The following is a 54,532-nucleotide window of genomic DNA, read 5'->3' as shown; positions in this document are numbered from 1 at the left end:
GCGCAAGCCCCATGCATCGTGGGAACAGCATCTGACGGGCCCACCCGTCGTCTGGGACGAGGCCGGAGCGATCCACCAGATCCTGACCCTCTCCGAGGCGCGCGTCCTCGAACGGATGCACGGTATCGATCTATCGCACGAGGTCAGGGAATGCCTGGAGGGCCGCGCGCGGCTGCACGTCGCCGCCACCGGCCCGTACGGCGTCAGCCTCCAGAGCGCCTCGCCGCACGCCCTGCTGGTGGAGGACGAGACGGGCCTTCGCGTGCTCGCCGCCCACCCCGCGATCGACGCCGGCGCCGTGTCCGCCGTCGCCGAGAGGCTCACCGGCCGAGCGTTCGCGTCCGCCCACGCGATGGCACCAGGCGGAGGCCGCTGACATGCGCGTCGACCTCACGATCCCCTACCGCTTCACCTGCCGCCGCAAGGGCGCGCGCAAGGACGACCACGGCTGGGGCCGGACGCCCCTGACCGTGGAGATCCCCGTCCATTCCGGAGCCGCGCCGGTCGTGGGCCGGTTCGGCATGCCCGGGCGCGAGGCGCGGCTGGACGAGGCCGGAGTGCTCCGCCAAGGGCCGGACGAGCGCAGGGACGATCTCAAGGCCGTGTTCTCGGCCATCGACGGCCGGCCGCGCACGGTCGTGTTCTTCGAAAACGATTTCTGGGTCGAGATCGGCGCCGCCGCCGACATCCAGGAACGTCTGGACCGCAGAGGCCGGGAGGACCTGGATCCCTTCGCGGTGAGCCGCGGCGACGTCTTCCTGTTCCACCAGGAAGGGAAACACGAGGATCCAGACGCGCTCCGCGCCGGCGGACAGATCAAGGCGATCGTCGCGAGCGAGATCCACGAGTACAAGGCCCTCGCCTCCGACCGCGCCCGCCTCGACCTCCGCGTGGTGGGCGACATGGTGGTCATGCGGACCGCCGAGCCCGTGATCGCGGCCGTCCAGTACAGCCGGCACGGCAAGGAAGATCGTGCCACCTACGAGATCGTGGTCGTCCCCTCCAGCGACACGACCTCGACGGGCTTCAAATTCATTCGCGACGTCGGCCGTACCTCCTCCTTCGGTGCCGTCCCTCTGCACAGGAAGGACGACGTGGTGGCCGAGGTCCGCGAGAGTGCCGACAAGCTCTCCGGCGAAGGCGGCAAACGCACGGTCGTCCGCGAGACGGGATCCTGGCGCCATCGGCGCCGGAGGCGGGTCGAGGAGAAGTTTTCTATCGACACGACGGTCCTCGACCTGACCGTGGCCGACGTGGAGCGTCCCGATCTGCTGGCGTACGACGACTTCGCGAAGAAGGTCAGCGGCGGCGCCTGGGCCCTCACCGGCGAGATCAGGAACTACCTGCGCCACATGGCCAAGCCGACCGGCCTCGCGCTCGTGCGCCTGATGGACGCCCGCGAGGCCTCCCGCGGGATCGTCACGCCCCGCCTCGTGCGCGCCCTCAAGGAGGCTTCCGAATGCCTGCTGGACGGCGCCGCCCTCACGCTCCCGATGCGCGTTCCCGGCGGCAACGCCGTCAACGTCTACGGATACCACGCCATCGACGAGGAGAGCGGCAAGTTCGCCGAGATCAAGGCGGCGGCCGGCGAGGTGCTCGATGCCTTCGAGATGCGCGTGCCCGGCCGGGACTGGTTCGACCATGCCCTCGACGGCGCGGCCGATTTCCGTGACGGCTTCGCCGTCTACGAGATCTGCACGTTGACGGACGCGCGCCGGGCCGCGGCCGCTCTCGGCGTGCCCGAGATCTCCGATCTCGCTCTCGAGGTCGCGCGCGGCGAAGGGCACCTCGTCTGCGTCCGCAGAGGCGACGAGGTGCAGGGCGTCGTCCACGTCGCCGGTCCTCCGGCCCTGCTTGAGGTACGCGACGTTTTCGCGAAACCCGGCTTCCATGGCACGGTGGGGGAGGCGAGCGGACCGTTCCTGGAACGCATCCGGTCCGAAGCCTCGATCGAAGCCGATCTCGACCTGGGTCTGGAAGCGCCCGCCTTGGCCTGATCGCGGGCGGCGGGGGCCTGGGCGGCCCGCGGCCGACGGCGCGGGCCGCCGATCGGAGCGTCGTAGAGCTGCTGCACGCGCGGCCCCGGATCAGTCGCAGGGATACTCGGCCCCGTGCAGCTTGACGCTGGCCGTGAGCTTCGCTTCGGGCGCGATGTTGGTACGCCCGACCTTGAAGGGCATCGTCTCGCCGGCCTTCAGCAGGACCGGCTGAACGGTCGTGAGCTTGGTTTCGCCTCTTCCCCGCAGCACCGCCCGGAGCGAGGCGTCCGCGTCCAGGAGGACGTTCGCCGTCAGCTTGATGCTGATCGTCTTGAGGCGATCCTCATCCCTCCCTTCAACCGCGACCGAGCAGGACAGCGAAGGGCTCTCCTTCGCGGGCGCGGGCTCCTTCCCGGGGATCGGCGTCCTGGCGAGCGAGGAGGCGGACCACGGCGAAAAGTCCGCCAGAACCTTGGACAGGCGCTGGAACACGCCGAGCTGCGGCAGTTCGGTGTCAGCGGGAAGGGGCCCTGTCACCGAGCGGTTGAACGTGATCGAGTTGCCGCTGGCATCCTCCGAACGGAACTCGAGATCCCGCGCGAGGACGTTCGAAGCGAAGTTCAGGCCGAACAGAAGGGCGATCGAAGCCCTGAGAGCGGAGTTCATCTTCGTATTCCTTGGCATGATGGAGTGGTCAGAGCTGCGATGCTGTAGTCCCCTGAAGATTTCAGCGCCGCGAGATGTTGAAGCGGATCGTGTTGTTGCCCACGTTCTTGAGCGAGACGTCCCCGCCGTCGTTCTCGACGGAAACCGCGCCGTCGGTGTTGTCGATATCGGTGGAGCCGCCTCCGCGATGGACGACTCCGGTCTGAGCGGAGCCCACGGAGAACACCTGGACATCGCCGCCACGACCGAACTGGGAGACGACGACGCGCGAGAGGCGGTCCGCGACGATGCGGTTCCGCTGCGCATAGCCACGGATGAAGAGGCTGACCTCGGCGCAATCGCTCGCTTCGACCTCGACCTCGTGTTCGATGCCCGCCACGTCGGCGACGTTGATCGGTGCGCAGGCGTACCGCGAACCGGCCTGGGACGGGGCGGCGTACAGAGTGGCGACCAGGGCGGCGGCGATCATGGACTTGTTCATCGTGCTCTCCTCGTGTGGGTTGTCGGGGATCGTCCCCGCCCCCCGACACAGCGGAGAGCCGCTGCCGATTTTTCGCCGGGCCGCGATTTTTTCCCGAATTCCACGCGATCGGGCTGCGGTGCCGGATACGTCCCCCGATTCCGTTCGGGAGTTCGGCGCCCTACCGCCTCGGGCGACTTGGCATATCCCTATGAGGAAGTGCGCAGTCGAAGCGTCGGCCTCGGCGATCTCTTCAGGCAGGAGAGGAAGCGTGCCTGCTCGACCTGATCCGACGTCTGCAACCGCTGCACCGGGGCCTTCGCTTCCGGATTCGGAACCCGAGGCCGGGCGGATGGGGCGCTCGAGCGAATAAAGCGGTCATCCGGACCGTCATCGGGCGGAAAAAATCGACGGCTTCGAAAAACCGCCGGCGGCTCTCCGCTGTGGGTAGGCAGGCCCACCGACGAGTGGCCTCCTACGAAGGAACCGTACCGATGTTCGCTCGCCCGCTCCTCGCCGCAGCCTCCCTGCTGCTCCTGGTCACCGGCGCTTCCGCCTCCGAGTGCGACATGCGGGCAGCCGTCCGGGGCGAAGGCAACAACGTCGAGATGAACTGCTACGTGATCCAGCGCGACGGCACCGCCGCTCTGATCGATCTCGCCACGGAGTTGGCGGCGCAGCGCCGTCGTAGCTACGAGGCCGATCGTCAGGATGACCGCCGCTACTACAACCCCGGTCCCCGGCCCGTCGGGTACGGCTACGGCTACGGCGGGCTCGCCCCGACCTATGCTCCGGCCTACGCACCCGCCTATGCTCCGGCCTACGCACCCGCCTACGCTCCCATCGTCCAGCCTGGTCCGTACGGTCGGGTGGCTCCCATCGTCCAGCCCGGTCCGTACGGTCGGATGGCTCCCAGGTTCAGCCCGTTCTGAGCCGGTGGCAGCGGGACGTCCGTGCGAGAGGCAGGCCGGCCACGGCCCGGAGCGCGCAAGGAGGAGGCCCGGCGGTCCACCTCCTTCCTGAAGGCGCGGACATCTCAGACGTCCGCGTCGATCGAAACCACGTCGCCCTTGGCCTTGAGTCGCTCCGCCCGCTCGAGGGCGAGCGAGATCGGCGCCTTGACGGTGATCACGCCGGTCCTGGCCGGCCTGTCGCGCCAGCGGACGTGTCCGCGCACCCAGGTGCGGCCCGGCTCCGGGCGTCCGTTGCGGTCGCGGCCGACCGACCCCGGCCGAAGCGTCCGCCAGAACCCTTCGAGATCCACCTGGAAACGGGGGGGCGTGTAGCTGCGCGTCCCGCCTCCCGGAGTCAGGTTGACGATCTCGAGGGTCTCGATGCGCCGGATCCCGGGCCTGAGGTCCCTCGGCGCCCGGAGCACGCGCGCGGCGTCCGCGCCGGCGCTCCGGCCCGCTCTGGTCCGGCGCTCGGTCTGGGTCACCAAGCGGACGCGGTAGGCGAAATAGGACGGCAACTGAAAAAGCGACTCGGCCACGTCGAATACGATCCGGTGCTCGTCGACGCGGGCGGCGAAGGCCTTCATGCCCTCGATCTGGTCCGGCGTGGCCTTCGTCACGTCGTCGATCCCGATGCTCGCCGGATCGTCGGAAACCATGGAGCGCGACGGCCCCTCGTCACGCGCGAAGGTCCGGCTCTCGTGGACCATGCGATCGAGGTCGAACAGGCCGAAAGCGACCGTCTTCCAGACACCGTCGACATCGGGAAGCGGGGCGGCGTGGAGCTTGCCGACGTCGAGTGACCGGGAGCCGCGCGTCTCGATCTGGCCCTTCTCCTCGATGTCGCGGTAGAACGCCTGGATCTTCGCGGTCTGTTCCTGCAGATCGCAGACGGTGCCCCCGACCATCATCCAGTGGAGCCTGGGCCCGAACCTGACGAACGAGATGCCGCTGACCGCGAAGGTCTCGCCGGCGGCGTCGACGAAGGCGTGCTCCCGGATGTCGTCGAGCGCCGTGTAGCTGTGGACGATCCCCTCGGGCAGCGCTTCGAGCCGCGCCCGCCCGGCGTCCGGGCAGCGGTCGCTCCGGATGAAGTCGACGAAATCGCCGACGGAGTAGGCGTGGTCCTTCTCGGGCGCGATCTCGTAGGATCTGAAGCGGCCGTCGCTCCAGGGTACCATGAAGGCTTGGAGAACGCCGAAGCTGAAGGGCATGCGCGGATCGTCCGCGTTCTCGTCGAGGCGCGAGTTGTAGAGACCAAGGAACTCTCGGATCTCCTCGTCTACGTGGAAGCCGGCCCCCGAGGCCGCCACGGCGGCCCGGCGGTCGAGCACCCGGCTCCAGGCGGCCTTGGCCTCCTTCTCGTGCTGGCGTCGCTCGCCGCGGGAGCGGCCCGCCCCGTGGACCGGACTCCTCATGCCGCCTCCGCTTCCCGCGGAGCGCCAGCGGCTGCGATCCTGCGCAGTTTGCAAAGGGAGATCTGCCGCTGCCCGTTCTTGCCCATCTTCCCTGCCTGCTCCCAGGCACTCGCCCCGTCTCCGTCGAAGACGATCTCGGCTTCCGCCGGCGAGACGACCTTCAAAACGACCAGACGCGCGCAGGTGGCATAGAGCGCGACCGCATCGCCGCCGGTCATTTTTATCTGGACCTCCCGGCCGCCGGAATCCACCGCGTCGTGACCGGGCGAGGACTGTCGGTACAGGGTGAGGCCGAGGGCTTCGGCGGCGACCACCTCGCCGATCGATCCGACGAGATGGCCGTCCGGCGTAAAGCTGCGACCGGGATAACGGGCCGAGAGTTCGGCCACCGCCTCGTAGATGCGGGCGACGGCCGGCGGCAGCGGGATGCGTCGGTTCATGTCGCATCGTACGCGCGCGGGACCCCTCCCGCACGCGGCACCTTCGCGCGTGGTTGACGATCGGTGTCCGGTCAGCCCTGCCGCTCCGCCCGGAGGTCGTTCTCGGATACGTCTTCGTCGGTGGGACGCCGATGCGGTCGCACGTCTTCGGACGGGCCCAGCGAGGCCGGCGACGGGCCGGTGGCCGGCTCGGCGTCCCGGACGGCCTTCAGCTTCGCGCGACCGCCTTCGTCGATGAAGTCGCGCACGCTCCGCGTCAGCCCGGTTCCGGGCCTGTCCTCGCCTACGAGGTCGTCGCGGCCGATCGCGATCGACGACATCGGGTTTGCGAGACCCAGGAGGTTCTCGTCCATGACGAGGCCCGCGCCGTCGTTCAGCTTGTCACCCATTGCTCGGCTCCGCCTTTCGCCCTGGTTCGCGCGGTACGCGTCGAACGCTGGCTTTTCGACCATCGCGAGACGCTCGCGTCGAACATTCCCCGCTCGCCGATATCGCTGACGATCGCCCTGTGCTGCGCCTTCGGCACGCGGCGGTCGCCCTCCCAGACGAGCTCGACCAGGATGATGTCCGTGAAGCCCCGGAGGATATCCATCGCGAACTTGGGGATGCGGTCGATCTGCCCCTTCACGAGGCTGTTCTGGACCACGGTGACGAAATTGTCCCCGATCTGCACGAACACGCGGGCGTTGGGCGCGAGGCCGGCGTCCATCACCGCCATGAAGGTGCGGCCGTCGTGGGTCTGCATGATGTCGGCGTGGTCGATCGGCACGGGACCGGTCTGGCGCGGCGCCCGGGCGCGCCTGCGCTCTCCGTACTTCGCGAGCGAGGCCTCGCCGGGCCGATCCTGCAGCAAGGCCGCGAGATCCCGCTTGGCCTCCAGGAAGGCCGCACGTCCCTCCCCGCTCCGCAGCCATTCCGCCAGAACGGCTCCCTGCGCGCCCGGCGGTTCCGGCCGGTTGAAGCGCTGCGAGCAGAGCTTCGCCAAAGCCGTCCGCTCGGCGCGCTCGGCGAGGCTCGGCAACCGACGCACGACCGACTTCACCGTGGGGTTCGGCAGCCTGTCGCCGAACAGGTCGAGGACGAGGTCGCGTCCGAGACGAGGCAGGGCATCGTAGGCGACCCAGATATCGCCCCTGGCACGCCACTCGCGCTCGGAGATGCCGCGCGCCGGCGGGCCGAGCGACCAGGAGGCCGCGACGAGATCCTCGCGTCCGTCGAGCGTTCGCAGAAGGGGGACGGGAACGCAGGCGGGCACGATCAGGATCCTGTCGCCGACCGCCGAGAACTTGAGGACGACGTCGAGGGAGGCGTCGTAGCTGCGGCGCGCCCGCTCGCTGGCACGCCGCCCTCGCAGATCCTGTACGGCGTCGGCCAGCGGGCTGGCTTCGGGGTCGCGCTCCACGATGCCGGCGTGGTGCAGATCGAGCAGGCGCGCGGCGGCGTCGGCCGCCCCCTCCGCAAGAAGGCGGGCGCCGGCGCACGACACTTCGTGCCGGACCGCGGCCACCGCACGCGCGAGATCGGCGACGTGGCCGGCCGCGAAGATCCACCCGATCCGCTCTTTCGCCACGCCCGACTCCATTCCTTTGCGGAGGGTGGCCCAACACGCCCCTGCAGGCAAGGCCGCGACAAGGATCGGCGCTTTCTCCGAAGGGATGGCGAATCTTGGCTATTGGAGGCTGGGCGGCATGGTTCTATGCTTCCGGGAAGGAACGGGTCTACGTCTCCGCGGAGCGCGCTGATGTTGGTGGAAAAGATCGTCGCTTCGGAGGCCGTCCCCGGTCTCGGTGGCGCCGTCGCTGATGCCCTGCGGTCGCTCGGGCTGGCGACGACCGCCGAGACGCTGGCGCATGCGCTACGCCATTCGCTTCATCAGGTCTCCGCAGGCCCGTTCGCGGCCCTCGTCGCCCACATGCCGGCGAACGTCCTGGTCGCCGACCTCGTCGGTCTCGGCGTCGAACCGCTCTATATCGAGATCGCCCGCCGTCGGATGGTGGAGGCCGGCGGAGCCAGCGCCCCCGCGCTCGACGAGGAGATCGAGCGTCACGTCCTCGACTACGTCGCAGGGGTCGTCGGTTCCGCGTGACGCCATGCCGGCGGCGCGCGTCGCCTCCAGGCGCGTTCGGTAGCTACGCCCCAGGTCTTCGGCGGGCTCGCCCCGAGGTGCAGGACTTGGTACCGCAGGGCCTGGGCGGTCGCGATGCCCGCGCTCGTCTCAGGAGCGTCTTCGGCCGCAGGCAGCAAGGCGACTGCGAGCCCGGACCGCAGCAACGTGATAGGAGATGTCGATGCCTGTTCGCCGAGTCCCGGAAGGCCCTGCAGCCGACGTGATCCGGCGTACGTCGGCGGAGCTGAGGCATGCCTACGCCAACCTCAAGAACGGGCATGTGCGGCACCACGCGACCTTCGCGGACGGCCTGATAGCTCCGCAGATCAAGCAACTCGAAGATCTCGTCCAAGGCCCCCTCGACGGCCCTGCGGCCGACGCGATCCGACGGATATCCGCGGAACTGAGGCATGCCTACGCCAACCTCAAGAACGGACAGGTGCTCGATCACGCTGCCTTCGCGGACGGCTTGATAGCTCCCCAGATCGGGAAGCTCGAGGACCTCGCCCAGGGGCCGCGCGACGGGATTGACGAGACGGACTCTCCGTCCGCTCCGAAGCCCTTCTGATTCAGGCGGCCGGAGCCAAGTCGGCCAGGATGTCCGCGTCGACCCGGAAGGGGATGCCGTCCGTCGAGGGGGCGGGAACGCGCATGTCCTCGGGAGACAAGGCGGGGAGCACCTCGACGACGGCGACCCGGATCAGCTGCGTCCGAGGCCAGCCTGGGCGCTCGTCGTAACCCTTCACCGTACCCTTGATCACCGCCCGTTCCCCTTCGGCCATGCTGAAGTTGGGCGTGATGGCGTAGAGAGCGTTACCCTCGGCATCGAGCAGGTCCGTGAGGCACATCTCCTCCCGCCCCCGGCCTTTGAACTTCTTCTGGATCCACTTGGCGGATCCCGTGCACGTCACCTCGATCTCGACGCGTTCCCCGGGTTGGGCCACGGGCTTCGAATCCGCATAGATCCGCGCGATGCGATCCTTGCGGTCGAGACACTCCCCCAGCGCGTCGAGCTGCGCGCAGGTCAGGCTGCCCCAGATCTCGGCCTTCGCGAGCATCTCGCCGACGAACTTGTCGTCCTTGCAGGCCTCAGCGCGCTCCAGAAGATGCGCGTTCTCGTCCCGGAACACGAGGTATCGGGCGGCGATCTCCCTCTTTTTGAGGGCTGCGGCTTCATCCGCCTTGGCGCGCCGCTTGAGCCGCGCCTGCTCGCGCTTCTCGAGCTGAGGGCCCGTATAGAGCCGCACCTGCTCGTCGATCTCGCCGCCGCCCTCGCAGGGGAAGCACTTCCGCCGCCCCCGCCAGCGGCCGGATCCGCCGCACTTCCAGCAGGTGACGAGGGCCTCGCCGAACGGCTTGCCCTTGTCGTCCTCGAACACGCCCCCCGCGTAGGGGGTGCCGTCTTCGAGGAACCAAGCGGCTCGGGTGTCTGGCAGGGCGTCCATCGCGATCTCCGGAGCCCAATGTGCCCCGGAACCGTGAAAGAGGCGACTACGCCCGGCGGACGAGCGCGATGCCGGCGGCCAGCATCGAGAGGAGCACGACGACCGCGAGCACCGTGCGGCCATGCACGTAGAAGACGTCGTAGGCATGGCCGCCCGCCCACGAGCCGAGCGAGCCCAGAAGCGTGGTGACGACGAGCGCCTTCCAGCGGGACGGATTCATGCCGGCACGGTGAAGGTTCCAGCCGTAGTTTGCAACCGCTCCTTCGGGCCTTGTCATCCCGTCCCAAGCGGGTCACGAAGGAATGGGCGAAGGATCGATCAAGCATGGGACGCAGGCAGGGGCGTGCGACGAGGTTCAGGATCGGGGACGCCGCCGCCGTCGTATCCGCCGTTCCCCCGGACGCTCTCCATCGACTTTGCTTCGGTTCGACCGCCGGCGGCGGAGCGGTCCGGGACGTCCTGGGGGGCGCGGACGCCCTGCGCCTCCTCGCGGCGGACCCCGGCCTCCCCGAAGTGCCTCTCGCGCAGGCCTCGGACGAGATGGACTTCCGGCTGCCGGACGCACTGTCGGGCGACGTCCTGCTGGCCGCCGTCGAGGTCCTCGCCCGGTCGGAGCATCTCGCCGCCGCGGACGCTGCCGCCGCCCGCGACGTCGTGATCGCTCCCGCGGGAGAGCGCCCGCACCTGCACGTGCACGTGAACGTGTCGCAGCGCAGTCTCGGCGAACTCGTGCGGACGCGGCTGGATCTGCCCCGCTGGTGGACCCTGCCGCATGCCCGGATCTCCTTCGTGAACCAGCCCGACGCCGCATCCTGGCGCGCACGGATTGCCTGTCCCGGCGATGCCCGGTTGGCGGAGTTGGCGCGGGAGGCGGTGCGGGCCTTCGACGGCGCGTTGGCCGGGGAAGGACTGCTGGAACAGACGGACGGCGCCCGGCCGGGCGGTTTGTCGACGTACGCGATCCCGCCGCACGGCGTCCTGACCAGGATCGAGTTCGCGAGGGTCAAGGGAGCCTACTGGCTCAGATCCGCAGCCGCCCTGCTCGCCGCGCAAGCCTCGCGCGCCCTACTCGACCTGCCCGGCGGCATGGCCAGTCCAGGTCCGGCGGGGCCGTGGGCCTGGACGGGTTCGTTCGCCTCCCGAGCAGGCACCGGCGCCGGTCTCGCGCGCCTCGGCACCTGGGGCCGGCCGCCCGTGTCGCTGCTGGAGATCGAAGGGCCTTTCGATCCCGGCCGTGCGGTCGCCGTCTCCCTGACGCCCCGCGCCGTCGGAGAGGACGCTGCCCAGGCATTCCGCGCCGCCGTCGCGGGAGGCGCATCGTGACGACCGGTTTCCTGCTGGTCCTCGAATTCGGCGAGGCGTCCCAACTCGTCCCCGGCTGGCCGGAGGAGCGCCTCCTCGTCGCCAAGGTCGGGGAGCACGACGAGATCCTGTCGGTCGAAGCCCTCTGCGAGATCGACCTCGCGGTCGGATTGCGCGGTCCGTTGCCGCCTGCGGTGCACCCGTCGAGGGACGGCTCGCGGACCGTCGGGCTCGCGTTCGCCCGGGAGGCCGCCATCGTCGCGGCAGCCGTCTCCGCGGCCCGCTCGACGCTCGCCCGGCTCGATGATCCGGCATCCGTGCCGACCTCCGCTCCGCCGGGTCTGCCGATCGACGAGAGGGCGGCGCGAGCCTCTGGCATGACCGAGGGTTCGCTCCTGCGGCTCGTGGCCGGCCCGGAGGGCGGCCTGATCCTGGTTCCGGCCTCCGAAGGCCCGCCACGGCGCCGGATCCCCTGGATGCTGCGGGACGTCGCGATGGCGGCTGCCCTGCTGGGCGCCTTCGCCGCCGGCCTTCTCGCCTGAAGCTTCGTTCCTTCCGGGTTGCCCCTTGCAAGCGTCGCCGACAGACTTCCCGGACGCACCTTCACGGACAGGCAGATGGCCAGAGAAATCGAACCGACCACGGTCTGGAAGTGGCCCGACCTGTCCAAGTACGGGCTCGACCTCCGGCGCGTGATCACGTCCGCTGGCGAGTCCGTCCTCGTGTTGCGCGGCGCGAAGCCGCTCGACGAGAAGCTGTTCAAACGCCTCGGCTTCAAGAACGACGGGAAGGGCAACTGGTACCGGCGCCACGGCGCCGACGAGCAGCCGTCCGTCTACAGCTACAAGAGCGTCTTCGCCGACTGCGAGCCGGTCACCCGGACCGTCTCGGAGATCACGGACGACCTGCGCCTTCCCGCAAGCGCGGCCCGCCGTACCGATGCCGCAGCGCCCCAGCCCGTCGACGCGGGCGAGATGTCGCGCGCGCGCCCCCTCGGCCAGAACCGATCCAGGCAGTTGGTTCTGGCCCTGCCGGACGGGCGGCGCTTCCTCAAGGGCGCGGGCGGCAACATCGTCCACGAGGCGGACATCCACCCGCCACAGCCCGGCCTGTTCCTGCGCGCATCGGATCAGGAGTCGCTCGCCGTCGCTGCCGAAGGCCTGATGCGGGAGGTCGAGACCGGCCGCATCATGCGGCAGGACGAACTTATCGAATTCGCCCGGATCGCCTTCGAGACCGAGAGCCCGGCGAGCGCCCAGATCGCCGACGCGCGCACGGCGCTCGCGGGCGCCGCCGGCCGCTGGCTCGGTTCGAAGACCAAGGTCTCGCTCCGCGACATCTACAACAGCGCCTGCGGCCTGCAGGAGACGCTGCCCGCCCTGTTCGCGGTCGACGAGAGGGACGCCACCTCGCTGCCCCTCGCAGTCGCGGCCCAGCGGCTCGCCGGCACCTCGGCCGAGCTCTCGGGACGCACGGTCCTCGTGCCCGAGGTCGGCGGAGGCGAATGGATCGCCACCCCGATCGCAGGTGCGCGCACCCTCGCGGGCGGAGCGGCCGCGGGAGCCGCCGCCGCGGCCCGGGCATCCGCCATGGCCTCGGCCGGCCGCGCCGAGATCGTCCAGACCGACCGGGAACCGAAGCCTCACGACGTCACCATCCTGGCGCCGGCCTTCGCGGCGGATAGGCCTCTGCCCGAGCGCCTCGCGGCGATCGAGGCGGTCCTGGCGGCGCGATCCCCGGACGGCCGCTCCGTGATCGCGATCCGCGCCGACGGCCCGGGAGCGGACGAGGCCCTGGTCGAGTTCCAGAAGAAGCTCGGCCGCGAATATCTCTTCGAGGGGGCGTCGGACATCGACGGGGCCCTCGCCGCCGGCCGACCCGGCGCCGAGCCGGTGCGTCTCCTCGCGATCGGCTCCAAGCGTCCCGCCGCTCTGGACGTGGCGCCGGAGGACGCGCTGCGGATCCGCGAGATCGGCGAGTACGGCGGCCTCTGGACCTGGGTGTCCGAGATCGCGGCGAGCCGCATGCGCGCCGACGCGCCGGAGGCGGGTCTCGCCCTGGGCGGCCGCATGGACGGCAATCTCGCGCGCAACGAGTTCCAGGCTCCCTACCAGCCCGCCAGCCGCGCGGGCGTGGCCAGCACGATGGTCCCGCGCGCCCTGGAGGGCGCGACCCGGGAGGCCCTCGGCCGCGTGGTGAAGCGCTACGGCGACCTCGACCAGATGGTCGCCACCGAGTTCGGCTACACGAAGGAGGAACTCGGGGAAGTCCTCTCGGTCGAGCAGGTCGACGCCCTCGGCCTCTACGTCCACGCGGACGACCGCGGCCGCGGCATGCTGATCGCGGACCAAGCCGGCGTGGGAAAGGGGCGGACCCAGGCCGCCATCGCGCGGCGCGAAGTCCTGCGCGACAAGAAGGTGATCTATCTGACCGAGAAGGCCATGAACTTCTCGGACGTCTACCGCGATCTCGCGCACACCCGCTCGACCGACCTCGTGAAGCCTCTGGTGCTGAACGACGGCGCCAACATCATCGACGAGACCACAGGCGACGTCATCCTCAAGGGAGCGAACGCCGAGTCGATGAAGGCCCTGATCGCGTCCGGCCGCTGGCCCGAAGGCGCGAACATGATGATGGGCAGCTACTCCCAGCTGAACAAGCTTCCGCTGTGGCGCTCCCCCGACGGCAAGACCGCGCGCAGCATCGCCCCGCCGACGCCGGAGCACGCGCCGGCCGACCGGGCGGCCTTCATGATCTCGGTGGTCGACAAGGACACGGTCGTCATCCTGGACGAGTGCCACAACGCTTCCACGAGCGGCACGAACGGCGGCGGCAACAGCAACACCGGGAACAACGTCGGCGAGATGGTCCGCCGCGCCGGCAACGTCGTCTATGCCTCCGCCACGTTCGGCCGCAACGCGCGGTCGATGTCGTTCTTCCACCGCCTGCTGCCCGACGGCATGTCGGCCGACAAGCTCGCCGAGATGCTGATGCGGGGCGGGGAGACCATCCAGGAGATCTTCTCGACCATGCTCGTCGCCGACGGCGTCATGGTCCGGCGCGAGCACGACCTCTCGTCGATGGAGTTCACCACCATCCACGATCCCGCTCTGGCCGAGCGCAACCGGATGTTCATGGACATCCTGGCCCCGATCCTGGGCGACATGGCGCAGCTCCAGCATCTGGTGGAGCGCAAGATCCGGGAGATCAACAACCGCGCCGTCGCCCCGGCGGACGCGGAGCCGGAGGATGGCGCGCGCCGCAAACCGGCGAACTTCCGCAGGACGGGTTTCGGATCGCCGCTCCAGACGCTCTCGAAGCTCTTCGTGACGGCGATCAACACGGATCTCGCGGTCGATCGGGCGCTGACGGCGCTGGCCGAGGGCGAGAAGCCGATCATCGTCTGCGACAGCACCATCGAGAAGCTCCTGACCGAACTCGCGGAGGACGAGGACGCCCTGGAGGGGTCGCGCTTCCCCGACTTCTCGACGCTCGTCCACCGCACGGTCTCGCGCCTGTGCTCGATCTCCTCCGTCCGGGCGGACGGCAGCAAGTTCGAGCGCGACCTCTCGCGGGAGGACGCGCGCATCGAGGCGGCTGTGGCGAAGCTCCGCACGATGATCGACGGCATTCCCGAACTGCCGATCTCGGCCATCGACGTCGTGAAGACGAAGATCCGCGACGCGGGCTACACCGTCGACGAGATCACGGGCCGCACCGTCGAGATCGTGGACGGCCGGATCGTCCGGCGCCCGAACGTCGACAAGGTCGTCGTCAAGAACGCCTTCAACGCCGGCGACATCGACGCGGCGGTGATCAACAAGTCGGGCTCGACCGGCATCGACATGCACGCCTCGAAGCGCTTCAAGGATCAGCGCAAGCGCGTCATGATCGAGCTCGAGCCGGCCGCCGACGTGCTCAAGCAGGTCCAGACCTACGGCCGCGCCGCCCGCTACGACCAGGTCGTCGGACCGCGCATCGAGACCCTCAACTCGGGCCTGCCCATCGAGGTGCGTCAGGCGGCCATCCGCAACGCGCGCCTGCGCAAGCTGTCGGCGAACGTCACCTCGAACCGAGATTCGTCCCTGCTGATCCGGGACATCCCGGACCTCCTCAACGAGGTCGGCGACATCGTCTGCACCCGCTACGCGGAGGCCCGGCCCGACCTCATGCGCCGTCTCGGCTATCAGGTGTTCGACCACGAGGATTCCGAGGACGCCAACAGGGAGACCCAGAAGGAGCAGGCCGGCCTCGACGCCCTCGTCACCCGGCGCTCCGCCAACGAGTTCATGGCCCGTCTCGTGGTCCTGCCGGTGGCGATGCAGGAGCAGATCGTCAACGAACTCGTCGCCGAGTACCAAGCGACCCTGGAGGAGCTGGAGGCCAAGGGCGAGACGCCGCTCAAGCGACGCGAGATGGCCGGCATCATCCAGAAGACCTCGCGCTCGGTCTTCGAAGGCGCGGCCGTCGAGCACGCCGACAGCGCCTTCCTGGAGCCCCTCTACGTCTACGACGCCATCGTCGAGCGCGAGCTCGATCCGATGCGGTCCGACCAGCTGATGCAGGCCATGGAGATGGGCCTGACCTCGGCCTCGGCGAACCGGGGACGCGCGGTGGCGGAACTCCTCGAGCGAAACCGCAACGAGATCCTGGAGGCGTACCTCTCGGACAAGGACGTCAGCGTGGAGGATGCCCTGCAGCGCGGCGACAAGCGCATGCGCGAGCAGAAGGTCCGGATCGAGAAGCTAGCGGAGGCTCTCAAGGAGCTCGCACCGGGCCGCGAGATCGCCTTCGGCGGCTTCGAGGAGGGCGACGTCGTCAGGGGAATCGTCACGGCGATCCACCACCCGCCGCGCGGCTTCGAGCATGTCGCCGCCCAGTACTCCGTGGAGTTCGTCAGCCCCGGCGACGTGGAGCCGCGGCGCATCAAGCTCCGCGCGCTCGTCACGGACCCGGTCTTCAAGATCGGCCCCGGCCTGGAGGACAACAAGGAATACGACCGGATCCTGCGCCGCTTCGACGACGCGCACGCCGTGAAGCTCGACACTGTGAAGATCCTGGGCGGCAACCTCTTCCGCGCCATGCGCCACGTCGTCGACACCCGGATCGGGCAGCTCGTCGTCTACAGGACGAACGAGGGCAAGGTGGAGGCCGGCGTGCAGGTCAACCGCCGCAACCGGATGATGGACGTGCCGGTGGAGCTCGACGGGCCCGCGATGTCGATCGCCTGCGTCAAGGAGAAGGGCGCGGAGTTGCGCTCGACCCCGGACCTGTCGCCCTCGGGCATCACGATCTCGCCGCGCGACGACGGCGGCTTCGACGTGACGCTGCCTCTCAAGGGCTCCCGCCGGCACGGCTACATCTACGAGAACCCCCTGGCCAAGCAGCTGCTGGCCAAGGCCGTCGTCGAACCCGGTCGGCAGCCGCGGCTCGTCGCCAAGAGCGAGGAGATCGGCCTCTTCCTGACGATCCTGCACGAGGCCGGGGCGCACTTCTGGACCTCCCCGGCCCTGCGGGGATGGTCGACCGAGTACCTGACGAAGAAGTCCACCGCGAACACCAACGACGAGAAGGGGCCGCGCCTGACCGCGGCCGGAGGGACCCGATGAACCCGGACGCAGCCTACGCCCCCGTCCGGATCGGCGACGATCCGGCCTTCGTGGTCCTGGCGCGGCCGTCCGCCGGGCAACCGTCCGACGCGGTAGGCTGGCTGATCGGGGCGGACGCCGAGGGCGTCCCCTTCGGCGCCGGTCCGGTCGCGCTGTCCGCTTCGGCCGTCGAGGGCGGCGCCGAAGGCATCGCTGCCGAACTCCTGACCCTCGTGAACGCCGAGCCGCGCGAGGACGCCAATCTCGTTCCGCTGCTGGCCGGATTCGGGCTCGTCCCGGGCCGCGACGTTCCGCTCGACGGCGCGCTGGCGGCGCTCGTGGGGCCCGACGCCGCGCGGGAGGATCCCGTCGCGGCCGGGTACCTGCTCGACGCTGCGGGCTTCGAAGAGGTGCGCGGTCGGATCGACGCCAGGGCTCTGCGCGCCCTGCGGGCCGCCGAACGGATCGACGTCTCCTCGTACCTGTTCTTCGCGGGCGACGGTCCGAAGGCCGATCACCGGCGGCAGGCGGCGGACACCTACCCGCTTCTCGCCGGCACGATGGCGCGGCTGCCGACCGTGAAGATGCGCATCGACGCCGGCAGCTCGCTAGCGGACGCGCTGGAGATGGCGCTGGGCCGACGCGAGGACGGCCGCCCCGCCCTGCCCAAGGCGGCGCTGAAGCGCCTGCAGGGGGTGGACTGGCCTGCCGACGACATGGCGCCCGAGCATCTCGCGGAGGCGCTGGGCACCATCTCCCCGCAGAACGTGCCGCGCACCAAGGGTGATTTCGAGGCGTTCTCTGCCGTGGCCTCGACGGTCGGCCGTCTGCTGCCGTCGGTCGGCCTGACCTTCGACGTGCTCGCAGCCGATTCCCAGGGCAAGTGGACGGAGTTCCGCAAGCGTGCCGCGAAGGCCGCGATGGACCGGCGCCCTCCGCAGGGCCTGGATGGCGAGGAGCTGGCCCGCTGGCACGGGAATCCGCCTCCGCCCGACGAGAGCGCGGACGCGTTGCGCGCGGCCTGCGCCGATCTCGTGCACATGGTCGATGCCATGGCCCGCACGCTGGTGCTGCCGGCCGCGGCCACGGTCTCCGACCAGATGCCGATCGTCGGCGAGATCCAGCGCCGGCAGGCCCGCGAGGTCGCCGCCCAGATCCTGATCGGCTCGAAGTCGGCCCCGGGAGCCTTCCTGGCGACCCGGGCGTGGCACGGTCGCGCCATGGAGATGCTCGCCGTGATCCGCGGCGGCGACGCCGTCCTGATCGAGGAGATCAGCCGGAAGGTGGCGGAGGACGGCTGGGCGCCGATCGCCAGCGGCATGGTGGCTCCGAACGGGCTCCACGTCGTGCCGCTGACCGACCCCAGGGCGCTCGCCGACGAAGGGCGCGGCTGGGGCGTGCACCAGTATGATTCAGTCTCCACCCTGAACGCGGACGGTTCGCACGGCCTCAACCACTGCGTCGCCACGAAGGAATCGTACTGCCGACAGGGGAAGATGCACGTCCTCTCGATCCGGCGGGTGAACCAGCGGGACGGGACGTTCGAGCGTCTGTCCACGCCGAGCATCAAAGGCGTTCCCCAGGGCACGACCGACGTGACGGTGAACGAGCACAGCAGCGCCAGGAACTCCGTGCCCTGCCGCGAGGCCCAGGCGGCATGGGCGTGGTACCTGGACGGCCTGCGCACCGGCGCGATCCCGATCAACCACGAGATGATCCGCGAGGTCACGACCCGGGAACGCAAGCGCTGGTCCGACGACGTCGCCCGCGGGGCCCTCTACGACTGGCGCGAGGAGGACCGCCTGGAGCGTGCCTTCTCGGCCTGGAAGCCGTTCCTGGTGAAGTCCATGCAGCAGCTGACGCTGCCCGACTTCCTGGCCCGGGCCGACATCCAGGACCTCTCGTCCTCGCTGACCGGACGTCGCCTCGTCGCGCTCCACGCGGCCCGATGACGGGCGGCCGGGGATGGACGCCGCATCGGGCGCCGAGACGGCGGGTCCGGGCTCCTTCCGCGTCCCGCTGGTCGAGTTGTCCGCGGACGAGCTCGCCCGCGTGATGGCGACGGAGAGCGCGCTCGCGACGGCGGAGGAGCGTCTCGCCGACGTCGCGGGCAATCGGCGCCTCCTGGCGGAGATCGCGGCCGACTCGGCCGCCGCGCGCGTTCTCGCGCGGTGCGAGGCTGGCCTGCCGGTCCTCTCGACGGACCCCGGCGTACCCGCGGCGCAGCTCTCCCTGAGGGTGGGGACGCCTCGGATCGTCTCGGGATCGCTTCTCGGACGGTTGGTCCGTTGCGGTCTGCTCGCTCCAGCCTGGGAGCCTGCGAGGACGACGCGTCAGGACCCGCGGACGTGGCGTCCGACGCTGTACGTGCCGACGAAGGCCGGAAAGCTCCTCGCGGCGGGACGCATCGTCGATGCCGCAGGTCTCGTCGGCAATCTCCGCCTCCCCCGCAGCGCTTCCGCATCGGCCCCCGACGACGGTCTCTTTCAGACTTTGGCACGCCTCGGAGAGGGAATGCCCGACGACGAGCGCGGACGGCTCGGACAGGCCGTGGAAGCCCATCTGCCGGCCGACGGCGTCACTCTGGCCGAGGCGGTCGGCTACGGGCGCAACTTCTCGTCCTGGTCGCCCATCGTCCGCGGCGCTCTCGCCGGGATTCTGGCTCTCGCGCCGGACGGTCGTCTCCGGAGAGCCGATCCGCCGCGCCCAGGTCACGGCCCACGGGGCTGATCCGTCGGACCGGGTCGCTTTTTCGGCGGGTCCTCGGGAAAACCCGCGCCTGCTCTCGGCTGTGGATCACGTGCAGCCGGAGCGCAGAGCACGCCCGGCCCCACAGGAGAGAACGATGCCGAAGAACAGTCTCGTCAACCTGGCAGCCGTCGTGCTCGCGACGTCCTTGCTCGGCAGCCCCTCCTTCGCAGCCGACCTCCCGGATCCCGCGGGCGTCTCGGTCCCGTGGGACGCCGCCGCCAGGGCCGCGCGTTTCGAGCGGCTGCGGCAGAGCCTCCATGGAAACCGGATTTCCAACCGTCTCTCGTTCGACAAGCGCGGCGACTGGGGAACGGCGGAGGTCGAGGTGGAGGGGTCGGGCATCACGGTCGACGCGGTCTCCGTCGGGGACCACGCGGACACGACGCTGGAGGCACGCGGAAGAAACCTGGACATCAAGCAGTACCAGTTCGGATCGTCCCAGTCCCACAGCGTCTATACCGGTGCCGACAGCAGGATCTTCAAGCACGTGCCTCTCTGCGACACCGGTCTGCCGCAGCGGACGCACGCGGTCGGCAGCTTGGTGGTGGAGATCCCGTCCTGCCGGTAGATCGCCGGACTTAGCGGCGATCCTGGCCGTACATCATGGTCAGGGTCGTCGCGAACCGGTCGGCATCGCGCGCATAGGCGCCGGTGGCGAATCCATCGAACCAGTCCGCGAGCTCGTCGACTTCCCGGAACAACTCGAAGACGTATTCGGATCCATCACGGAGGTCGTCGGTGAAGACGTCGTCGTCCCGATCCACGGCTCTGAAGCCGGCGCGGGCGGTCGCCTTGGAGCCCTCCAGCATGCGCCTGCCCGCCTCGCCCGCGCCGGCCTGCAGCTGCTCGGCGATATGCCGCGCGAGACGTCCGACATCCATCGCGGGAGGACGCCCGGCGAAAGTCTGCTTGATCAGATCGGGCTCGATCTTGCGGAGAACGATGATCGCCAGCGCATGCTCTTCGCGGAGGATCAGGGCATGCGCCGTCGCATAGACCAGATCCCGGGTCACTCTGCGCAGCCATTTGATCTTCGCGCTCAGGTCGAGATACGGGTCGGCCTCTCCGTCCCAGATCCGGTCCCATTCCGCGCCCTGGATCAACCTTTCCTGGATGGCGCCGATGCCGACATGTCGAGCGAGCGTCCTGGCGAACATCCGGCTGGGCTTGGCTCCTCCGAACAGGGCGTGCTGCTGGCCGCTTCCACCCATCGCGAGTTTGAGAAGCTCGAAGTTGGTGCCGGCGAGCCACTTCACCGGCTTCGCGGGCCCGGTGGTGAAGTAGGCGAGCGGCGATTGCCATTCCCCCGCGTCGCCGTCCACGGCCGTCAGACCTGCGGGGGCCTGCCTACCGCTCGTTTCGGCGCCGTCCTCCCGCCCCTCGTCGTCGTATCCGTCGTATGTGGAATCGTCCCCATGTCCCGACCAGCGTTCCGCCGGCGCAGCGATGGAAGACCTCGCGTCCCTGACCCCGATGTCGCCCCCCTCGGCATTCGTGAGGCTCGCGGCCGTCGCGGCAGCCTTCTCGACCGCGGACAGAAGGAGGGCCCGCCTGTAGTCCAGGAGCGCGCAGGCTGCCGAACGATAGCGCAGCATGCCGATCTGGCCGGCGTCGATGCTCTCGCTGCGGATGGCGAATTCCCAGAACAGGAGGATCGAATCGTCGTCGATGAGGTCCGAGTAGACATCTTGGCGCATGGAACCGGCGGACCGTCCTGCGACGCCGCCTCCCAGGAAGCCCCGGTATGCCTCCGGCCAACGACGCCGGTGCCAATCCTCGACGTCGAAGGTTCCTGCATGCTCGCCCCTGATCGCGATCGAGATCCGCTCGATCGACGCGCCGTCCGCCGTTCCAAGCCGATGGAATTCGACCCCGGCCTTCGAGAAATCCTGGAGGAAGCTCCTGAGAACCAGGGACTGTCGGATCGGGTACGTGCCGGCCATGCGCTCGTCGAGCCACGCCTTCATCGCCCCCCTGAGGGCGAGGGCCGCGTCGTCGGCCGCTCCGGCAGCGGCGCCCTTCCGGATGCCGTCGACCAGGGGCGCGACGCCCCTCTCGCCTCCGAAGCCGAGCGAGTTGTGAAGAAAGTCGAGGACCGCCAGAGCAAGGGGGATCTGCCCGAAGCCGATCGTGTACGGCTTGCCGAAGAAGGACATCGGGCCGTCGGCGGCGAATTCGATCAGTTCAGGGAGCTCGATGGTTTCAAAGCCCGAAGCCCCCGTGGGGGCCACTCCTTCAGGAGTGATTACGAAGTCTCCATCTATGAAATCCCGGGTCCTCCTTCTTGTTTTTTTGAAGCGGATCTCACATGCGCCTTCAAGAAGGTCCGCCTGAAAAGACTTGCCGATATGCGCGCGGACGTTTCCGACGCTTATGCGACGAACCTTCAGGTACATGAAGTTCATGTATCCCTGCCGGTCGCAGGCATTCAGGACCGCCGCGAGCCTCACCGCACGGTCGATCTGGGTATCCAGATCCCTCGACCGGGTAAGGATCATGAATTTCAGCTTGGCCCCGAGGTCGGAGTCCAACCACCGGCCGCCATCCTGATCTATCGTGGTCTGGATGACGTCGATCAGCTGCTGGGTAGGGGCGGACACCGCTTCGATCGTCATTGTCCGGCGCGTTGGGCGTTGGCGACGAGATGTCCTAATATAGCAGCCAGGGTGCCCCAGGGAACGTCGAGGGCGTGCTATGGCTGAGGATCTCGATCTCGCGGATCGCATCTACGCAGGCATCGCGCTCGGCCGGCAGGCGGAGCCGCGCCGCGGCCTCCTGGGCGTCGGGGACATCGTCCGCTTCGTCCATGGCGGCTCCGGGTCCCTGACCGCCGATCAGACGCGTCAGCTCTTCGCCAACTCCCACCTCGTGCGAAGCTACAGGGAGCTGATGTCCCGGCTCGCCGTCGCCGAGCTCCCGGCGGTGGCCGCGGCCAGCAGCGGGGATCTGCTGCGCCGGCATTTCGACGGCGGCGTGCTGACCCTGTCGGAAGACGACGCCGAACAGGTCAGCCTCCTCGTGGTGCTCGACGAGGACCGGCGTGACCACCCCGTCGATCTCATCGTGATGTCCGCGGCCGGTGCCGAGAAGCTGGTGTTCCAGTTCGCGCCGGACGCCGACGGGGAGCTGTTCGAGTTCGTCGACCAGTCCACGCCGGAGGGACGCCGTCTCGTCGAGGCGCTCCGCGATCCGTTCGCCGAAGGCTTCTTCGTGCGCAAGACGCAGCCGGACGGATAGCCGCGGTCGCACGGGCGATCCCCTCGTCGCCCGCTCCGCCCCCCCCCCCGACGCGGCCCACCGAGGACGCCGGGCACGGACGGCTGGCTTCGTTCCTGCAGCCGCCGCGCTCGGCGCACCAAGCTGCCGTCGGCGCGACGGTCTCATCGGAAGCAGCCTTTCCCCTCCGAGGCCGCATCGGTCCCTCCGAAACTTTTTTTCGACGCCTCCGCGAAAACGGCTGCGGCTCTCCGCTGAGGAAGAGCGTGGGCAAGACCCAGCGATCTTTCGACCGGAAACCCCGCCATGCGCCAGCTTCACGCCTCTCTTCTCGCACTCCCGCTCGCTCTGGCCGCCATGATGCCGGCCTCGTCCCTTCCCGCTTCCGCGCAGAACGTGGCTGGCCGGTACGCGGCGCTATCCACGGGCGATGCGCCTGCCCGTCCGAGCGCCTCCGCCTCCGCCTCCCCCTCCCCCTCCCCCATCTCCTGCCGCATCCTCAACAAGCGCAACGGGTCGCAGGAGGCCCTCATTTTTCGGCTGACCGCGAAAGACCCCGTCGAAGGAAACGCACATCTCGCCGCGTGGGCACTCAGCGAAGGAAAGATGATCAACGTCGTGACGTGGCGGGAACTGAACATGAAGAGGGACGATGTCGTGGAACTCACGGTCTTCAGCACGAACGAGTTGTCCGATCTGAGTCTGTTCGGGAAGGTCACGCTCAATGAACGCGTCGCGAATTGCTACTGACCCAACATCGACGTGGCGGAATGGGGCCTTGGCCGGCTGACCCACGCTGCAGGAGGACGCGATGGACGCTTATGCAGGTATCTTCGTCGTCGGCTATCTCATCTGGTGCGTCCTCAAAGACATCAGGGATCAGCTGATCGCGGTCCGGCTCAAGGACGACCCGACGTTCATCAATGCGGGCTGGATCCGCTACCGGCGCATCTTCGGGGGATCCATCGAGACCCTCGGAACCGACGGCTTCAAGCGCTACGCCTCGGAAGCGGAGTTCCGGAAGAAGACCGGTCGGAGCCTGTATTGAGGCCCGCCCGCTCCGCGCGGCGCCGGGATCGCCTCGTGCGCCGGTGGCCCACCGCTGGGGCGACGGGACGCCGCCCCAGCGGGCTCCGCAGCCGGAGCCGCGCCCGAGCGTCGGTCCGCAACGGATCCTTTCCGGCCCGTCCGAGCGCGCGGGCCATGTCGACGACCGCTCACAGGCGTGGACCAGGCGCGCTCCGGGAAACGTGGTTCGCGACGTTGTGGGCCTTCCAGCGCAGGGCCGGGAACGTCTGGACGTTCGCCTGCACGGTCTCGGGCAGGTCGAGCAGGGTGGCGTCCACGCGGCCCTCCTCATAGACGAGGTCGAGGAAGCGCATCTGTCTTTCGTCGGGCCGGTAGAGATCGGACAGGCGGTCCTGGCATTCCTCAAGGACGCGCCGGCACCACGCGTCGGCGCCACCGGCCTCCTCGATCATGCCGCGCTTCACGCAAGGCAAGAGCTTCGATTGGAAATCGTTGAGGTCGTAGTCGTAGCCGTCGAGACCGACGTTGCGCCAGTCGAGATCACGGGACGCCGCGCCGATCGCGCACATGGCGTTCTTGACGAGAGCCCAATCGATGCCGTCGGTATGCAGCAGGCGCCAAGCATCGAAGAGGTCTCTGGAAGCTCTGCGCGCAACGAAAGCAACCATTTTGCCGGCCGCTATCTCATGAAGGTCGACGACCTGGACGTTGCGGGCGGCGTAACCTCCGAGGTCGAAGCTGTCGAGCGCATGAACGCCGAAGAAGGGCGTCCGGTAGAGGTAGTTCACGTCGATCTCCAGCGTCCCCTGGCGTCCGTAGGCCGAGGAATACCGGAACCTCCATTTGCCGCCGGCATGCTCCGCCGAGGCATCGCGCGTGACCGTGTAGCCCCAACTTTTCATGAGACGGGGGATGCGCTCGTTGACGACCTTCTGGTCCTTCAGCATCGTCTCGCGGTCGGACGCCCCCACGAAGTTGAGGTCGATGTCCACCGACAACCGGTCGAGACCGAGATAGAACAGGTTGAGCGCGGTCCCGCCCTTGAGCGCCGTCGCCTTGCCCACCACCGGATCCTTGGCGAGGCGCTGCAGGACGTCCGTGAGCCGGATCACCCGCTCCGTCGTCGCGGCCTGGAAGGCGTGCTCGGAGGCGATCCGCTCCAGGCGTTCGATCGAGATCACGGCCGCATCCCCGGGTCCACGTCCTCGAACGCCGGCCCCGCCAGCTCCGAGGGAACGATCAGGTTCCAATCTCCGAGCCGGACGCCGGCGTCCGGGTCCACGCCCATGACGGGCCGTGGCACGGACGGAGCGACCTCCCGGAGGCGGGCCAGGGACTCGTCGTCGACCAGGAAATCCTCCCGTCGACGCTCGAGCCACCATCCGACCAGCGCGGCCAAGGTACGGCTGTCGCGCGCAAAAGTCGTGTCGAGCACGGCCTCGACGTCCACGAACTCGACCGAGCCCAGGGCGTGGCCGATCTCCTCGGGGCCGCCGGCCAGATCGGGTCGCTCGAGACAGTCGACGATCGTACGTGCGACCCCGGTGACCCGGACGTCGAGACCGCGTCTGTCCATGGTCTCGATGCCGTCGTTCTCCCGCTCGGCCCGTCTCAGGGCGGCCGATTGCGTCACGAAACGGACCGGACCGCAGACGGTGTCGACATGCCCCGGTCTGCCGCAGCTGAGCACCTGGATCTCTCCGCCCTCGGAATAGGCGAGGCCGTGCAGGGAGAGCGCCGAGTGGTAGGCGAGGATGCCGTCGTCCCGGATCATCGACGCGACCAGGACGGCGTCGGGCATGTAGGAGGCGGGATCGAGATGCGGCGGCACGGCGGCGTAGACGCCTGGAGCCGCATGCATGATCCGCTTTGCGGACACGTGGTAGCCGAGCAGTCTGTCTGGCGTGTTCGTCGCCTGCCCGGCTCCGACCGTGTCGCGGAACTGCTGCCGCGTGAACACGGGATACCGGGAGAGGAAACGCTCCACCTTGCCGGGTTCGCCCGCCACGCCTCGCTCCGTCATCTGGTACACCTTGTGTACCAGATAGCGCAACGCGATGAAAATCCTCACGCGCCACTGCCGTAGTTGGTACGATTTCCATACCAGATGAGGCAGTCATGCGAAGTCAGGCGCGAGGTGACTGCGCCGAGCCTTCTCCCTGGCGCTGCGCCATCTGGTACGATCCATGTACCAGATGGCGCAGTGCGGCCATGGTCACGCCACCAGGGATGCGGTTGGTGCCCGGCCCCGTCGCCGGAGGAACGACGGCGAGGGCCGCCGACCGATCCGGTCGAACAGCCGCAGGAGGGCGGTCCGTCGCGCCGGAACGGCATCGACGCCTACGAATCCGTCCGCGGCGGCAGCGGCCGCAAGCCGGTCGGCCAGCAGGACCAGGGCCCCGAATGCGAACGGCATCTCGCCCGACGCGGCAAGGCGGCTGTCCATGAGCGCGACCTGCCGCATCCGGATGTCTTCTCCGAGATGGGCTTCCAGCACGATCTCCTTCAGCCCCTGGGGGGTCGAGACCTGGAACAGGGACATCATCCTGGCCAGGGCTTCGAGGCGGATCCGGCTGTAGCGGTGCCGCGCATGGGCGGCATGGGTCACGAGATCCATCCTGTGCCAGTGCGCCACGCTGAAGGCGTGATGCACGCTGCCCGATGCGAGCCTCCAGGCCACGACGACGACGGCCGCGTCCGGATCGACCGGAGACTGCGCGAGCAGATAGCCGACGCAGTCGACCTCGTGCCCGGCGAAGGCGAGACCATCCCGTCGACGCGGGGCGTCGCCGAACTCGATCCAGATCGGCCGCTCCGCAGGGTGCGCGGCGAGATCGAGGTTGTGCTCGATCGTCCAGGGCGCGTGATCCACGATTCGGTCGATCGCGGCCACGGCCGAGGGCGTGAGACGGAAGCGCTTGGCCTCGCCGAGCAGACGTTTGATCTGCCGGTGCTCGTGCGAGAGCGTGAGCGAACCGGCGAGCTTGGACAGATCGTCCGCCAGAGAGGTTTCAGGCACGGCCGCCGAAGGCCCGTTCCGCCAGCATCTGGCAGCGGACGCAGCGGCGCGTCCAGGGCGCGGCCCGCCGGCGCTCGATCGGGATGTCCTCGCCGCAGTCGTCGCAATCCTCGGGCGCGAGTTCCCTGGTCTCCGTGCGTGCGCGGATGGCGGCGACCCTGCCGGTCATCGCCATATCGTCAAGGTGCTGGATCATGTCGACGTCGTCGGCCACCGCTTCCACCATCGGCTCTACGAAGGAATGAAACGATGCTATGGGCCGCCGCCGGGACTGTAAAGCGGTTCGATCGCCGTTTCATTCCTTCGTTGGCGCCTTGCGGTCTCAGAGCCTCGAGATCAGGTAGCGGAAGTCGTTCACCACGACCACGAGCATCAGGCAGCCGACCATGACGAGACCCGTCGCGGTGACGACGCGCTGCGCCTTCTCGCCCAGCGGACGGCCGCGGAGGGCCTCGACGCCGCAAAGCGCGATCAGGCCGCCGTCCATGATGGGGATCGGCAGCAGGTTCATGAGGCCGAGATTGATGCTGAAGAAGGCCACCAGGAAGAGGAGGTTCGCCCAGCCGCTGCGCATGGCGTCCCCCGCCGCCTCCGCGATGCGGGCCGGGCCCGCGAGCTGATCCACGGGGCGCTCGCCGACCAAGGTCTCGCGCAGGATCTGCCCGATCTGGCGCGCGAGGAACGCCATGTCGGAGATGCCGTAGGCGAAGGCGGACGCGACGGGGACGGTTTCGAACACGCGCGCTCCGCCCTTCAGTCCGATCCGGCCGATCTCGCGCCGGCGGCCGAAATTGTCCTCCACCTGGGTCGCGGCCGGCGTGGCGTTCAGGGTCAGGCCGGAGCCTTCGCGCAGGATCTCGACGGCGGTCGGCATCCCCGCTCGGGCCACGATCAGGGACTGCATGTCCTCGAAGCGCGAGACTGCGACGCCGCCGACCGCAACGATCCTGTCGCCCGTCCGGAAGCCCGCCGCCTCGGCGGCCGATCCCGGCAGCACGCCCTCCACGACGGCGGGCGTGTAGAGCCGGCCGACGCCGGAATAGAGGCCGGTCAGCACGACGAAGGTCAGGACGAAGTTCGCGAAGGGGCCGGCGAACGCGATGATGGCGCGCGGGCCCGGGCCGGCGCCCGCCATGGTACGGCGACGCTGCGCCTCCGGGACCTCGACCGATCCCGAGGAGGCGGCGTCGCGGTCCCCCAGGAACTTCACGTAGCCGCCCATCGGGATGGCCCTGAACGCCCATCGGCAACCGCGGGCGTCGGTCCGGGAGAAGAGCAGTCGTCCGAAGCCGATGGAGAGCTCGACGGGCTGGACGCCGAGAGCCCTGCCGGCGAGGTAGTGGCCGAGTTCGTGGATCCCGACGACGGTCGAGATCAGGAAGACGTAGGCGGCCGTCGCCAACAGGGTTTCGAACATCGGGATCGCTCCTTGCGTCGGGCAGCATAGACCCGACGATTGGCGAAGGCCATTGCTTCAGGAAGGCCGTGGCCCCGAAGAAGCGGGCTCGGCTCCGGCGAGCGGGGCGTACTCCCAGTGCTCGACTTCCCGGGAGACCGTCTCGGCGCGCCAGTTCAGGCGGCGCCCTTCCGCCGGATATGCCGCCTGCACGGCGGCGACGTACCCGCGGGCGGCATCGGCGAGCGTCCCTGCATTTCCGTCTTCGTTCCTTGTCGCGTCCCGCAGCACGGCCCAGGCCGTGATCACGCCGACGGGCTCGAGGTGGATGCGGTCGCACAGGGCGTCGGCCGCCCGCTTCACCCGGTGGCGGAACACCGGCGTCTGGTCGTGCACGTAGGAGAGGACGCTCGGATCGAGCACCTCGACGTATCCCGGCAGGATGTGACGGAAGGTGGACGGATCGTCCGGGTCGTACTCGCCTTCGCCGCGGCTGGCGGCGGCCAGGACGTCGTGGACCGCGTCCGCACGCACGATCTGCTCGGCGCACGGATAGTCCGCGTCGCTCGGGACGCCGAAGTCGTCGGTCGTGCGCACCTTCACGCGGCGCGCGCGCTCGCCCCAGGCCTCCTCCAGGAGGTAGACGGGCTCGCCCGAGCGGACCATCACCTCGTTGCCGATCCACAGGGTCCGTTCCGCGAACGCGTGGATGGCCGCCAGCACCCGCTCGCGCCCGGAGACGCTGACGATCACGTCCTCGACCTCGTCGGCCGGCGTCACGCCCGCGACCTCCCGATTGCGCGCGCCCCCGAACTCCCCCAGTTCGCCCGCGCCCCCGAGGAAGACGTTGTGCGGATGTTCCCGGTCGGCGGCGAGCGCGACGGCCCCGTGCGGGGTCAGCACCTTCCTGTCGGCGTCGGACCAGGGCTCCTTCCGGATGGCGGTGCGGTAGAGGTGCCCCTCGAACAGTCTGAACTCGACGACCGGCGCCTCGGCGTCCGGCCGCGTGCCGAGCGGCGTCGCTTGGTGCCACCGCAGCACGACGGGCGCCTCGTGCTCGGCGGGGGCCGCGCAGCGCACCATCACCTGGTCGGCCACGTAGTACGGCCGGTCGGTCCTCTGCCGGGGCAGCCTGCCCCGCATCGGATAGGCGTAGGAGACGGTCAGAATCATGTGCGGGGTCCGATGGCGGGGCGGGTCGATTCGACCACGGGCGACAGCCGCCAGAGATCGACGGCCTTGCGGATCGATTCCGCGGGTTCTGCCGATCCCGCGGCGGCAAGGGCCTCGGCCAGCCTGCAAGCGGCCTCGGCGAAATCCCGACCCGAAGCGACGTCGGGCAAAAGGTCCCGCACCCGGGTCCATTCGACGATGGCGGCCGACGGCAGATCCGCGAGGTCGCGGCCGACGCTCTCGATCGTCCAACGGAGGGCCCGCTTCAGAGCGGGGAACTGATCGTACGCGTGCCTGAGAACGGAAGGGTCCAGCACCTCGACGACGTTGAGGAACCGATCCGCGAACGTCGCCGGATCCTCCGCGTCCCACTCGCCGTCGGGCAGGACCGCGGATAGGACGTCGACCAGATCGTCGGCGCGGAAATGCCGGCCGATCTCCTTGATGCCGGATCCTTCGTCGTCGATCTCGACCCACGCGGTCATCCGTCCCGCCTGCGAGTCCTCGTAGGTCTTGTGGCCGATGGCGTAGAGGGGCTCGGCCGATCTCCGCCAGATCTGGCCGTCGACCAACGCGAGAAGGGCGGCGTTCCGCGCGACGAGGGCGCGGCAGACGTCCTCGTCGGAGCGCTCGACCGCGGCGAACGAGGCTCGGTCCCCATCGAGCAGGGATCTGCGCCCCCAGTAGTCGGGTCCGTTGCCACTCCAGCTGCGCAGTCCGAGGCCGACGACGAAGGGGTTGAAAGGCCCCGCCGCCGTCAGCGCGATCTCGGCGAGCCCTGCGGCCTTCATGACGGGGCCGCCTTTCCTCGCCGACGAGCCGTGCGCCATCTCGAAGGGGCGGATCAGCCCGTCCCCATGGCGGCGGAACTCGAGGGGCACACCCGCGGGGCGCGTCAACCGCAGGACCGCAGGTCCGGTCGGCACGTCCGCCACCTCCACCCAGGTCGTGCATGCAAGCCGCACGTCGTGGAACCTCCGTTGGCCGGGAAGCTTGGCGCTGGCATAGGCCTCGAAGGCGACCTCGATCTTCATGGCCTCGGCCCCGTCGCTTCCGACGCGTGCTGGGCCGGGTTGGCCTCGTACTTGTCGATCTCGCGGCGCCAAGCGTCTGCCCGGCGCAGGCCCTCGCCGACCTCCACTGCCTCCACGAAGGAACGGAACGGCTCGAGCAGCTCTTCCGGACGCGCGTCGGGCGGAAGCCGGCGTCCGAGCTCGGAGTAGACCCGAAGCACGGCCGTCGATGCGCGCGTGTAGTCGTAGCCGTCCCATGCCTTGCGCACGGCCTTGAGGAAAGCCGGCCCCTGGTCGTGGCAATACCTGATCGCCGAAGGAATGTGGATCACGGGAAGGTGCGGAACGTGCGGCCCGAAGCTCGCCGGATCGTCGGGATCGACGTCGAGACCGAGCGAGAGCAGGGCTTCGGGCAGCTGGTCGAGGCGGAAGTGCCGTTCGCAGTCGAGAGGGCCTACCTTCGCCTCCAGGTTCTTCCGCCAGCCGATGGTGACCTGCGGGGGATTGAACCGGTCCTCGGGCTCTGCGACGAGCAGGAGTTCGTCCTTCAGCTCCCGCCAGAGCCTGCCTCCGCAGATGCGCACGGGTTCGGCTCCCCTGGCTGCGAGCGCGGCCATCTCGGCCTCGTCGCCCGGATCCCGAGGGTCCAGCTCCAGCAGCGCTTCCATCTCGCGGCCGAAGGTCGGCTCCCTCTGCGGAAGGTGGCGACCGATGGCCGACGTGCAGCCGCCGGCATGGTGGGCGATCACGTTGTCCACGGTGGCGTGCCGCTCGCCGCCGTAGCCGAGCATCGGCGGATACAACGAGCCGCCGAGGTATCGGATCTCGTCGCCCGGCCGATACTCCCCGGTCCTCATGTCGCGCGTCAGCAGTTCGAACGCGACGGGAAAGTCCTCGGCCGCGACCTCCTCGAGACGGACGTGCGTGCTTCCACGAAGGAACGCGGGCTTGAACTTGCGCTTGCCCGGCTGCCTCGCGCCGCGGGAATAGACGAAGGGAACCTCGATGATCACGGCTTCAGTCCTTCGACGGCGGGAGCGGGCTCCTCGGGGATGGGGGCGAGCCTGAAGGTTTCGATCTCGGTCGCGATGTCGGCCTTGCGTTCGGCGACGTGCTCGGCCCAGAAACCGTCGTCTTCCCGCTTCGGCGCCAGCGTGGCCGCGTACGCCTGGAGGAGATCGCAGACCTTGCCGGCGCGCGCGCCGCCCCGCATCGCGTCCCGGAGATCGGCGTAGGCGATCATCTGCCCGCGGGGAGCTCCGGCGATGTCGCCCTTGTCGGACTCCAGGATCTGGGCTGCGAACTTGAGGAAGGCCGGCCCCTGGTCGGGGCGATAGGCGAGCGCGGACGGATCGAGGATCTCGACGGGCTCTGCGACCACCTGGGAATAGGTCTTGGGATCGTCGTGATCCCAGCCCGCGTCCACGGCGCCATGCGCTTGTGCGGCGCTCAGGACCTCGGCGATCTGATCGACCCGGAAATGCCGACGCACGTCCCGGTCCGCAGGCGCGATCGCGCCTAGGACCTTCGTGTCGACGTAGCAGCTCCGCATCTGATGGCCTTGGGCGCGGTCGTACCAAGTGTAGGGATGCAGCTCGTAGATCGGCTCGGCGTCCCGGGCGCGACGGAAGACGAGCCCGTCGACCACCAGAAGGCCGGCCGCCTTCTCCCGGATCTCGGCCGCGACAGCCTGCTCCTGCGACGAGTGGAACGCGGCGCCCGGCAGATCCTCGGCCGTTTTGGGATCGTCCGGTCGGCTGCGGTACCCGTAGCCCTCGCCGGCGAAGAGAGGGTTGTCGCGACCGGAATGCCCAGCCCGCGCGGCTTCGACCATCTCGTCGAAAGCGACGGGGCGATCCGGCTCCCTGGCGTGCGAGACGAAGACGGGCGTGAACAGCGCGTCGCCGCTCCGTCGGTACTCGATCGGAGGTCGTCCCTCGTCGCCGTCTGCCGATCGCCGGTGCCACCGCAGCACGACGGGCGCCTGCTCCGCCGTAACGCCGGCGACGTCGACGACCACCGACGATCCCAGATGCAGATCGACCGGCTTGCGCTTGCCCCTCGGGGTGACGGACGCCTCGTAGACGAAAGGCACTTCGACGATCATGGCCTCGGCCCCGCGTCGGCCGCGGGCTCCCTCTCGTTGATCGGGCTCATGCGGTAGGTCGTGGTCTCGGCGACGATCTGCCGTTGCCGCCAGTGCGGACCGTCCGCTGCCGCTCCCGCGGCGAGGACCTCCGCATAGTGCTCCAGGAGGCTGCAGATCTCGTCCGCTGCGACCCCCGCCTTCACCGCGTCCCTGACGGCCGCGTAGGCGACCATGGTCGCAACGGGCGCATCGGCGATCCCGTCCTTCTCGCGCGCCACCAAGCTGGCGGCGTAGGCGAGGAGCTTCGGGCCCTGGTCGGGCTGGTACCGGAGGACGCCCGCGTCGAACACCTCGACGAACTCGCGGAACCGCCCCCGGTAGGTGGCGGGATCGTCGAGATCGATCTCGGCCGAGCCCTCGTCCTGGCCCTCGAATGCGCCCAGGACCTCAAGCACCTCGGGAATCTGGTCGACCCGGAAGTGGGTGCGTACGTCCCGGTGGTCGGGCTTCACGCTCCCGAGCTTGACCGTCTTGAGATGGCCATTCGAGAGATCGTAGATCGGCTCCGCGTCCTGCGTGCGCCGGAAGAGCAGGCCGTCGACGGCGATCAGATCCGCGGCCTTCCCGCGAATGCGGGCGGCGATCTCGTCCTCGTCGCTCGACCGGATCGTCATGATCCCGTCGACGTCCCGGGCCCGGCGCCGCGCATCCGCGGGAATGCGGTGGAACTCCTCGCCGGCGGCGAGCGGGTTGAACTTGCCCCGGTACCCCTGACCGGCGGCGGCGACGGCCTCGGACAGATCGACGTGGTGGTCCGGCCGGCCGCTGTATTCGTAGTATACGGGCAAAAACAGATCTCCGCCGTGCAAGCGGTAGTCGAATGGCGGCTGGAGCTCGTCCTCGCGGCCCCAGTTGTAGCGGTGCCAGCGCAGGACGAGCGGCGCCTCCTCCGCGGAGACGGACGCGACCTCGACCATCACCGAAGACATCAGAGTGGTCGGAACCAGCTTGCGCTTGCCGAGGGCCACCGTCTGCGCGGTATAGGCGAAAGGGACTTCGAACATCGGCATGGCGGTCTCCTAGGCGGCGCGGGCGACCGGCAGGGCCGCTGGCTCGTCCTCGGGAGAGAGCTCGAAGGCATCGACCTCGCCGACGACGTGGGAGACCAAGCCGGGGCTGCGGCCCGGCGTCCGATCCATCTCCTCGGCGAACGCCCGGACGAGCGGCGCCACCTCGGCCGCTCCGGCCTTCCGGGTCAGGGCGTCCCTGATGCCGGCATAGGCCACCATGAAGCCGACCGGCTTTCCGGCCAAGCCATCGGCATGGTCCGCGACCAGGGAGCGGGCGAACTTCAGGAACCTCGGACCTTGGCTCGGACGGAACGCGAGTGCCGACGGGTCGAGGACCTCGACGTATTCGCCGACGACATGGATGAAGGACGCCGGGTCGTCCGAATCCCAATCCTCGAAACGGTCGTTGGCCGCCGAGCACGCGACCAGCGCCTCCGCCAACTGGTCGACGCGGAAGTGGCGGCGCACGTCGATCTCCGCGGGATCGTCGGCGAACTGGCTGACCGGAACGGTATGCACGGTGCCCGCGAGGATCACGCCTTCGTCCCGGTCCAACGCGGCCTCGGGGACGATCTCGTAGATCGGCTCGATGCCGGGGAAGTGCCGGTAGACGATGCCGTCGACGACGATCAGGTCCCGCGCCCGCCGGGCGATCTCCGAGGCGACCTCGTCCTCCCAGGATCGGTCGACCTTCATCGTGCGGCGGATCTCCTCGTCCTCGCGAAGAGGACGGCGAAACAGATTGTCGATACCGTCGTAGAGGGGATTGCGGCCGCAGCCGGTGCCGGCCCCGATGATTTCCAGCAGCTCGTCCACGGTCATCGGCAGGCCGAACGCCTCATCGCGGGCGACGAGGTAGCCGGAGAACAGGCGCCCGTCGTAGTACCGGTAGTCTCTGGCCGGCGCAGAAGCGGAGGCGCCCGGCACGCCACGATGCCGGCGCAGCACGACGGGCGCCTCCTCATCGGTCGGACCGTCGATCTGCACGGCCATGCGACCGGCGAAGGAGTAGTCCTCAAGCTTGCGCTTCCCCTTGGGCGCCCCCGAGACCTTGTAGTTGAAGGGGACTTCGACCAGCGGCATCTCCGCCTCCTACGGCTTCGGGCCGGCAAGGGCGGAGGCGTCGGCCACCGGAGCGATCCTGAACTTCTCGATCTCCTCCCGGAGCATCTTCGCCTCGAAGGCATCCCGCTTGAGCGCGTCGCAGAGGACCTCCGCCCGATCCGCCACCAGGGCGCCCGGCTCGCCCCGCGCGGCGGCGTCGCGCAGTTCGCCGAAGGCCAAGAGGACGGGGATGGGTTGGTCCGCGAGCGTCTTGCCGAGGTACTCGAGGGCCCGCTTCACGCCCGCCAGCAGCTGAGGCGTCTGGTCGTGCCGGTAGGTCAGGACGTGCGCGAAGCCTTCCCGCACCTCGACCCAATCCGGCACGTACGCGACGAAGCTCGCCGGGTTCTCGGGGTCGAAATCGAGTTCCCGACGCGAGAAGCGGGAGGCGATCGCCTCCAGCACTTCGGGCAGCTGGTCGGCCCGGAAGTGCTTCGCTACGTCCATCGGCGGATGAATCGTGTGCAGCGGCACGACCTCCGCCCCGAGATTGTGCTGGAAACGGCCTTGGCCGACCACGTACATCGGCTCGCTGGTCTCGCCGTACATCTTGCCGTCGACGAGGATCAGCTTCCCGGCCTTGCTGCGGATCTCCGCCGCGACCGCGTCCTCCTCGGAGGAGGACACGATGAGCGCGTTCCCGAGGTCGATCGCTCCGTCGAGCTTGGTCTCGTAGTCCCACCAGCTCCGACGGGCGCCGGCCTGGAGCAGGTTGGCGGCGCAGTCCTCGCGGCGGGCGACGGCGTCGAGGAACTCCGACCGGACGATCTGGGAATCCGGCTTGTCGTAACCGTTCTCGAAGTCGACCGGCCGCCAGAGCCGGCCGGCGAAGAACCGGAAGTCGCGCGCGGGGTGCTGGAAACCCTCGTCGCCCCAGCGCCCGCGGCGGTGCCAGACCAGGGCCACCGGCGCCTCGTCGGCGTCGGGCGAGGCGATGGCGACCGTCACGGTCGTCTCGCGGATGTAGTCGCGGTCGTTCCGCTGCCCCTTCTTCCTGCCCTTGAGGGCGTAGCCGAAGGGGACCTCGATGAGCGTGTCTTTCATGACGCGGCGATCCAAGGGGATGCGGTCTCGGTCGGCCGGGCCGCGGAGACGCGTTCGAGGGCCTCGTCCATCTCCTCAAGCACCTGCCGGAGGGTGTGGACGTCGCGCTCGGTGTCGGGGTCCTCGACGATCGGGCGCAAATTCTCGACGACCCGCCCGACGGCGTCCACGAGGAGATCGTGCCGGACGACCGAGGTCGAGAGCATGTCCCGCAGATCGAAGGCCGCGTCGACGATGGGACGGGGAAGGTCCGTGAGATGTGCGCTCATGTGCCGGACGGCCTGCCGCGCGGCGGCCGAGAGGGCGAAAACCTCGTCGTCGAGCCGCAGGAGGTGGGGCGCGAGGAGCTCGAAGCGTGCCGAAACCTTCACGTCGTCCGTTGGACCCCCCGCATAGGCGGCCGCGAAGGCGACGGCGGCGTCCAGGCGGTCCAGCCGGAACACGCCTCGTCCGGCCGAGCCGTCCAGGACGTCGTCGGACCACGCGAGGACGACCGTCGGCCTGCCCACCGGCCTACCGATCCGCTCCATGTACAGGCGTCCCGGCAGGCCGGCATCGTTCATGCCGGCCACCAGCACGGGCTCGCTCCTGCGCCGGCAGAAGGCACCGTCCACGAGGGCGAAACCGGCGATGCGCTTCTCGAGCCGCCCGACCCAGCGGCGGCGGTCGTGCGACTCGATCGCGGCGACGGCCGCCTTCGAGAGATCCACCGTCTCGGTCGGCCTGTGCACGCCCCCTGCGAGATCGAATTCGTCGCCGTCGGGAACGGCGAACACCCTTTGCCGCTCAAGCATCGCACGCAGCGTGTCGGGAGAACCGGGGCGGCCGGCCACCCGGCGGTAGAAGCCGCCGTCCGCGCCCAACACCTCGCTCGTCGTGGTCTCGTGGTCGCCGGCGAAGGCGGACCTGAGCGTCGGCGCGTTCCATCGGCACACCACCTCGGCGCCGGTCAGCTCGAGGACCTCGAACGGGACCCGCTCCTGGACGATGCGCAGACGCTCGGCCCGCTCGCCGTGGAGGCGGACCTTGGCGCGGTATCTGACGTCGACTTCGACAATCATGCGGTTCGGCCTGGCGAGATCCGGACGCTGCCTCGGGCGAGGCCTTGAAGGCATGATCGGGCGCACCCCCGAAAATCGGAAGCGCCTTCCATCATGCCGACGCCGGAGCGAGCAGATCGGGTGCCGGCGCGACGAACATCTCGTGCCGCAATACGCCGGCCCTGAGTCGCGCGGCCGCTTTCGGGACCTCCGTCCGGAGGACCGGCGGTATCGCTTCAGGGTCGATCTCCTCCAGGACCGACAAGGCCCGACGGACGAGGACGATGCGGTCCTCCAGCGGCTCGAGCCGCCGGGCGTCGCGAAGATCCAAAACCGCTTCGACCCCCGCCCGCGGCAGCAGGAAGGCCGCCGTGGACAAGCGGCGGTACGCCTCCCCGGCGGCGGCCGCGACCGCCACATCCTCGTCGTCGTGAACGAGCAGGTCCGGGCGCAGGACCTCGAGGTCCGGGATCCGCTCGACCAGATCCGGGTCCATGTCCCACCGTGAGGCTGCATGCTCGACGGCGGCTTCCATGCGGTCGAGCCGAAAGCAGTCGGCCGAGTCGGCCCTCGGGTAGGGGCCGACGAAGTCGTAGTGGATGCGGTGGGCGTCGTCGCAGAAGGCGATCTGGGGCGCGCCGTTCGGGATGAGGGCGTCGAGGTCGAATCCTCCGATGCCGGGATTGATGCTGGAAACGGCCACGATCACGGGCATGGGGGATTCCTCGTAGACCATGCCGTCGAAGAGGGTGCACCGGGAGGCGACGTAGCGCGAGGCCGCGGCGATGCGGGCTTCGCGGTCGTCGCCGTTCCAGCGCCTGACCGGCGCATCGGGCGGCAGCGGCTGGGACTCGTTGACCACCCTCGGGCCCTCGAGGACGTAGTGCGCGTCGGCGTTCTTCCAGGCGCCCAGCAGTTCGCCCTCTCCGAACTCGTCAGGAAGGTCGGCTTCGGACAGCATCCTGGCCGACAGCCGCCAGACGGGACGCCAGAACCTACCCTCGTGGAAGAGCGTCGAGATGGTCTGCCCCCCTGCAGCGGCCCAGGGGGCCTTCCGCCGGCAGACCTCGACCGCTTCCGCGCGCGCCACCTCCGGCACCCGGACGGGAACGGTCTCGCGGAAGAGGTGGTCGCGGGCGGTCCGCATGCCGTGAAGAAGCGCGCGGCCGCGCCAGCGGACGGGCAGGTCGACGATCATGCGGCGAAGCCAGGCGCCGGAAGTTCGGGTGCGGGCTCCTCGGCGAGGCTCTGCTCCGGGTAGAGATCGAAATCGGGCCGCGCCGTCTCGCACTCCCAGCGGCGCACGAGAGCTCGATAGGGAACGACCCACCGAGAGTATCGCGACAACGGTCTCGCCTCCGTATCGAACGGAATGCCGTGAACGAGACGGCGCATCGCGTCCACGGCCGGCTCCAGAGCCGAGCGGTCGCCCTGTCCGAGGAGGGCGACGGCATCCCTGAGGTCGGCGTAGATCATCAGGCGGCCGCGGCCGAAGCTGCGGAAATCCTCCGCGTTCAGGTCGCGCTCGAGGCGCTGGACGAGCTTCGGGGCGAAGTGGGCGAACTCGGGCAGGTGAAGCGGAGCGTCGCCGATGACGTCGATGGAACCGGACACCTCGGGCGTGCCGAATTCGGCGGCATAGGCCTTGGCGTCGTCGAGGCGGTCCGCGCGGAAGAACTGCTTCCTGGTACCCGTGTCGGACCCGAGGTGCCGGCAGAAAGCCTCCCGGGCCTCGCTCCCCTTCTCCGGAAAGCCGAGGTGCCGGATGTCGCCCACGCCGTGCCAGCGGTCGGTGTCGAAGGTCCGGCCGAGGATCGCGGACACCTTCGCTCCGTCGACGACCCACAGGGGCTCGGCCGTCCGGTGATGGACGATCCCGTCCACGAGGACGAGGGCCTCGGCCTGCATCAAGGCGTGAACACGCGTCCTCTCGAGATCGCTCGTTCCCCAGCGGGCGCGCTCGCCGTTTGCCAGATCGCGGGCTTGGCAGTCCTCGATGGTTTCGAGCTTGTCGCCGTCCCGGTAATGCAGATCCCGGCGGATCAGGGGATTGTCGAGGGCGTCCACCGTCGCTTCGCCGAAGAGGCGGGGCAGGTCCTCTTCTCGGGCGGGATCCATGACCAAGTCGTCGCCACGTCGGCGCCGGGCGAGAACGGGCAGGAACAGGCGGCCGTCCAGCACGCGGAAGCCCAGTCCCTCCCCGTCCCGCTCCGCCCCCGCGGAGAAGCGCAGGACGGGCGGAGCATCCGATCCTTCGAAAGATCGGATCGGAAGAGCGACGAGTTCGCCCAGCCGCCTCTGCACATGGTTCTGACAGCGGTAGGGGATGACGTGCTGCGTGTAGGGCAGCCGCGCGACGTAGGTCCTCGTGTCCATGGAATGCGACCCTTCCTGGCGCCAAGGTGGCCCGGCCCGCCGAAAGCCGCAATCCGAAGGAACGGAAAACCTGGAAATGCGCCCGCGGGACGCTTGCGGCGGCCGCGCTTCCGGGTCATGGTCGGTCTTGCAAGTCCTTGCGGCGGCTCCTCGGAGACGCGTTGGAACGACTGCAGCCTCCTACCAAAGGCTCGGGCCCGCTTCGAGAGAGGCGGGCCCTCGTGCTTTTCGCGGTTCCTTCGGAGCTTTCCGAGGCCCATCCGAAAAATTCGGCTCGGAACGCCGGAATTTGGCGTTGTCCCTTGCATGCCCCTTCTCCACTCTTCGGGGAGTAGAGGAACTTCCGGGTCGAGGAGCCCAGGGAGGGAGGCCATGGACGAGCTCAACAACGGATCCTTCACCGCCGAACGGTTGTCCGGCCCGGAGTACCTGAAGAGGGTCAACGAGCTGCTCTCGGGACGCTACGGCGTGTCCTACTCGGCCGACGAGCTCTGGAGGGACATCCACGGCTGCCAGCCCGGATCGGAGATGGCCAAGCTGAAGAAGGCGATCCAGGACGGCGAGACGCCCGAGAGGTTCGTGCGCACGCTCGCGGACGTCAGCGGCTTCCGCCCGATCGACCAGATGCCGGGCGCATCCCACGACGCGGCCAGGAAGTTCAACCAGATGAAGGCCGGCCTCATCGGCTTCGCCGATCAGGAGCGCTTCGAGGGCGACGCATCCTGGGCGATCGGGCTCGACGGCACGGTCTACAAGCAAGGCTCCGACGGCGTCGCCAAGATGGAGCCCCGGCAGACCGATCGCGGCTGGGACTACATGGTCAGCGAGGCGCCGCAGGGCCTGCTGGAGAACACCGGCGCGGGCGCCCTCCTGGACCTCGTCGCGGATTTCCAGCCCGTGGCTTCGGGGCCCGACATCGGGGACGCCTGGGACAACTTCCTGAGCGCGCGTCCCTCCTACGGCCCAGGCGTGCCGCAGGACGAGGAGACCTATCGCCCGAGGGCCTGACCAAGCTGAAACGGACGAGACGCGTCGGGGCCCTTCGGGGCCCCGATCCCGTTGGGGGTCAGGGCGAGATCCGCAGCCCCGCGCGCCGCAGGCCGGCCTCTATCCCGCCGCCGTCCGGGGCCAGGAGCACGACCTCCGTTCCGCCCGCGCCATCCCGCAGGGAGAGGACCTCGATCCCCTCGGCCGCGAGGCGCGCCACGGCATCGTCACGGTCTTCGACGGACAGCACGGCCCTGTATTCCTCGCCGCCATCGGCCCTGTGCCGCCAGCCGGAGATGCGGACGCTCTCGGAACCTCGCCCGGACGGCTCGCCCTGACCCGTCCCCGCTGCCGACGGCCGCAGGCCGACGGCGTCCTCGGCGATGGATCGTGTGACGGCCAGCCTGACCGCACGCGCATCCGTCAGATCGCCTAGGGGGACGCGCGTCCACTCCGTCGTACGGCCGTTCCTCCAGATCGCGACGGCCGCCTCGTTTCCTTCCCGGACGGCCAGGGCGACGGCGGGCGCGCGGTACTTGGCGGCCAGATGCCGGAAGGCGCGGCCGTCGAAGGATTCGAGCGCCTGCGCAGTCGCGATCGAGGCGTCCTCCGCATCGCCGGTGACGGGAACCGCGCGAAACCGGCCGAGGTCCGTCGGCACGCGCCAGATCATCCCCCAGGGATCCCTCCTGTCCCAGGGCACCAGACGCCCCGAAGCCGCGCGGACGGCATGGACGACGAGGACCCAGCCGGCTCCGTCGGGAACCGCGCGTCCGGACGGCGGGCGGTCGGCGGCCGCCCGTACGCCCACGCCCTCGACCGTCACGTCGACGAGAGCCGTCAACAGCCCATCCGCGAACCGGACGTCCCTCACCACGCCGTTCGTCACGACGGCCGAGGCCGGATCGAGACCCAGGCGGCGGGCCGCCTCCTCTCCGGCCGCCCGTACCGCCAGCGCCCTCCCCTCCGCGGCCGAACGCGTCCCGACGGAGATCTCGATGCCGGAGACCTCCTGCGCCGATACGGAAAACGCGATCGACGCCGCCACTAGGCCGGCCAGCAGAACGATCGTAGGCTTCGTCATGACCTCGCTTCTCCGCAGCCTGCGCATCGCCCTCGTCCTGCTGTGGGGTGCCGCATCGGCAGCCTCCGCGCTTCCGCTGGGCGTCGTCGGAGACGAATCCATCATCTCGACCATGGGCGAGCTTTCATCCATCCAGGAAGGAATGGAAGGCCCTCGGATCTGGATTCTGTTCGCGGCCACATGCGAGAAGTCCGTCGCCATGAAGGAGGTCGTCGCGGCTTCCCCCACGAAGCTGCGCGTCGCCTGGGTGCCGGCGCCGGTCGGGGGCGGCAGGGACCCGGCGACAGCCCGGCTGGTCGAAGCGGATCTCGAAGGAATGAAGGCCGCCCTTTCGGGCGACACCTCCCGCCTGCCCCCCGCCGGAGCGGCCGCCGAGCGGCAAGCCCTGTCGATCGAGACGGGCCTTTCGCGCGCCATGTTCCGCGCCACCGGCCGGTCGCTGGCGACGCCGACGATCGTCTACCGCGACGCGGACGGTCTGGTTCGCGTCGTGCGGGGGGCGGTCGGAGCCGATCTGTTCGCCCGGATCGCGGCCGACGCCCGGTAGCGCCGATCGCGGTACGGGTGGCGTGCGAGAAGAGAGGTGCACGCGGCGTCCCCTCAGGCTAGGTTGCCGAGCGTTGTCGATCGGGAGATGCCTGCATGGACGCTCGGCTGTCGTGCGGAACCCTCGTCCTTTTCGCGCTCCTGTCGACGGGGGCGTCGGAAGCCAGGGCGCAGGCGGGCGACCCCAGGGCCCGCTGCGCCGCAGCGGGCGACGACGACAGACCCCGGCCCCTTCCTGCAGAAATCGCCCAAGCCGCCCGACGCGTCCTGAATCTGACGGCCGAACCGCTAGAGGATCTGCGGCGAACCACCGTGTACCGCTGCATGGGCGGCCGGGTGTGGCTCTGCAACAGAGGGGCGAACATCGTCTGCGGCAAAGCCGACGCGTCCAGTGCAACGGCGGCAGTCGCAGCCTTCTGTCGCGAGCGGCCCGGCGAGGATGTCCCCATGGTGGTGACGGGCCATGCGACGATTCACTCCTGGCAGTGCATGGGTGCTGAAGCGCGCATCGTTCGATCCCTCGCGCTGGACAGGCGCGGGTTCGCATCCGTCAATTGGACGCGGCTTCCCTGAACGGTCGACCACCGCCGGCATGTGCTGCCGCGTTGTCGCGGCACGATCAGCAGAGCCGGCAGGTGCAGCGCGTCATCGCGGCTTTCGTAAGCTGGCGAGCCTTCCGAAGGCAGCGAGCTGCCGCACAGGAGAGACAGCTCCGGCATCTCGGCGGCTGGCGCATGTAGACACGTAGACGGCTTCATGGCGTGGGACGGATCGTCTGCTTGCCGATCGCAGCCGACGAATTCGGCGTGATGAATGCTCAAGAGCAAGCGCCGCAGAAAAGCTTTTCCACGATCTCGGGTGGTGCTCACGTTTTGACTCAGCCTGGGAGGAGAGCGGGCGTAAGGTCCTACGGAAGCTGCATGGGGCGTCGCGGCTTTGGAAGGTTGCCGATGAATTGAAACGCTTGACCCTTGTTTGACCTTTTTTCTTTTAGAGGCACTGCAATCGCTTTCACGAAGTCGCCCATATTTTCGCTCAGCTTGGTATAATTGCCTGCCGACCATGGCGCAGCGCAGATCGTAACAGCATTACCACCAATGGCGAAACTCTTTTTCAGTAAATCTGCCCACCACGCAATTTTGCAGGGGATCGATTGGCGGATTTCTTCGAGAAGCTTAGGCTCGACTTTCCGTTCAAATACGATCTTTCCCGACTGATCCAGGCTGTATCCGTCTTTGGTTTTTGCTTCGACGTCGTCCGCCAATTCAGCGAGATAAGCCCGGAAGCCGTCGCGGTACGACCCTGTAAACTCTCGGACTTCCAATATCTGCTCAGGCTTCAAAGCTGCAAGCTGAGGGGCCCTTTTTTGGATAACCGCCTTCAAGACGGAAGATCCAAGCCCAAGAGTGGAGGGCCGACCTTCTTCGGTAAACGCGATATCTGGGGGGTCCCTTCGGCATAGAGGGCATGCATAGCAATTGCGACTCGCCCCTCCAAGACGTCGCTCGTCGAGATACGGCGCTTATTGGGGCCAAGTTTGAGGCATATCATGCTCTCTATGTCACGCGGAAGACTTTGCGCAGCGATCGGTGCTGGGAGTACGTCTAGAACACCTGCATCGAAAAGCTCTTTGTTGGACTTTTTCCAATCACGATACCATCTGCGTTCTATCTCTCTGTATCCCTCATTATCAAAGCTTATCCTCATTATTTCTTCGCAATTGGGATCGTGGTCGTATGGGTGGGGCAAAGAAATCTTGTCGTAAAGTAGCGAGAGGATCGTCAACGTCTGAGGGTTGTCTATCATCAGCCCGTCGATGTAGGTGCAGTTCTCAGACATGACTGCCTCCATATGCATATCTTCTCAGTCTGGCGACCATATTGCCACGACAATGTAAGTAAACATTAGTTAATTCATCAATAATAGCCTAATCTGTAAGCTGGCACAACGAGTGCCTTGAGCGGGTCGGAAGCGACCGCTCGTCGGGGCGGACAACCGGACGCTCGCCTTGACGGTTTCAGAGCGGGAGGACCCGTCGAAAGCGGGCGATCTACACGAGTGCCAGGAGGGACGAAGCTACGTATCCGAAAGCAGCGTAGCGCGGTGCGGGCGCTGGGCATGTCGCCGGCGTCGAGGAAGTGACCCGTCTCCAGGATCGGCAGGCTGGAGCGCGACTCGAGCTGGTCGAATCGTCCGGATTTCGGCGCGGAGGGGGGGACGATTCGATGCGCGGCCTTCCGATGAGGAGAGCCGAATGCCGTTCGCCCTGTCCGCCGATCTGGGTGCGCGCGTCGTCACGGCCATCGAAGCGGGAGCCTTGCGCCGAGAGGCGGCGCGGCGCTTCGAGGTCAGCCCAGCCAGCGCGGTGCGCTGGCCTGAGACCTTCGTGCAGGAGGGGCGGACACAGGTAAAGCCGATGGGCGGCGATCGGCAGTCACATCCGAAGGTATCGGCCCTCGGTAGGTCAGTGCCTGATCACTGACCTGATTCGCGAGTTCGCTGTATTATAGGCGGATAGTTCGCTTGCGCTCAGTAGGACGGCGGACTGAAGGAGTCGTAGGTCGGCATGGGTTTCGCGCCCCAGGCATAACCCGGCTTCTGGACGCTCACGCCCTTGTCGCGGATGAACGCCTCGATAAGGGCTTTGTCCTCGGCCGATTCGCCGAGCTTCACGCCCTTGTTCTGTCGGGGGTTCGGAAACCGGAAATTCCGGGCTCCCGCATGGGGCCGCCGGCCGGTCGCGGCTTTGCGGACGACGGGCGCGGACGGAGCTGCCGCGAGAGCCTGTGATTCAGACATCGACGCCTCGGAATGAACGGGAACGATGAAACGGAGTGTCGGTCGGCACTGTCTGCGCCTGCACCCGACAACGAATGAAGCTCAGCCATTGAAGGAATGAAAGGGGGGGCCGCCAACAAAATCGGACGTCGCCAACGCGGAATTTTGACCCCGGTTCCTACGAATTTCAGAGCAAATGCGCTCAACTTCATGATGGTGAACGATTTTTTACCGGACGGCTTCGGCAGGTTGCGGCTCCTTCGTTTTCGAGGCTAAGGTCGAGGGACGAAGGAATGGAAACGCCTATGGCTCATTTGCAACAGCGCTTCTCAGGCACGGCCCGATGCTGGGCGGCGTTTCCCCTGACGAGGTTGCGGAATCTGTTCCGTCAGCCTCCGCTCGACACCGTCAGGCTGCCGATCGCATCCACGAGATCGGTGATGCCGCGCGATACCTTCCGCGGCGGCATCACCGATCTCGACGCCCGCGATCAGGGCGCACCCATATGGTTCACCAATCCCCCGTGCCGCTCGGGCACTCCCTGATCTTCGCGGAGCGACCTCGGTCATGGCGAAACTGCCTCTACAGCGAACGCGCGGCCTGCGGGACCGCGACGAGCTCTCGGACGAGAACCTCGTCCGCGACACGCGCGGCGTGATCAGTCAGCTCATCGATTTCCTCGGCACGCCGCAGAACATGACGGTCGCTCTCGTGTGCCTCGCGGTCGCGGCCTTCCTCTTCTACGGCGTCGGGGATCTCATCCTCATCGTCGCGCTCCTCCTGGCGTGGTACGGCCTGACCCGTCGGGAGGAAGCCGCTCTCAAGCTGCCCATCCAGTCCGAGCTGATGGATCCGGTCGAGGGGGGCTCCGGCAAGCCCAAGAAGGCGGCGGGGATCTTCTTCATCGGCAACGACAAGATTTCCGGCAAGGAAGTCTGGTTGACCAACTCCGATGCGCGCACACACTTCATAGTATTGGGGACGACCGGCGCAGGTAAAACCGAGACGCTTCTCGGATTTGCCGCAAACGCCCTCTCGTGGGGGTCGGGATTTCTGTTCGTCGACGGCAAAGGCGACGTCAGCCTCTACGCCAAGGCCTACGCTCTGACGCGGCGCATGGGCCGCGAGGACGACCTCCTCGTCATGAACTTCATGACAGGCGGCACCGACGTCTCCGGGGGCTCGGGCGGCGTGTCGCGCTCGAACACGCTCAACCCGTTCACAAGCGGGTCGTCCGATCAGCTGACCCAGATGTGCGTCAGCCTGATGGACGATGCGGGTGGCGACGGCGCGGTATGGAAAGGGCGCGCCGTCGCCATGCTCGGCGGCATCATGCGGGCCCTCGTGTGGAAGCGCGACCAGGGCGAGATCGACCTGAACATCGGCATCATCCGGGACTACCTCAGCCTCGACAAGATCATCGAGCTGGCAGCGGAGGAGACGCTCCCACCCAACATCAAGAACGCGATCGTCAAGTACCTTGCGCAGATCCCAGGCTTCGACAAATCGAAGGGGACGAAGCAAGCGCAACAGACGATGGAGCAGCACGGGTATCTGCAGATGCAGTTCTCGAAGGTGCTCGCGACTGCCGCGGACGTCTACGGGTTCATCTTCATGACCCCGTTCGGCGAAATCGACATGGCCGACGTCGTCCTCAACCGGCGCATCCTGATCGTGATGCTGCCCTCGCTCGAAAAGTCGCCCCTCGAGACCGAGAATCTCGGCAAGATCGTCGTCGCGAACCTCAAAGGAATGATGGGTCAGGCGCTGGGCGACAGCCTGACGGGAACCTGGAACGACGTTGTCGAGAAGCGGTCCACGAGCGCGCCCTCCCCGTTCGTCACCATCATGGACGAGGTCGGCTACTACATGGTCGAAGGAATGGACATGATGGCGGCCCAGGCGCGAAGCCTCGGGTTCTGCCTCGTCTTCGCCGGCCAGGACGTCAACGCGATGAAGAAGAAGAACGAGAAAGTCGCGGACGCGGTCATCTCGAACTGCAACACCACGATCGCCATGAAGGTCGAGGACCCCCAGGCCACGGCCGATCTCATCATCAAGAAGGGCGGCAAGGGCCTGCGCGCGTTCTCGGCCGGCTACGACGCGAACGTCGGCGAGATCGGCATGCGCTACTCGGACCGGAACTCGGCCGAGATCAAGGAGGTGGACAAGATCAACTTCCTCGATCTCAAGGGGCAGGACGAGGGCGAGATGCACATCGTCTGGAAGACGCGCCTCGTCCGGGCGAAAGGGTTCTACGTCAATCCGCCGAGCGCGCTCGACGTCAACAAGCTACTCCTCGCGCCCAACCAGTTCCTGAAGGTGTCGCGGCCCAATCCCGAGGACGTCAGCCTGAAGCAGCGCCTCCCGGCCATCGCCGAGACCCTTTCGAGGGCGGACCACGTCGACCGCATGCGCCGGGCGGCGGAGGAGCTGACCTCCACGTTGCAGGAGCGGGCCCGCAAGGGTGACGAGCTGGCCGTCTGCGCGGTCGCCATCGACGTCGTGCGGACCAGCAAGAACCCGCGCGATCGGACCGAGGCGGCCGCCGCCAGCGTCGCCGCGATGCTGCGCTCCCACAAGGCCCAGGCGGCCGAGATCAGCGGCGACATCCGTGCCCTGGACGCCCTCAGGGCCTTGGACGCCCCCGCAGGTGGGCTCGGCCCCGGCCTCGGCGCGATGCCGGGGCGCTCGCCGCAGCGCCCTGGGCTGCCTCAGGGCGGCCCACCCCGCAACAGGCCGGCCCTGCCCCCCGAAGGATTCGAGCAGCGGTACCCTGGCGGCCCGCCGGACCTCCTGGACGATCCGCCGTTCGGCCATCCCGACCCGCGCACGCGGCGAGGGCCTGCCCGGGAACGCCCGCCCTCGTTCGACGAGATGGACGAGCGGGACCTCGGAGCCCCGGTCATGCACGAGCGTCCGCCGGAGCGGCGCATGCCGAGCGCCGGAACGCGGGAAGCCGACCGGCACGTCGAGCACGCGGTCGACGTCGACGAGGACAAGCACGTCAACCTCGCGGAGGACCTGCACAAGAGCGAAGTGATGGTGCGGTTCCTGGCCGCGATGGACAGCCAAGGCACCAAGGACGCGAACGAGCGGGAGATGGAGAGCGCCGTCAGCAGCCTCCACGGTTTCCGGCCCGCGTCCGCCACCGCCGAGCCGAACCGGAACGAGCGGATGCACGCGAAGCGGATCTCCGACGCGGCGGCCGGCCTCGGCCCTTGGCCCGTCGAAGAGGCGCCGGCCCCAGTCCGCGAACTCGAAACGGTCGACGCCGGACCCGGCCGCGCCGCTCCGGAGCTTCCGACCGCGAAGCCCGCGAAGAAGGTCGAGGAGGCGGAGAACATGCGGGACTTCATCGATGCCCTGCTGGCGGACGATCACAACGACGGAAGGGAGGACTGAGGCATGGTCCAGCGGCGCGTGGGCGTGGCGATGGCGGGGGGCAATCCCGTCGAGGGCAAGCAGCAGGAGGACGGCTTCTACAGCACGCCGGAGGATGTCTCCTGGGCTTTCCTCGACTGGCTCGAACGCACGGGGATCGTCCCCGGCGTCGTTCCTTCCGGCACCCCGTTCCACGAGTGCTGCTGCGGAGACGGCCGCATGGCAAGGATCCTGGCCACGCGGCATCCGGTCGTGGCCACCGATCTGGTGGACCGCGGCTACGGCGACGAGCACGGCCCCGGCTGCGACGTCACCAAGCTCGATCGGCTCCGCTCGCCGGTGGTCGTGTCCAATCCGCCCTTCTTCCTGGCCGACGCCATGCTGGAACGTCTGCTCGCGCAGGACTTCCTCATGGTGGCGATGCTGCTCAAGACCACGCACTTCAACACGCAGGGGCGCATCCCGCGTTTCAGGGGCACGCCGCCGGCCTACAACCTCGGTCTGACTTGGCGACCCGACTTCAGGAACCTGGGTCGACCTACGATGAACTGCAACTGGTTCGTCTGGATCCGGGGCAATAACGATCTGCCCAGGTACGATGTTCTGGAACGGCCGGCCCTTCCTCCCGGGATCATGCCTAAGCCGGCCCGGCCGCCGAATGCGGGCAGACGTGCCCGCGAGGAAGCAACGACCGCGACGCCTTCGGACGTGGTCGATCGGGTCGCGCTCCTGGATGCGGCCTGAACGGGACCGGCCCGCCGTGGCTTTCGCGTCCTAGCGGACCGGCGCGGTCCGACCTATCGATCGCCTGCGCGACGTGGCGGGCCGGCGAGCCGCGACCGGAGAGCCGTCGCCGATGCTTTCGGGGGGATCGACATGGCGACTTCGATGGAAGCCCTCGGCGCAGGTGCCGACGACGGCATGCTCGTCGACGTTGCGGTCCTCTCCGGTCCTTCGGCTCGGCGCGCCGCCCTTGAGGAGAAGTTCGCGGACGTGCGCAGCTTCGTCCGCATGGCCCGCGGCACGATGATGATGGATGGCCTCGGCATCGAGGACGCGTTGCGCGGGATCTATCCCGATGCCGGCAGGATCATGGTCGAGATCGGGTCGCGCCCCGGCTGCGAGCGGATCGCGGTTCTGTTCGCGCTCTGAACGGGCTCCGCCTCAGGCCTGGATCCGCGAGTTCTCTCCCGGCTCCTCCCGGACGAACAGCCTCAGTCCCTGGACACCCTGCCGCTTGAGGATCTTCAAGGCCGCGGCTTGGCAGGCGACGTGCAGGTCGCGCTCCCATCGGCCCATGAACTCGTGGTCGATGACCAGCACGTCGCCCTTCGCCTCGGGGTGATGCTCCGCGAACCACTGCATGAAGGGGTTCGACCTCGGAGGCTTGCGCAGAAAGGCGTAGCCGACGACGCCGTGGCAGGGCGTCAACGTGTCGGCCTCGGCCACGTCGAAGAGCTTCTCCGGGTGCCTCGCCAGCCAGCTGCGGCCGGCATCGGTCGCGGCCTGGGCCGCCTGCCGGTAGACGATCTCGTAGAGACGTTCGAAGCCGCCCGCGTTCCTGCGCGCCCGCTTCTCCTCCTTCGCTTCGACCGCCTTGTCGATGGCCTCGCTCGCCTGTCCCCTGTTGAGGCCCAGGGCGGAATGGTCGCGACGCGTGAGGCGGTAGAGGGTCGCGAGCTGCTTGCGGGTGGCCGGCAGGAGGTCGCGCCTCGAGAGGCCCACGTTGTGGTAGCGTCCGCCGTCGCCATAGCCCATGCAGCTTTCCTCCGTATGCACCGGCAACTGCTCCGTATGCGCCGGCAGCATAGAGAAGCCGCTCCGGAGGGGGCAAGATCCGATTCGCCCGCGTGCCCCGCACGGCGTCAGCCTCGGGGCACGCGCCCGTCCTGGGAGTAGACGACGGGCACGAACCAGCGGGCCTCCTCGCGCAGGATCGCCGAGATGCGGGCCCAGGAGCCCCCCGCGTATCCGGTTCCGATGAAGGGCAGCGCGACCACGGAGAAGCCCTCGCGGCGCGCTCGGTCGTCCACCGAGCGGAACGCGAGCCGCACGGCGTCGTAGTCGACGTAGACCGTACCGACGGCGGCATCGTGCCCGTAGCGGCCCTGCGTGATGCAGTTGACGACGACGTGCCGGCCGCAATCGACGAAGATCGTCTGGCCCAGGCGCAACCCGCGGGCCCGGTGTTCGGCGCGGTACGCCTCGCAGGCCGCGGGGTAGGCCGCCTTGATCTGCTCGGCGACGCCGCGGCCGAATCCCCCGGAGGCGTTGCAGCCGTGCAGGATGTGGCGCTCCCGCGCGTCCAGGAGACTTCCGTGCCGGATCTCGATCGTCATCGCGGCGCCCGCCCGAAGAGCGGCCGTCGGCGCGCGGCGCGCTTCCGCCTTGCGTCGCTTCGTCCGATGATCCTTCCCGAACGGAGACGCCGATGCGCAAGGAACTCGCACACCTGATCGCGACCGTGCGCGACCTCGGCATCCGGGCGACCGGCCGGTCCGCTCCGCACTGCATCGCGGTGGGCTCGCCGACGGAGACCTTCCCCGAGCGCCTCCTCCGGGTCGCGGAGGCGCTTCAGGCCTACGACGGCGCGGAGGTCGCCAAGCCGGGCCAGCACGAGCTCCTGGACGACCCCGAGAAGCTCCGGCGCGGCCTCGATGCGGTGCTGCGCTTCATGGAACTCAGGGGCTACGACGTGGAGGGCGCTCTGGACGCGGCCGCGTCCGCCATGGAACTGAAGCGCCGGAACCGGGGCGCCAAGCCGATTCCGGTCCTCCGCCCCCGCGCGTGGCGGCGCGAGAGCGCTTTCTCGCCGACCTTCAACCATGCGTCGACGCCATGGCATGCGGGCGCCGCGCACGATCCCAAGGCCGCGCTCGACCGCCTGCGCGGTCATGCGGCGGCGGTGGAGCAGTCGCTCGACATGTTGGGGGCGGCCAAGCCGGCCCTGGAGGATCCCCTCGGGGCCTGCCGGCAAGGGGTCAGCGCCCTCTGAGGCGGTCGTGGACCTCGATGCCGCCCATCGCCACGACGACGGCGGCCGTGGCGGCGGAGACGGCGAACAGGTGCATCCACTGTTCCGGCGATGCGGTGTCGAGGCTCCCGAAGAGAGACGCGGCGGTCACGAACTGCCAGCCGGCGGCCACCCTGAGCTGGAACAGGGCGGGGCGTAGCCACGCTCCGACGGCCGCGTAGGCCGCGAAGGCCACGGTGGCCGCGAAGGCCGTAAGAGATCCGCCGCCGAAGCCGGCGAGCAGCTGCAGGATCAGGACGACCGGGAACACGGAGTAGATCCAGGCCATCTCGGACGCGGCGGTCAGCGCGCCGGGCGTGCGCGCAGCCCTGGCGGGAGCCCGTGGGGCGGCCTGCACGAGAGACGCCGGGGCGGAGGGCGCCTGCGGGACGGCCTCGGGTCCGGCCGGAGGCCGGGGGATGCCCGGCCGCGCCCGCAGGAAGGCCGGGATGTCGAAAGAGGTGCCGTCGCTCTCGGGGGCGCCGGCGACGGAGGCCGGGGGACGCTGGGGCGCGGGACCCGGGAACGGATCGACCGGCGCGGCGAAGGCCGGATGCCGTCCGTGGAGGCCGCCCGATCCGTCCCCGCCATAGGCTGGGTGGAGAGCGTACGCATCGACCGGCGCCGCGGGGCGAGGGGCTTCGTAGGCCGGATGCTCGGGCGGCAGCGCGCCGGCCTCGCGATGGCCCTGCCCTGACGCGGCATAGGGCTGCGCGGGCAGGAACGGCTCCCGGGCCTGGACCGGCGCCGAATGGCCGAGCCTGTCCAGGCTGCGCCTTAGGAAGGCCTGCAGTTCGTCCCCGGGCGGACCTTCGGCCAGCATACGTTCGGCCACGCCCGGATCGACGAAGGGCGCGAAGGTCTCCTCGCCCTCGTTCCGCGGCGTGCGACTGCCGTGCCCGTCGGCATGGCGCTGGAACGGCAGGATTGCTGCGGCTGATGTCATCGTTTGGCTCGCGGGATGCTGTCGGGTCTCATGTGCTCCGGCCGGGCGTCAGGCCGCGAGGCCGCCGCGGGGGTCGGAGGAGCGCTCGGGCTGGCCGAACTGGGGCTCGAGCCGGGGGCGCATGCCGTGCTGAGCCGGCGTGATGCGGGTGGCCGCCGCGGCAGGCTGCGCGGCGCGGGGCGCGGACGGCTGGGCGGTCGGGGATTGCTGGACGGGGGCGGGCGCTGCGGGCACGGGCTCCGCGGGCGCGGCCGGGCGCGCGAAGAGCGGGCCGAAGCCATGCTGCACCTCGCAGAGCCATTTCAGCAGCCGGTGCTTCTCGGTGCGCTGGGAGAGGTCGTCCAGGCCGAGCTCGCGCGCGATGTGCGCCTCGCGCTGCCAGACGTCGAGGACCGACAGGTTGTGGGCGCGGCCGTACTCCATCAGCTGGCTGTCGCAGAACGGAACGTCCACGCGGAGCATGCGGCCCTCGCGCCGGTAGGTCTCCAGTTCGAGGAGGTCGGGGTTGTCCTGGTAGGGCGTGAAGCCCGACGCGTGGTCGATGCCCCACATGTCGTTGAAGACCAGGACCGGGGTGACCCGATTGCCCAGGGTGTCCATGACCGTCTCGACGGCCTGCCTGGCGGAGCGGAGCGACTGCGCGTCCGGGATGGCCACGGCGAGGAAGCGGAAGTGGATGTTGCGCTCCGCGGCGAGCTCGGGCACGGCGGTCGTGCGCATCCAGTCGAGGACCGGGGTGGTGACGTTGGCGCCGAGGTCGGTCAGGCTGTCGCCCACGCACCACCATTGGAAGACGGGATTGAAGTAGCGCTCCATCGCGCGGCGGTCCCGCGAGATCGAAGAGAGGTCGGGAGCCGCGCGGAGCGAGAAATTGACCCGCTCCTTCATGGTGGCGTGGAGCTTGGCCTCGTTGTCGATCTCGATGACGACGAGGGGATCCATCTGCTCGCCGACCTTCTGCATGGACTGCCGGACTTGGCCGTGCGCCGAGATGTAGAGGGTCGCGATGAAGGACTTGCCGATTCCGCCCTTGTTGGAGCCGATCAATGTGCAGATCTTCGGTGCAGGCGCTTCGGTCATGCTCGTTCCTTTCGCGTCGTCGGAGCGTACCGGGAGGCGCCGCTTCACCGCCGTAGCATGGTCCACCTTGCACCTGCCAAAGGAATGGGTCAACCATTTCGTTGGAGGGTCCCGCCGCCTTCGAAGGAATGAAAAGAGATGGAGCCGAAGGATTACGCGACGGTCCGGATCTTCGCTTCGCCGGAGACGGCCGACATCTTCTTCGGGCGCGGCGACGCGGCGACGAAGGCGGCCGTCAAGGCGCTGGGGGCCCGGTTCATGCCGGACAAGCGGTGCTGGCGCGTGACCTTCAGGTTCGCGAGGAAGTCGGCCGAGGATGTGGCCGCCGCCGTCGAGGCGGCCCTCTACGAGGCGGCCCCGGAGACTTGGCGCGAGCGGGTCGGCACGGTCCGGCGGGACCTCTGCCTGTCGCGCCGCTATACGCTCCGTGCGGCGATCGGCGGACTGCGCATCTCGGTGCCGAGCGACCACCCGTTCGCCTATTTCCTGCGGAGGCACGACGGCGTCGAGCAGGAGCAGAACGCCTTCGTGGTGCATGCGCGGCACGCCCAGAGCGCGGAAATGGCGCGGCACATCAAGCGGCTACTGGCCGACGACGTCGGCCTCGTGCTGCGCGTGTTCGAGCCCCTGGTCGGTCGCAGGCTGACGGGCGCCTTCGTCGGCGGACGCGACGAGCTCGTGCGGCTCGGCGTCGTTCCCGGCTCGGTCGTGCACGCGGACACCTCGTTCATGTCGATCGTGGACGAGGCGGCGCTGGCGCCCGACGTGGCGGTCTGGCCGCTCGAAGTGCTGGACTGCGCGCCCGCGGGGGACGCGCACGTCGTGAAGGTCGCCTACCTGGAGGCCGAGGCCGCCGTCCGGGCCCTCAAGCGCCGCCAGATGCGGGACGAAGAGCAGCGGCAGCCGCTTCTGACCAAGGCGAACGCGGTGGACAGATGGTCCCGGCGTTGAGCCGGCCGCTTACGCTCCCCGGACCGTGCGGCCGGCCCGATGTCGACGCCGGCGGCCTCGCACTCGGCGGCGGCGCGGCATGGTCGGTCGCGGGATGGCCGCCAGCCGTGCCGCCCCGGATGGAAGCGCCGGCGTACCGAAGCCCTGCCTGACGGTCCGTCGATGCTGGACGGCCCCGCAAGGTGCGGGGGGCGGCGATCGCGTCCCGGGACGTGCGCGCGCCGATCCCCGCGGGCCGTGGGCGGCCTCACTCCCCCAGGTCGGCCATGACCGCGTGCATGTGCTCGATGGCCTGCAGCGCCTTGTGCGCGTCCATGGGAACCGGCTGCCCCTTGTTCTCGAAGGGAATGCAGATCGGCTTCTCGTCGAACGAACGGTAGCCGCCTGCCGCGCCGGCGGAGCTGCGCTTGAACCACCATTCCTGGGCGACGTAGCGCATCGCGTCCGCGGCGCTGCGGTCCATCAGATGCTGCTCGAGGGCCTCGCGCTCGTGGAGCGTGCCCAGCGCGTCGTCGACCTTGTCGGGCGGGCGCCCGCGCGTCTTGAACCGGCGGAACGTCTCCTCGTGAAGGCTCGGCGCCCCGTCCTCGGCGACGTCCGCGTGCACGGCGTCGAAGACGGTCGGCCAGCGGCCGTCGTTGGCGGTGCGGAATGCCTTCGTGTCGATCGGGCCCGCCCTGACGCCGAGGATCTCGAGGTCGCGCCGCAGGTGCATGGCGGCGAGTTCGGCGAGATGGGCGGGCGGATCCGCGACGTCCCCGCGGACGAAAGCCCACCTGCGGGTTCCGTTCCAGGCGTAGAGGACCGGAACGAAGCCCCAGGTCTCGCGGCGCATGTCCGTGCCCTTCGCCGGATCGAAGCCCTTCCGCTCCATCAGGGCCCGGACGGCCCCCTCGTCGGCGAAGAGGTCGGGCGCGATCCGCGCTCCCAGGGCGGCGTCGATCACGCCGCAGCGGCGCACGAGTTCGACGAGGAGCCAATCGGAGCCGAGATCCGGCAGGGCACGCTCGTCGGCGATGTCGTCGATGTGGAGGATGTCGTCGACGTAGAGGCCCTCCGGCATGACCGAGGAGAAGCAGAACCAG

At 68.9% G+C, this 54,532-nt stretch carries 55 protein-coding genes and 1 pseudogene (2 of these 56 only partly in view); 23 read left to right on the top strand and 33 right to left on the bottom strand.

Going from position 1 to position 54,532, the window contains the following annotated elements:
* Positions 1–376: the 3' portion of a DUF8359 domain-containing protein gene (locus MFF56_RS06140; protein ID WP_238229725.1), read on the top strand. 1,097 nt of this gene lie to the left of the window's left edge; only the last 376 of its 1,473 coding nucleotides appear in the window; its start codon lies beyond the left edge, outside the window; it ends in the stop codon at positions 374–376.
* A gap of 1 nt (position 377) precedes the next feature.
* Positions 378–1,997 carry a DUF8359 domain-containing protein gene (locus MFF56_RS06135; RefSeq protein WP_238229724.1) on the top strand — a complete coding sequence of 540 codons (1,620 nt, stop codon included), beginning with the start codon at positions 378–380 and terminating at the stop codon, positions 1,995–1,997.
* A gap of 90 nt (positions 1,998–2,087) precedes the next feature.
* Here the strand turns inward: MFF56_RS06135 and MFF56_RS06130 are convergent, their stop codons facing one another.
* Both MFF56_RS06130 and MFF56_RS06125 read right to left on the bottom strand, forming a co-directional pair.
* Entirely contained in the window at positions 2,088–2,645 is a 558-nt protein-coding gene (locus tag MFF56_RS06130; protein ID WP_238229723.1) for a hypothetical protein, read from the bottom strand.
* A 61-nt stretch (positions 2,646–2,706) separates the two neighbouring features.
* The gene (locus MFF56_RS06125) at positions 2,707–3,114 is read right to left on the bottom strand and encodes a hypothetical protein (protein WP_238229722.1); all 408 of its coding nucleotides are present in this window, start codon (positions 3,112–3,114) and stop codon (positions 2,707–2,709) included.
* Between the two features lie 485 nt (positions 3,115–3,599).
* Between MFF56_RS06125 and MFF56_RS06120 the strand changes: the two genes are divergently transcribed.
* Positions 3,600–4,037 (top strand): hypothetical protein, encoded by a 438-nt coding sequence (locus MFF56_RS06120; RefSeq protein WP_238229721.1) that lies wholly within the window; start codon positions 3,600–3,602, stop codon positions 4,035–4,037.
* A gap of 104 nt (positions 4,038–4,141) precedes the next feature.
* On the opposite strand, the gene MFF56_RS06115 is transcribed toward MFF56_RS06120, so the two are convergent.
* From MFF56_RS06115 to MFF56_RS06100, 4 genes are all read right to left on the bottom strand, one after another.
* Complete coding sequence (locus tag MFF56_RS06115; protein WP_238229720.1) at positions 4,142–5,476, bottom strand: hypothetical protein; 1,335 nt, start codon at positions 5,474–5,476, stop codon at positions 4,142–4,144.
* Positions 5,473–5,916 carry a DUF6998 domain-containing protein gene (locus tag MFF56_RS06110; protein WP_238229719.1) on the bottom strand — a complete coding sequence of 148 codons (444 nt, stop codon included), beginning with the start codon at positions 5,914–5,916 and terminating at the stop codon, positions 5,473–5,475. Before MFF56_RS06110 ends, MFF56_RS06115 begins: the two co-directional genes overlap by 4 nt.
* Positions 5,917–5,987: 71 nt before the next feature.
* A complete protein-coding gene (locus MFF56_RS06105; RefSeq protein WP_238229718.1) occupies positions 5,988–6,305 on the bottom strand; it encodes a hypothetical protein in 318 nt (105 codons plus the stop codon).
* A complete protein-coding gene (locus tag MFF56_RS06100) occupies positions 6,290–7,486 on the bottom strand; it encodes a hypothetical protein (protein ID WP_238229717.1) in 1,197 nt (398 codons plus the stop codon). Before MFF56_RS06100 ends, MFF56_RS06105 begins: the two co-directional genes overlap by 16 nt.
* 171 nt (positions 7,487–7,657) lie before the next feature.
* On the opposite strand from MFF56_RS06100, the gene MFF56_RS06095 reads away from it, so the two are divergent.
* Together MFF56_RS06095 and MFF56_RS06090 are read left to right on the top strand one after the other, a co-directional pair.
* Positions 7,658–8,002: a hypothetical protein gene (locus MFF56_RS06095; RefSeq protein ID WP_238229716.1), complete on the top strand. Its 345-nt coding sequence runs from the start codon at positions 7,658–7,660 to the stop codon at positions 8,000–8,002.
* Between the two features lie 202 nt (positions 8,003–8,204).
* Positions 8,205–8,591 carry a hypothetical protein gene (locus MFF56_RS06090; protein ID WP_238229715.1) on the top strand — a complete coding sequence of 129 codons (387 nt, stop codon included), beginning with the start codon at positions 8,205–8,207 and terminating at the stop codon, positions 8,589–8,591.
* A 1-nt stretch (position 8,592) separates the two neighbouring features.
* On the opposite strand, the gene MFF56_RS06085 is transcribed toward MFF56_RS06090, so the two are convergent.
* Positions 8,593–9,468 (bottom strand): hypothetical protein, encoded by an 876-nt coding sequence (locus tag MFF56_RS06085; protein WP_238229714.1) that lies wholly within the window; start codon positions 9,466–9,468, stop codon positions 8,593–8,595.
* Between the two features lie 46 nt (positions 9,469–9,514).
* Positions 9,515–9,688, bottom strand: a complete 174-nt coding sequence (locus MFF56_RS06080) for a hypothetical protein (protein WP_238229713.1) — start codon at positions 9,686–9,688, stop codon at positions 9,515–9,517.
* A 320-nt stretch (positions 9,689–10,008) separates the two neighbouring features.
* Between MFF56_RS06080 and MFF56_RS06075 the strand changes: the two genes are divergently transcribed.
* From MFF56_RS06075 to MFF56_RS06050, 6 genes are all read left to right on the top strand, one after another.
* The gene (locus MFF56_RS06075; RefSeq protein WP_238229712.1) at positions 10,009–10,791 is read left to right on the top strand and encodes a hypothetical protein; all 783 of its coding nucleotides are present in this window, start codon (positions 10,009–10,011) and stop codon (positions 10,789–10,791) included.
* Positions 10,788–11,312, top strand: a complete 525-nt coding sequence (locus MFF56_RS06070) for a hypothetical protein (protein ID WP_238229711.1) — start codon at positions 10,788–10,790, stop codon at positions 11,310–11,312. Before MFF56_RS06075 ends, MFF56_RS06070 begins: the two co-directional genes overlap by 4 nt.
* Before the next feature lie 75 nt (positions 11,313–11,387).
* Entirely contained in the window at positions 11,388–16,379 is a 4,992-nt protein-coding gene (locus MFF56_RS06065; protein ID WP_238229710.1) for a strawberry notch C-terminal domain-containing protein, read from the top strand.
* Entirely contained in the window at positions 16,376–18,310 is a 1,935-nt protein-coding gene (locus MFF56_RS06060) for a hypothetical protein (protein WP_238229709.1), read from the top strand. The genes MFF56_RS06065 and MFF56_RS06060 overlap by 4 nt, the downstream gene beginning before the upstream one ends.
* Positions 18,311–18,323: 13 nt before the next feature.
* Positions 18,324–19,088: a hypothetical protein gene (locus MFF56_RS06055; RefSeq protein ID WP_238229708.1), complete on the top strand. Its 765-nt coding sequence runs from the start codon at positions 18,324–18,326 to the stop codon at positions 19,086–19,088.
* A gap of 115 nt (positions 19,089–19,203) precedes the next feature.
* Complete coding sequence (locus MFF56_RS06050; protein ID WP_238229707.1) at positions 19,204–19,677, top strand: hypothetical protein; 474 nt, start codon at positions 19,204–19,206, stop codon at positions 19,675–19,677.
* Between the two features lie 10 nt (positions 19,678–19,687).
* Here MFF56_RS06050 and MFF56_RS06045 read toward each other — a convergent pair whose 3' ends face one another.
* Complete coding sequence (locus MFF56_RS06045) at positions 19,688–21,724, bottom strand: hypothetical protein (RefSeq protein WP_238229706.1); 2,037 nt, start codon at positions 21,722–21,724, stop codon at positions 19,688–19,690.
* A 79-nt stretch (positions 21,725–21,803) separates the two neighbouring features.
* On the opposite strand from MFF56_RS06045, the gene MFF56_RS06040 reads away from it, so the two are divergent.
* The 3 genes from MFF56_RS06040 to MFF56_RS06030 all read left to right on the top strand — a co-directional run bounded on the left by MFF56_RS06040 (position 21,804) and on the right by MFF56_RS06030 (position 23,373).
* The gene (locus MFF56_RS06040; RefSeq protein WP_238229705.1) at positions 21,804–22,346 is read left to right on the top strand and encodes a hypothetical protein; all 543 of its coding nucleotides are present in this window, start codon (positions 21,804–21,806) and stop codon (positions 22,344–22,346) included.
* Between the two features lie 285 nt (positions 22,347–22,631).
* Positions 22,632–23,075, top strand: a complete 444-nt coding sequence (locus tag MFF56_RS06035) for a hypothetical protein (RefSeq protein WP_238229704.1) — start codon at positions 22,632–22,634, stop codon at positions 23,073–23,075.
* Positions 23,076–23,136: 61 nt separating this feature from the next.
* Positions 23,137–23,373 (top strand): hypothetical protein, encoded by a 237-nt coding sequence (locus tag MFF56_RS06030; protein WP_238229703.1) that lies wholly within the window; start codon positions 23,137–23,139, stop codon positions 23,371–23,373.
* A 169-nt stretch (positions 23,374–23,542) separates the two neighbouring features.
* Here MFF56_RS06030 and MFF56_RS06025 read toward each other — a convergent pair whose 3' ends face one another.
* From MFF56_RS06025 to MFF56_RS05955, 15 genes are all read right to left on the bottom strand, one after another.
* A complete protein-coding gene (locus tag MFF56_RS06025; RefSeq protein WP_238229702.1) occupies positions 23,543–24,535 on the bottom strand; it encodes a nucleotidyl transferase AbiEii/AbiGii toxin family protein in 993 nt (330 codons plus the stop codon).
* Positions 24,532–25,377 (bottom strand): type IV toxin-antitoxin system AbiEi family antitoxin domain-containing protein, encoded by an 846-nt coding sequence (locus MFF56_RS06020; protein ID WP_238229701.1) that lies wholly within the window; start codon positions 25,375–25,377, stop codon positions 24,532–24,534. The genes MFF56_RS06025 and MFF56_RS06020 overlap by 4 nt, the downstream gene beginning before the upstream one ends.
* 192 nt (positions 25,378–25,569) lie before the next feature.
* Complete coding sequence (locus MFF56_RS06015; RefSeq protein WP_238229700.1) at positions 25,570–26,373, bottom strand: hypothetical protein; 804 nt, start codon at positions 26,371–26,373, stop codon at positions 25,570–25,572.
* On the bottom strand, positions 26,366–26,569 hold the full coding sequence (locus tag MFF56_RS06010; RefSeq protein ID WP_238229699.1) for a TraR/DksA C4-type zinc finger protein: 204 nt from the start codon (positions 26,567–26,569) through the stop codon (positions 26,366–26,368). Before MFF56_RS06010 ends, MFF56_RS06015 begins: the two co-directional genes overlap by 8 nt.
* A 126-nt stretch (positions 26,570–26,695) precedes the next feature.
* Positions 26,696–27,790, bottom strand: coding sequence for a M50 family metallopeptidase (locus MFF56_RS06005; RefSeq protein WP_238229698.1), 1,095 nt, complete (start codon positions 27,788–27,790; stop codon positions 26,696–26,698).
* Between the two features lie 57 nt (positions 27,791–27,847).
* Positions 27,848–28,942, bottom strand: a complete 1,095-nt coding sequence (locus MFF56_RS06000; RefSeq protein ID WP_238229697.1) for a DUF8359 domain-containing protein — start codon at positions 28,940–28,942, stop codon at positions 27,848–27,850.
* Positions 28,939–29,976, bottom strand: a complete 1,038-nt coding sequence (locus MFF56_RS05995) for a DUF8359 domain-containing protein (RefSeq protein WP_238229696.1) — start codon at positions 29,974–29,976, stop codon at positions 28,939–28,941. The genes MFF56_RS06000 and MFF56_RS05995 overlap by 4 nt, the downstream gene beginning before the upstream one ends.
* Positions 29,973–30,968, bottom strand: a complete 996-nt coding sequence (locus tag MFF56_RS05990; RefSeq protein WP_238229695.1) for a DUF8359 domain-containing protein — start codon at positions 30,966–30,968, stop codon at positions 29,973–29,975. Before MFF56_RS05990 ends, MFF56_RS05995 begins: the two co-directional genes overlap by 4 nt.
* A complete protein-coding gene (locus tag MFF56_RS05985) occupies positions 30,965–32,062 on the bottom strand; it encodes a DUF8359 domain-containing protein (protein WP_238229694.1) in 1,098 nt (365 codons plus the stop codon). Before MFF56_RS05985 ends, MFF56_RS05990 begins: the two co-directional genes overlap by 4 nt.
* The gene (locus MFF56_RS05980) at positions 32,059–33,108 is read right to left on the bottom strand and encodes a DUF8359 domain-containing protein (RefSeq protein WP_238229693.1); all 1,050 of its coding nucleotides are present in this window, start codon (positions 33,106–33,108) and stop codon (positions 32,059–32,061) included. The genes MFF56_RS05985 and MFF56_RS05980 overlap by 4 nt, the downstream gene beginning before the upstream one ends.
* 15 nt (positions 33,109–33,123) lie before the next feature.
* Entirely contained in the window at positions 33,124–34,197 is a 1,074-nt protein-coding gene (locus tag MFF56_RS05975) for a DUF8359 domain-containing protein (RefSeq protein WP_238229692.1), read from the bottom strand.
* A 9-nt stretch (positions 34,198–34,206) separates the two neighbouring features.
* Entirely contained in the window at positions 34,207–35,262 is a 1,056-nt protein-coding gene (locus MFF56_RS05970; RefSeq protein ID WP_238229691.1) for a DUF8359 domain-containing protein, read from the bottom strand.
* On the bottom strand, positions 35,259–36,323 hold the full coding sequence (locus MFF56_RS05965) for a DUF8359 domain-containing protein (protein WP_238229690.1): 1,065 nt from the start codon (positions 36,321–36,323) through the stop codon (positions 35,259–35,261). The genes MFF56_RS05970 and MFF56_RS05965 overlap by 4 nt, the downstream gene beginning before the upstream one ends.
* 91 nt (positions 36,324–36,414) lie before the next feature.
* On the bottom strand, positions 36,415–37,500 hold the full coding sequence (locus tag MFF56_RS05960; protein ID WP_238229689.1) for a DUF8359 domain-containing protein: 1,086 nt from the start codon (positions 37,498–37,500) through the stop codon (positions 36,415–36,417).
* Positions 37,497–38,678: a DUF8359 domain-containing protein gene (locus tag MFF56_RS05955; RefSeq protein ID WP_238229688.1), complete on the bottom strand. Its 1,182-nt coding sequence runs from the start codon at positions 38,676–38,678 to the stop codon at positions 37,497–37,499. Before MFF56_RS05955 ends, MFF56_RS05960 begins: the two co-directional genes overlap by 4 nt.
* A gap of 372 nt (positions 38,679–39,050) precedes the next feature.
* Here MFF56_RS05955 and MFF56_RS05950 point away from each other — a divergent pair, with 372 nt between their 5' ends.
* Complete coding sequence (locus MFF56_RS05950; protein ID WP_238229687.1) at positions 39,051–39,686, top strand: hypothetical protein; 636 nt, start codon at positions 39,051–39,053, stop codon at positions 39,684–39,686.
* Between the two features lie 58 nt (positions 39,687–39,744).
* On the opposite strand, the gene MFF56_RS05945 is transcribed toward MFF56_RS05950, so the two are convergent.
* A complete protein-coding gene (locus MFF56_RS05945) occupies positions 39,745–40,509 on the bottom strand; it encodes a hypothetical protein (protein WP_238229686.1) in 765 nt (254 codons plus the stop codon).
* Positions 40,510–40,663: 154 nt separating this feature from the next.
* On the opposite strand from MFF56_RS05945, the gene MFF56_RS05940 reads away from it, so the two are divergent.
* Both MFF56_RS05940 and MFF56_RS05935 read left to right on the top strand, forming a co-directional pair.
* Complete coding sequence (locus tag MFF56_RS05940) at positions 40,664–41,296, top strand: hypothetical protein (RefSeq protein ID WP_238229685.1); 633 nt, start codon at positions 40,664–40,666, stop codon at positions 41,294–41,296.
* 95 nt (positions 41,297–41,391) lie between these two features.
* The gene (locus MFF56_RS05935; RefSeq protein WP_238229684.1) at positions 41,392–41,868 is read left to right on the top strand and encodes a hypothetical protein; all 477 of its coding nucleotides are present in this window, start codon (positions 41,392–41,394) and stop codon (positions 41,866–41,868) included.
* 334 nt (positions 41,869–42,202) lie between these two features.
* Here MFF56_RS05935 and MFF56_RS05930 read toward each other — a convergent pair whose 3' ends face one another.
* Both MFF56_RS05930 and MFF56_RS05925 read right to left on the bottom strand, forming a co-directional pair.
* A complete protein-coding gene (locus MFF56_RS05930) occupies positions 42,203–42,679 on the bottom strand; it encodes a hypothetical protein (protein WP_238229683.1) in 477 nt (158 codons plus the stop codon).
* Positions 42,676–43,134, bottom strand: a complete 459-nt coding sequence (locus MFF56_RS05925) for a hypothetical protein (protein WP_238229682.1) — start codon at positions 43,132–43,134, stop codon at positions 42,676–42,678. The genes MFF56_RS05930 and MFF56_RS05925 overlap by 4 nt, the downstream gene beginning before the upstream one ends.
* Positions 43,135–43,549: 415 nt before the next feature.
* On the opposite strand from MFF56_RS05925, the pseudogene MFF56_RS05920 reads away from it, so the two are divergent.
* Positions 43,550–43,735, top strand: a pseudogene (locus MFF56_RS05920) (IS630 family transposase); the annotation flags it as partial.
* An 89-nt stretch (positions 43,736–43,824) separates the two neighbouring features.
* Here MFF56_RS05920 and MFF56_RS05915 read toward each other — a convergent pair.
* Positions 43,825–43,968 carry a hypothetical protein gene (locus MFF56_RS05915; RefSeq protein ID WP_238229681.1) on the bottom strand — a complete coding sequence of 48 codons (144 nt, stop codon included), beginning with the start codon at positions 43,966–43,968 and terminating at the stop codon, positions 43,825–43,827.
* 672 nt (positions 43,969–44,640) lie between these two features.
* Here MFF56_RS05915 and MFF56_RS05910 point away from each other — a divergent pair.
* The 3 genes from MFF56_RS05910 to MFF56_RS05900 all read left to right on the top strand — a co-directional run bounded on the left by MFF56_RS05910 (position 44,641) and on the right by MFF56_RS05900 (position 48,609).
* Positions 44,641–47,478 carry a type IV secretory system conjugative DNA transfer family protein gene (locus MFF56_RS05910; RefSeq protein ID WP_238229680.1) on the top strand — a complete coding sequence of 946 codons (2,838 nt, stop codon included), beginning with the start codon at positions 44,641–44,643 and terminating at the stop codon, positions 47,476–47,478.
* 3 nt (positions 47,479–47,481) lie between these two features.
* Positions 47,482–48,201: a hypothetical protein gene (locus MFF56_RS05905; RefSeq protein ID WP_238229679.1), complete on the top strand. Its 720-nt coding sequence runs from the start codon at positions 47,482–47,484 to the stop codon at positions 48,199–48,201.
* Between the two features lie 132 nt (positions 48,202–48,333).
* A complete protein-coding gene (locus MFF56_RS05900) occupies positions 48,334–48,609 on the top strand; it encodes a hypothetical protein (protein ID WP_238229678.1) in 276 nt (91 codons plus the stop codon).
* A 12-nt stretch (positions 48,610–48,621) separates the two neighbouring features.
* Here MFF56_RS05900 and MFF56_RS05895 read toward each other — a convergent pair whose 3' ends face one another.
* Both MFF56_RS05895 and MFF56_RS05890 read right to left on the bottom strand, forming a co-directional pair.
* Positions 48,622–49,215 (bottom strand): hypothetical protein, encoded by a 594-nt coding sequence (locus MFF56_RS05895; RefSeq protein ID WP_238229677.1) that lies wholly within the window; start codon positions 49,213–49,215, stop codon positions 48,622–48,624.
* A 107-nt stretch (positions 49,216–49,322) separates the two neighbouring features.
* Complete coding sequence (locus MFF56_RS05890; protein ID WP_238229676.1) at positions 49,323–49,796, bottom strand: macro domain-containing protein; 474 nt, start codon at positions 49,794–49,796, stop codon at positions 49,323–49,325.
* Positions 49,797–49,888: 92 nt separating this feature from the next.
* Here MFF56_RS05890 and MFF56_RS05885 point away from each other — a divergent pair, with 92 nt between their 5' ends.
* Positions 49,889–50,452 carry a hypothetical protein gene (locus MFF56_RS05885; RefSeq protein WP_238229675.1) on the top strand — a complete coding sequence of 188 codons (564 nt, stop codon included), beginning with the start codon at positions 49,889–49,891 and terminating at the stop codon, positions 50,450–50,452.
* Here MFF56_RS05885 and MFF56_RS05880 read toward each other — a convergent pair.
* Positions 50,439–51,416: a hypothetical protein gene (locus tag MFF56_RS05880; RefSeq protein ID WP_238229674.1), complete on the bottom strand. Its 978-nt coding sequence runs from the start codon at positions 51,414–51,416 to the stop codon at positions 50,439–50,441. The two genes, MFF56_RS05885 and MFF56_RS05880, sit on opposite strands and share 14 nt — an antisense overlap.
* Positions 51,417–51,464: 48 nt before the next feature.
* Complete coding sequence (locus MFF56_RS05875; RefSeq protein ID WP_238229673.1) at positions 51,465–52,496, bottom strand: P-loop NTPase family protein; 1,032 nt, start codon at positions 52,494–52,496, stop codon at positions 51,465–51,467.
* A 138-nt stretch (positions 52,497–52,634) separates the two neighbouring features.
* On the opposite strand from MFF56_RS05875, the gene MFF56_RS05870 reads away from it, so the two are divergent.
* Entirely contained in the window at positions 52,635–53,447 is an 813-nt protein-coding gene (locus tag MFF56_RS05870) for a hypothetical protein (protein ID WP_238229672.1), read from the top strand.
* Between the two features lie 247 nt (positions 53,448–53,694).
* On the opposite strand, the gene MFF56_RS05865 is transcribed toward MFF56_RS05870, so the two are convergent.
* Positions 53,695–54,532, bottom strand: the final stretch of a protein-coding gene (locus MFF56_RS05865; protein ID WP_238229671.1) for a bifunctional DNA primase/polymerase. The gene runs 3,491 nt beyond the window's last position; the window shows 838 of its 4,329 coding nt (coding positions 3,492–4,329); the start codon falls outside the window, past its right edge; its stop codon occupies positions 53,695–53,697.

It is taken from the genome of Methylobacterium hispanicum (assembly GCF_022179285.1).
Lineage (GTDB): Bacteria > Pseudomonadota > Alphaproteobacteria > Rhizobiales > Beijerinckiaceae > Methylobacterium > Methylobacterium hispanicum.
This window is presented reverse-complemented; position numbering and strand designations above follow the sequence as displayed.

What these genes read in the sequence shown, in the direction of transcription:
- MFF56_RS05910 (WP_238229680.1), top strand. Translation starts at nt 44,641, where the DNA reads ATGGCGAAACTGCCTCTACAGCGAACGCGCGGCCTGCGGGACCGCGAC.
- MFF56_RS05940 (WP_238229685.1), top strand. Translation starts at nt 40,664, where the DNA reads ATGCCGGAGACCTCCTGCGCCGATACGGAAAACGCGATCGACGCCGCC.
- MFF56_RS06095 (WP_238229716.1), top strand. Translation starts at nt 7,658, where the DNA reads ATGTTGGTGGAAAAGATCGTCGCTTCGGAGGCCGTCCCCGGTCTCGGT.
- MFF56_RS06120 (WP_238229721.1), top strand. Translation starts at nt 3,600, where the DNA reads ATGTTCGCTCGCCCGCTCCTCGCCGCAGCCTCCCTGCTGCTCCTGGTC.
- MFF56_RS06110 (WP_238229719.1), bottom strand. Translation starts at nt 5,916, where the DNA reads ATGAACCGACGCATCCCGCTGCCGCCGGCCGTCGCCCGCATCTACGAG.
- MFF56_RS06000 (WP_238229697.1), bottom strand. Translation starts at nt 28,942, where the DNA reads ATGATTCTGACCGTCTCCTACGCCTATCCGATGCGGGGCAGGCTGCCC.
- MFF56_RS05885 (WP_238229675.1), top strand. Translation starts at nt 49,889, where the DNA reads ATGCGCAAGGAACTCGCACACCTGATCGCGACCGTGCGCGACCTCGGC.
- MFF56_RS05995 (WP_238229696.1), bottom strand. Translation starts at nt 29,976, where the DNA reads ATGAAGATCGAGGTCGCCTTCGAGGCCTATGCCAGCGCCAAGCTTCCC.
- MFF56_RS06060 (WP_238229709.1), top strand. Translation starts at nt 16,376, where the DNA reads ATGAACCCGGACGCAGCCTACGCCCCCGTCCGGATCGGCGACGATCCG.
- MFF56_RS06125 (WP_238229722.1), bottom strand. Translation starts at nt 3,114, where the DNA reads ATGATCGCCGCCGCCCTGGTCGCCACTCTGTACGCCGCCCCGTCCCAG.
- MFF56_RS05975 (WP_238229692.1), bottom strand. Translation starts at nt 34,197, where the DNA reads ATGCCGCTGGTCGAAGTCCCCTTCAACTACAAGGTCTCGGGGGCGCCC.
- MFF56_RS06115 (WP_238229720.1), bottom strand. Translation starts at nt 5,476, where the DNA reads ATGAGGAGTCCGGTCCACGGGGCGGGCCGCTCCCGCGGCGAGCGACGC.
- MFF56_RS05980 (WP_238229693.1), bottom strand. Translation starts at nt 33,108, where the DNA reads ATGTTCGAAGTCCCTTTCGCCTATACCGCGCAGACGGTGGCCCTCGGC.
- MFF56_RS05875 (WP_238229673.1), bottom strand. Translation starts at nt 52,496, where the DNA reads ATGACCGAAGCGCCTGCACCGAAGATCTGCACATTGATCGGCTCCAAC.
- MFF56_RS06065 (WP_238229710.1), top strand. Translation starts at nt 11,388, where the DNA reads ATGGCCAGAGAAATCGAACCGACCACGGTCTGGAAGTGGCCCGACCTG.
- MFF56_RS06130 (WP_238229723.1), bottom strand. Translation starts at nt 2,645, where the DNA reads ATGAACTCCGCTCTCAGGGCTTCGATCGCCCTTCTGTTCGGCCTGAAC.
- MFF56_RS06135 (WP_238229724.1), top strand. Translation starts at nt 378, where the DNA reads ATGCGCGTCGACCTCACGATCCCCTACCGCTTCACCTGCCGCCGCAAG.
- MFF56_RS05985 (WP_238229694.1), bottom strand. Translation starts at nt 32,062, where the DNA reads ATGATCGTCGAAGTGCCTTTCGTCTACGAGGCGTCCGTCACCCCGAGG.
- MFF56_RS05895 (WP_238229677.1), bottom strand. Translation starts at nt 49,215, where the DNA reads ATGGGCTATGGCGACGGCGGACGCTACCACAACGTGGGCCTCTCGAGG.
- MFF56_RS05925 (WP_238229682.1), bottom strand. Translation starts at nt 43,134, where the DNA reads ATGTCTGAGAACTGCACCTACATCGACGGGCTGATGATAGACAACCCT.
- MFF56_RS06010 (WP_238229699.1), bottom strand. Translation starts at nt 26,569, where the DNA reads ATGATCCAGCACCTTGACGATATGGCGATGACCGGCAGGGTCGCCGCC.
- MFF56_RS06020 (WP_238229701.1), bottom strand. Translation starts at nt 25,377, where the DNA reads ATGACGGAGCGAGGCGTGGCGGGCGAACCCGGCAAGGTGGAGCGTTTC.
- MFF56_RS05900 (WP_238229678.1), top strand. Translation starts at nt 48,334, where the DNA reads ATGGCGACTTCGATGGAAGCCCTCGGCGCAGGTGCCGACGACGGCATG.
- MFF56_RS05890 (WP_238229676.1), bottom strand. Translation starts at nt 49,796, where the DNA reads ATGACGATCGAGATCCGGCACGGAAGTCTCCTGGACGCGCGGGAGCGC.
- MFF56_RS06030 (WP_238229703.1), top strand. Translation starts at nt 23,137, where the DNA reads ATGGACGCTTATGCAGGTATCTTCGTCGTCGGCTATCTCATCTGGTGC.
- MFF56_RS06055 (WP_238229708.1), top strand. Translation starts at nt 18,324, where the DNA reads ATGGACGCCGCATCGGGCGCCGAGACGGCGGGTCCGGGCTCCTTCCGC.
- MFF56_RS06050 (WP_238229707.1), top strand. Translation starts at nt 19,204, where the DNA reads ATGCCGAAGAACAGTCTCGTCAACCTGGCAGCCGTCGTGCTCGCGACG.
- MFF56_RS06040 (WP_238229705.1), top strand. Translation starts at nt 21,804, where the DNA reads ATGGCTGAGGATCTCGATCTCGCGGATCGCATCTACGCAGGCATCGCG.
- MFF56_RS06105 (WP_238229718.1), bottom strand. Translation starts at nt 6,305, where the DNA reads ATGGGTGACAAGCTGAACGACGGCGCGGGCCTCGTCATGGACGAGAAC.
- MFF56_RS05970 (WP_238229691.1), bottom strand. Translation starts at nt 35,262, where the DNA reads ATGAAAGACACGCTCATCGAGGTCCCCTTCGGCTACGCCCTCAAGGGC.
- MFF56_RS06085 (WP_238229714.1), bottom strand. Translation starts at nt 9,468, where the DNA reads ATGGACGCCCTGCCAGACACCCGAGCCGCTTGGTTCCTCGAAGACGGC.
- MFF56_RS05955 (WP_238229688.1), bottom strand. Translation starts at nt 38,678, where the DNA reads ATGGACACGAGGACCTACGTCGCGCGGCTGCCCTACACGCAGCACGTC.
- MFF56_RS05965 (WP_238229690.1), bottom strand. Translation starts at nt 36,323, where the DNA reads ATGATTGTCGAAGTCGACGTCAGATACCGCGCCAAGGTCCGCCTCCAC.
- MFF56_RS06090 (WP_238229715.1), top strand. Translation starts at nt 8,205, where the DNA reads ATGCCTGTTCGCCGAGTCCCGGAAGGCCCTGCAGCCGACGTGATCCGG.
- MFF56_RS06075 (WP_238229712.1), top strand. Translation starts at nt 10,009, where the DNA reads ATGGACTTCCGGCTGCCGGACGCACTGTCGGGCGACGTCCTGCTGGCC.
- MFF56_RS06035 (WP_238229704.1), top strand. Translation starts at nt 22,632, where the DNA reads ATGCGCCAGCTTCACGCCTCTCTTCTCGCACTCCCGCTCGCTCTGGCC.
- MFF56_RS06080 (WP_238229713.1), bottom strand. Translation starts at nt 9,688, where the DNA reads ATGAATCCGTCCCGCTGGAAGGCGCTCGTCGTCACCACGCTTCTGGGC.
- MFF56_RS05880 (WP_238229674.1), bottom strand. Translation starts at nt 51,416, where the DNA reads ATGACATCAGCCGCAGCAATCCTGCCGTTCCAGCGCCATGCCGACGGG.
- MFF56_RS06045 (WP_238229706.1), bottom strand. Translation starts at nt 21,724, where the DNA reads ATGACGATCGAAGCGGTGTCCGCCCCTACCCAGCAGCTGATCGACGTC.
- MFF56_RS05905 (WP_238229679.1), top strand. Translation starts at nt 47,482, where the DNA reads ATGGTCCAGCGGCGCGTGGGCGTGGCGATGGCGGGGGGCAATCCCGTC.
- MFF56_RS05870 (WP_238229672.1), top strand. Translation starts at nt 52,635, where the DNA reads ATGGAGCCGAAGGATTACGCGACGGTCCGGATCTTCGCTTCGCCGGAG.
- MFF56_RS05950 (WP_238229687.1), top strand. Translation starts at nt 39,051, where the DNA reads ATGGACGAGCTCAACAACGGATCCTTCACCGCCGAACGGTTGTCCGGC.
- MFF56_RS05960 (WP_238229689.1), bottom strand. Translation starts at nt 37,500, where the DNA reads ATGATCGTCGACCTGCCCGTCCGCTGGCGCGGCCGCGCGCTTCTTCAC.
- MFF56_RS05935 (WP_238229684.1), top strand. Translation starts at nt 41,392, where the DNA reads ATGGACGCTCGGCTGTCGTGCGGAACCCTCGTCCTTTTCGCGCTCCTG.
- MFF56_RS06005 (WP_238229698.1), bottom strand. Translation starts at nt 27,790, where the DNA reads ATGTTCGAAACCCTGTTGGCGACGGCCGCCTACGTCTTCCTGATCTCG.